At 51.6% G+C, this 57,671-nt stretch carries 47 protein-coding genes (1 of these 47 running past the window's edge); 10 read left to right on the top strand and 37 right to left on the bottom strand.

All coding sequences use genetic code 11. The annotated features are described in order from the left end of the window. From F4Y39_17705 to truA, 8 genes are all read right to left on the bottom strand, one after another. A protein-coding gene (locus tag F4Y39_17705; GenBank protein ID MYC15562.1) for a hypothetical protein crosses the window boundary here: on the bottom strand, window position 1 shows a 1-nt sliver of it. It extends 209 nt beyond the left edge of the window; a 1-nt sliver of its 210-nt coding sequence is all that appears in the window; only part of the start codon is in view: it crosses the left edge, with 1 base visible at window position 1; the stop codon falls past the left edge of the window. Window positions 2-63: 62 nt separating this feature from the next. Continuing rightward, the gene (gatB, locus tag F4Y39_17700) at window positions 64-1,515 is read right to left on the bottom strand and encodes an Asp-tRNA(Asn)/Glu-tRNA(Gln) amidotransferase subunit GatB (GenBank protein ID MYC15561.1); all 1,452 of its coding nucleotides are present in this window, start codon (window positions 1,513-1,515) and stop codon (window positions 64-66) included. After that, window positions 1,512-2,969 carry an Asp-tRNA(Asn)/Glu-tRNA(Gln) amidotransferase subunit GatA gene (gene gatA / locus F4Y39_17695; GenBank protein MYC15560.1) on the bottom strand — a complete coding sequence of 486 codons (1,458 nt, stop codon included), beginning with the start codon at window positions 2,967-2,969 and terminating at the stop codon, window positions 1,512-1,514. The genes gatB and gatA overlap by 4 nt, the downstream gene beginning before the upstream one ends. 12 nt (window positions 2,970-2,981) lie before the next feature. After that, window positions 2,982-3,236 carry a twin-arginine translocase TatA/TatE family subunit gene (locus F4Y39_17690; GenBank protein MYC15559.1) on the bottom strand — a complete coding sequence of 85 codons (255 nt, stop codon included), beginning with the start codon at window positions 3,234-3,236 and terminating at the stop codon, window positions 2,982-2,984. A gap of 21 nt (window positions 3,237-3,257) precedes the next feature. Beyond that, window positions 3,258-3,536 (bottom strand): DUF4321 domain-containing protein, encoded by a 279-nt coding sequence (locus tag F4Y39_17685; GenBank protein ID MYC15558.1) that lies wholly within the window; start codon window positions 3,534-3,536, stop codon window positions 3,258-3,260. Between the two features lie 28 nt (window positions 3,537-3,564). After that, complete coding sequence (pssA, locus tag F4Y39_17680; GenBank protein ID MYC15557.1) at window positions 3,565-4,296, bottom strand: CDP-diacylglycerol--serine O-phosphatidyltransferase; 732 nt, start codon at window positions 4,294-4,296, stop codon at window positions 3,565-3,567. A gap of 15 nt (window positions 4,297-4,311) precedes the next feature. After that, on the bottom strand, window positions 4,312-5,430 hold the full coding sequence (locus F4Y39_17675; protein MYC15556.1) for a trypsin-like serine protease: 1,119 nt from the start codon (window positions 5,428-5,430) through the stop codon (window positions 4,312-4,314). Window positions 5,431-5,432: 2 nt separating this feature from the next. Further along, the gene (gene truA / locus F4Y39_17670; GenBank protein ID MYC15555.1) at window positions 5,433-6,272 is read right to left on the bottom strand and encodes a tRNA pseudouridine(38-40) synthase TruA; all 840 of its coding nucleotides are present in this window, start codon (window positions 6,270-6,272) and stop codon (window positions 5,433-5,435) included. 97 nt (window positions 6,273-6,369) lie between these two features. On the opposite strand from truA, the gene F4Y39_17665 reads away from it, so the two are divergent. After that, on the top strand, window positions 6,370-8,787 hold the full coding sequence (locus F4Y39_17665) for a DNA internalization-related competence protein ComEC/Rec2 (GenBank protein MYC15554.1): 2,418 nt from the start codon (window positions 6,370-6,372) through the stop codon (window positions 8,785-8,787). Window positions 8,788-9,345: 558 nt separating this feature from the next. Here F4Y39_17665 and F4Y39_17660 read toward each other — a convergent pair. The 14 genes from F4Y39_17660 to ggt all read right to left on the bottom strand — a co-directional run bounded on the left by F4Y39_17660 (window position 9,346) and on the right by ggt (window position 25,651). Next, window positions 9,346-10,314, bottom strand: a complete 969-nt coding sequence (locus F4Y39_17660) for an acetyl-CoA carboxylase carboxyltransferase subunit alpha (protein MYC15553.1) — start codon at window positions 10,312-10,314, stop codon at window positions 9,346-9,348. Between the two features lie 12 nt (window positions 10,315-10,326). Continuing rightward, window positions 10,327-11,532 (bottom strand): pyridoxal phosphate-dependent aminotransferase, encoded by a 1,206-nt coding sequence (locus F4Y39_17655; GenBank protein ID MYC15552.1) that lies wholly within the window; start codon window positions 11,530-11,532, stop codon window positions 10,327-10,329. Window positions 11,533-11,540: 8 nt separating this feature from the next. Beyond that, a complete protein-coding gene (gene argJ, locus F4Y39_17650; GenBank protein MYC15551.1) occupies window positions 11,541-12,695 on the bottom strand; it encodes a bifunctional glutamate N-acetyltransferase/amino-acid acetyltransferase ArgJ in 1,155 nt (384 codons plus the stop codon). Window positions 12,696-12,754: 59 nt separating this feature from the next. Continuing rightward, on the bottom strand, window positions 12,755-13,927 hold the full coding sequence (locus F4Y39_17645) for an aminotransferase class I/II-fold pyridoxal phosphate-dependent enzyme (protein MYC15550.1): 1,173 nt from the start codon (window positions 13,925-13,927) through the stop codon (window positions 12,755-12,757). Between the two features lie 20 nt (window positions 13,928-13,947). Further along, the gene (locus F4Y39_17640) at window positions 13,948-15,528 is read right to left on the bottom strand and encodes a citramalate synthase (GenBank protein ID MYC15549.1); all 1,581 of its coding nucleotides are present in this window, start codon (window positions 15,526-15,528) and stop codon (window positions 13,948-13,950) included. Between the two features lie 173 nt (window positions 15,529-15,701). Beyond that, window positions 15,702-16,295 (bottom strand): 3-isopropylmalate dehydratase small subunit, encoded by a 594-nt coding sequence (locus F4Y39_17635; protein ID MYC15548.1) that lies wholly within the window; start codon window positions 16,293-16,295, stop codon window positions 15,702-15,704. 115 nt (window positions 16,296-16,410) lie between these two features. Then, window positions 16,411-17,808, bottom strand: a complete 1,398-nt coding sequence (gene leuC, locus F4Y39_17630) for a 3-isopropylmalate dehydratase large subunit (GenBank protein ID MYC15547.1) — start codon at window positions 17,806-17,808, stop codon at window positions 16,411-16,413. 14 nt (window positions 17,809-17,822) lie between these two features. Beyond that, entirely contained in the window at window positions 17,823-19,379 is a 1,557-nt protein-coding gene (locus F4Y39_17625; GenBank protein MYC15546.1) for a 2-isopropylmalate synthase, read from the bottom strand. Window positions 19,380-19,515: 136 nt separating this feature from the next. Next, window positions 19,516-20,007 carry an acetolactate synthase small subunit gene (gene ilvN, locus F4Y39_17620; GenBank protein MYC15545.1) on the bottom strand — a complete coding sequence of 164 codons (492 nt, stop codon included), beginning with the start codon at window positions 20,005-20,007 and terminating at the stop codon, window positions 19,516-19,518. A gap of 380 nt (window positions 20,008-20,387) precedes the next feature. Then, complete coding sequence (locus F4Y39_17615; GenBank protein MYC15544.1) at window positions 20,388-21,137, bottom strand: RidA family protein; 750 nt, start codon at window positions 21,135-21,137, stop codon at window positions 20,388-20,390. Window positions 21,138-21,154: 17 nt separating this feature from the next. Beyond that, window positions 21,155-22,015, bottom strand: a complete 861-nt coding sequence (locus F4Y39_17610) for a hypothetical protein (protein MYC15543.1) — start codon at window positions 22,013-22,015, stop codon at window positions 21,155-21,157. Between the two features lie 15 nt (window positions 22,016-22,030). Further along, window positions 22,031-22,576, bottom strand: a complete 546-nt coding sequence (locus tag F4Y39_17605) for a YkgJ family cysteine cluster protein (protein MYC15542.1) — start codon at window positions 22,574-22,576, stop codon at window positions 22,031-22,033. Between the two features lie 130 nt (window positions 22,577-22,706). Continuing rightward, the gene (locus F4Y39_17600) at window positions 22,707-23,906 is read right to left on the bottom strand and encodes a hypothetical protein (GenBank protein ID MYC15541.1); all 1,200 of its coding nucleotides are present in this window, start codon (window positions 23,904-23,906) and stop codon (window positions 22,707-22,709) included. 11 nt (window positions 23,907-23,917) lie between these two features. Then, complete coding sequence (ggt, locus tag F4Y39_17595) at window positions 23,918-25,651, bottom strand: gamma-glutamyltransferase (protein ID MYC15540.1); 1,734 nt, start codon at window positions 25,649-25,651, stop codon at window positions 23,918-23,920. Here ggt and F4Y39_17590 point away from each other — a divergent pair. Then, a complete protein-coding gene (locus tag F4Y39_17590; GenBank protein ID MYC15539.1) occupies window positions 25,650-26,426 on the top strand; it encodes a response regulator transcription factor in 777 nt (258 codons plus the stop codon). The genes ggt and F4Y39_17590 overlap by 2 nt on opposite strands. Before the next feature lie 52 nt (window positions 26,427-26,478). Here the strand turns inward: F4Y39_17590 and F4Y39_17585 are convergent, their stop codons facing one another. After that, window positions 26,479-27,405, bottom strand: coding sequence for a phytanoyl-CoA dioxygenase family protein (locus F4Y39_17585; GenBank protein ID MYC15538.1), 927 nt, complete (start codon window positions 27,403-27,405; stop codon window positions 26,479-26,481). Between the two features lie 276 nt (window positions 27,406-27,681). On the opposite strand from F4Y39_17585, the gene cysK reads away from it, so the two are divergent. Then, on the top strand, window positions 27,682-28,641 hold the full coding sequence (gene cysK / locus F4Y39_17580) for a cysteine synthase A (GenBank protein MYC15537.1): 960 nt from the start codon (window positions 27,682-27,684) through the stop codon (window positions 28,639-28,641). 12 nt (window positions 28,642-28,653) lie between these two features. Then, complete coding sequence (locus F4Y39_17575; GenBank protein MYC15536.1) at window positions 28,654-29,793, top strand: putative sulfate exporter family transporter; 1,140 nt, start codon at window positions 28,654-28,656, stop codon at window positions 29,791-29,793. A 55-nt stretch (window positions 29,794-29,848) separates the two neighbouring features. Here the strand turns inward: F4Y39_17575 and F4Y39_17570 are convergent, their stop codons facing one another. The 8 genes from F4Y39_17570 to F4Y39_17535 all read right to left on the bottom strand — a co-directional run bounded on the left by F4Y39_17570 (window position 29,849) and on the right by F4Y39_17535 (window position 38,748). After that, on the bottom strand, window positions 29,849-30,205 hold the full coding sequence (locus F4Y39_17570; protein ID MYC15535.1) for a heavy-metal-associated domain-containing protein: 357 nt from the start codon (window positions 30,203-30,205) through the stop codon (window positions 29,849-29,851). 117 nt (window positions 30,206-30,322) lie between these two features. Beyond that, window positions 30,323-33,523: an efflux RND transporter permease subunit gene (locus F4Y39_17565; protein ID MYC15534.1), complete on the bottom strand. Its 3,201-nt coding sequence runs from the start codon at window positions 33,521-33,523 to the stop codon at window positions 30,323-30,325. A gap of 29 nt (window positions 33,524-33,552) precedes the next feature. Beyond that, on the bottom strand, window positions 33,553-34,932 hold the full coding sequence (locus tag F4Y39_17560) for an efflux RND transporter periplasmic adaptor subunit (GenBank protein MYC15533.1): 1,380 nt from the start codon (window positions 34,930-34,932) through the stop codon (window positions 33,553-33,555). 51 nt (window positions 34,933-34,983) lie between these two features. Then, window positions 34,984-36,243, bottom strand: a complete 1,260-nt coding sequence (locus F4Y39_17555) for a TolC family protein (protein MYC15532.1) — start codon at window positions 36,241-36,243, stop codon at window positions 34,984-34,986. 133 nt (window positions 36,244-36,376) lie between these two features. Beyond that, the gene (locus F4Y39_17550; GenBank protein ID MYC15531.1) at window positions 36,377-36,730 is read right to left on the bottom strand and encodes a hypothetical protein; all 354 of its coding nucleotides are present in this window, start codon (window positions 36,728-36,730) and stop codon (window positions 36,377-36,379) included. 77 nt (window positions 36,731-36,807) lie between these two features. Continuing rightward, window positions 36,808-37,515, bottom strand: a complete 708-nt coding sequence (locus F4Y39_17545) for an intradiol ring-cleavage dioxygenase (GenBank protein MYC15530.1) — start codon at window positions 37,513-37,515, stop codon at window positions 36,808-36,810. A 61-nt stretch (window positions 37,516-37,576) separates the two neighbouring features. Next, the gene (locus F4Y39_17540) at window positions 37,577-38,272 is read right to left on the bottom strand and encodes a helix-hairpin-helix domain-containing protein (protein ID MYC15529.1); all 696 of its coding nucleotides are present in this window, start codon (window positions 38,270-38,272) and stop codon (window positions 37,577-37,579) included. After that, entirely contained in the window at window positions 38,269-38,748 is a 480-nt protein-coding gene (locus F4Y39_17535; protein ID MYC15528.1) for a hypothetical protein, read from the bottom strand. Before F4Y39_17535 ends, F4Y39_17540 begins: the two co-directional genes overlap by 4 nt. Window positions 38,749-38,903: 155 nt before the next feature. On the opposite strand from F4Y39_17535, the gene F4Y39_17530 reads away from it, so the two are divergent. Further along, window positions 38,904-39,281, top strand: coding sequence for a deaminase (locus F4Y39_17530; protein MYC15527.1), 378 nt, complete (start codon window positions 38,904-38,906; stop codon window positions 39,279-39,281). Here F4Y39_17530 and pdxA read toward each other — a convergent pair. Both pdxA and F4Y39_17520 read right to left on the bottom strand, forming a co-directional pair. Further along, the gene (gene pdxA, locus F4Y39_17525) at window positions 39,262-40,290 is read right to left on the bottom strand and encodes a 4-hydroxythreonine-4-phosphate dehydrogenase PdxA (GenBank protein MYC15526.1); all 1,029 of its coding nucleotides are present in this window, start codon (window positions 40,288-40,290) and stop codon (window positions 39,262-39,264) included. The two genes, F4Y39_17530 and pdxA, sit on opposite strands and share 20 nt — an antisense overlap. Window positions 40,291-40,430: 140 nt before the next feature. After that, window positions 40,431-43,598: an efflux RND transporter permease subunit gene (locus F4Y39_17520; GenBank protein ID MYC15525.1), complete on the bottom strand. Its 3,168-nt coding sequence runs from the start codon at window positions 43,596-43,598 to the stop codon at window positions 40,431-40,433. Between the two features lie 241 nt (window positions 43,599-43,839). On the opposite strand from F4Y39_17520, the gene F4Y39_17515 reads away from it, so the two are divergent. The 5 genes from F4Y39_17515 to F4Y39_17495 all read left to right on the top strand — a co-directional run bounded on the left by F4Y39_17515 (window position 43,840) and on the right by F4Y39_17495 (window position 51,005). Then, complete coding sequence (locus F4Y39_17515; protein ID MYC15524.1) at window positions 43,840-44,862, top strand: phytanoyl-CoA dioxygenase family protein; 1,023 nt, start codon at window positions 43,840-43,842, stop codon at window positions 44,860-44,862. 107 nt (window positions 44,863-44,969) lie between these two features. After that, window positions 44,970-46,574, top strand: coding sequence for an ABC transporter substrate-binding protein (locus tag F4Y39_17510; protein MYC15523.1), 1,605 nt, complete (start codon window positions 44,970-44,972; stop codon window positions 46,572-46,574). Window positions 46,575-46,838: 264 nt separating this feature from the next. Then, entirely contained in the window at window positions 46,839-48,434 is a 1,596-nt protein-coding gene (locus tag F4Y39_17505; GenBank protein ID MYC15522.1) for a T9SS type A sorting domain-containing protein, read from the top strand. 178 nt (window positions 48,435-48,612) lie between these two features. Continuing rightward, complete coding sequence (locus tag F4Y39_17500) at window positions 48,613-49,539, top strand: hypothetical protein (GenBank protein MYC15521.1); 927 nt, start codon at window positions 48,613-48,615, stop codon at window positions 49,537-49,539. Then, window positions 49,536-51,005 carry an aminotransferase class I/II-fold pyridoxal phosphate-dependent enzyme gene (locus tag F4Y39_17495; GenBank protein ID MYC15520.1) on the top strand — a complete coding sequence of 490 codons (1,470 nt, stop codon included), beginning with the start codon at window positions 49,536-49,538 and terminating at the stop codon, window positions 51,003-51,005. The genes F4Y39_17500 and F4Y39_17495 overlap by 4 nt, the downstream gene beginning before the upstream one ends. A gap of 47 nt (window positions 51,006-51,052) precedes the next feature. Here F4Y39_17495 and F4Y39_17490 read toward each other — a convergent pair whose 3' ends face one another. From F4Y39_17490 to F4Y39_17475, 4 genes are read right to left on the bottom strand one after another with little or no spacing between them, the layout of a single operon-like run. After that, a complete protein-coding gene (locus F4Y39_17490) occupies window positions 51,053-52,774 on the bottom strand; it encodes a molybdopterin-dependent oxidoreductase (GenBank protein ID MYC15519.1) in 1,722 nt (573 codons plus the stop codon). 12 nt (window positions 52,775-52,786) lie between these two features. Then, window positions 52,787-53,869 carry a molybdopterin-dependent oxidoreductase gene (locus F4Y39_17485; GenBank protein MYC15518.1) on the bottom strand — a complete coding sequence of 361 codons (1,083 nt, stop codon included), beginning with the start codon at window positions 53,867-53,869 and terminating at the stop codon, window positions 52,787-52,789. After that, window positions 53,862-55,496: a hypothetical protein gene (locus F4Y39_17480; protein ID MYC15517.1), complete on the bottom strand. Its 1,635-nt coding sequence runs from the start codon at window positions 55,494-55,496 to the stop codon at window positions 53,862-53,864. The genes F4Y39_17485 and F4Y39_17480 overlap by 8 nt, the downstream gene beginning before the upstream one ends. Next, entirely contained in the window at window positions 55,466-57,403 is a 1,938-nt protein-coding gene (locus F4Y39_17475) for a hypothetical protein (protein MYC15516.1), read from the bottom strand. The genes F4Y39_17480 and F4Y39_17475 overlap by 31 nt, the downstream gene beginning before the upstream one ends. Between the last annotated feature and the right edge of the window lie 268 nt (window positions 57,404-57,671).

The following is a 57,671-nucleotide window of genomic DNA, read 5'->3' as shown; positions in this document are numbered from 1 at the left end:
CTTTTGTTGCTTCTGTAGAGACATTTGAAGAAGTCGTTTTTCAGTACCTTTCTTCGATTTATATCAACTCAACTTCTCCCGCAACAACTGACTGGCTTTTTGGGGATTGGCCTGGCCCTTTGTGGCCCTCATAAGCTGGCCCATAAAGAACCCCATAAGCTTTTGATCGCCGCCTTTAAACCGCTCAACCTCCTCGGGATTATCCGCAATAATCTGATCGATCACGCCATCGAGTTCACCCGCATCGCTAATCTGCACAAGCCCCTTCTTCTCCACAATAGCCGCAGGACTATCCCCTGTCTCCACCATATCGTCGAAAACCGTTCGCGCGATACTGGTGCTAATATCGCCCTTATCGATCAAACCAATCAATTCCGCAAGGCGTTCGGCTGAAACGCACAAATCGCCAATCGCGATCTTCCGGTCATTCAGAACGCGCATCACATCGCCCTGTATCCAATTGGCCACGAGCCTGCTCTGCACACCCGTCGCAACCGCGGCTTCAAAATAATCCGCAACATCTCGATCTGCGGTAAGCACATCAATCTGATCGCCGGAAATATCGTAAACCTCTGCAAAACGCGCGCGTTTGTCCTCTGGCAACTCTGGAATCTGGCTCTGAACGCGCGCGACCCAGGCATCATCTACGACCAATGGGACCAGATCCGGATCGGGAAAATAGCGATAATCGTCCGACTCCTCTTTTGTACGCATAGCCCGCAAAATATTGTGATCGGGGTCATAGAGCATCGTCGCCTGCTCAATCTCACCGCCGGTCTCAACCAAATCAATCTGCCGCTGAATCTCGGACTCGATAGCGCGCTGGCAATTGCGAAAAGAATTGACATTTTTGATCTCAACCTTCGTGCCGAGTTGGGTTTCTCCAACGGGTCGAATCGACACATTGGCATCAATTCGCATATGTCCTTTTTCCATATCGCCTTCGGACACCCCCGTGTACACCAGCAATTGATGCAAACTCGTCAGATAGTAAAAAACTTCCTCCGACGTCGAAAGATCCGGCTCACTCACAATCTCGATAAGCGGCACGCCACAGCGATTGACATCCACGAGAGACTCCCCTGCAGCCACAAAGGCCTCCTGGTGGATGCTCTTGCCAGCATCTTCTTCCATATGGATACGCGTAAGGCGAATGGTCTTCCTACCACCGTCAGCCGTGGGCACGTCAACACCCCCACCAGTAGCCAGAGGCATTTCTTCATTCGATTGAAACTGCGAGATTTGATACCCCTTGGGCAGATCGGGATAAAAATAATTCTTCCGCAAAAAACGACTGCGCGGTTGAATCGCGCAACCCGCAGATAGTGCAACGCGCATCGCCAGTTCAACCACATTCTGATTCAACACGGGAAGCGCACCCGGCAAGCCCAAACACACCGGACAAACATGGGTATTGGGATCGGCGCCAAATTCAGCGCTACATCCGCAAAAAATTTTCGTAGTGGTCGCAAGTTGGGCGTGCACTTCCAGGCCGATGACAGATTCGTAATTCATGACGCCAACTCTCTTTCAACAACCGCAGACGCGCTCAAAATGGTCTCTTCGGCAAAAGCATTGCCCAGCAATTGCAAGCCCACGGGCAAGCCTTCAGTCGATGTGCCACAAGGCACCGAAATACCGGGAATACCAGCGAGATTCACGGAAACAGTATAAATATCGGAAAGATACATCTGAAGCGGATCGTCGAGTTTTTCACCCAACTTAAATGCCGGAGTAGGCGATACGGGCGAAGCGAGGAGATCGCAGGATTCAAACGCGCGCTCAAAATCCCGACGAATAAGCGTGCGCACCTGTTGCGCCTTGCGATAATACGCATCGTAATACCCCGCACTCAGCGCATAAGTCCCCAGCATAATGCGGCGCTTGACCTCTGCGCCAAAACCCTTGCTGCGCGTTTGAACATACATATCAATCAGGTTTTCTGCCTCATCGCGGAAGCCGTATTTCACCCCATCATAACGCGACAAATTTGACGATGCCTCAGCCGTAGCGATAATATAATATGCGGCAATAGCAAAAGCGGGATGTCCAGCAGTTGGCAGCGAAACTTCGTGAATAGACGCGCCATTTTTTTTCAGAATTTCAACCCCCTGCATGACAGCATCGCGAACGTCGGCTTGCAGGCCCTCGCCGAAAAACTCCATCGGCAAGCCAATGGTGAGACCATCAACGCCTCTTTGGCAAGCCAAAAGGTAATCGGGTACCGGTACATGGGCAGAGGTAGAATCTCGGGAATCGTGCCCGGCGATGACACCGAGCAGGGTGGCCGCATCTTCGACAGTACGCGCGAATGGACCAATCTGGTCGAGAGAAGAGGCATAAGCGATCAAGCCATAACGAGAAACGCGACCATAAGTGGGTTTAAGCCCCACCACACCGCAGAAAGATGCGGGCAAACGAACAGACCCCCCAGTGTCAGACCCCAGAGTCATAAGAGCCTGACCGGCAGCAACAGCAGCTGCAGAACCGCCGCTGGATCCGCCTGTTACGCGGGTCTGATCGCGTGGATTTTTGACCGCACCAAAATGGGAATTTTCGCTGGAAGAACCCATGGCAAACTCATCCATATTGAGTTTGCCCAGGATGATTGCATCGGCCTGACGCAGACGGGTAACAACGGTTGCATCATAAGGTGGGATAAAATTGTCGAGAATTTTTGAAGCACAGGTCGTGCGCAGCCCTTTGGTACACAACACATCTTTCAGGGCAATCGGGATGCCGGCAAGAGGGCCAGGGACCTGACCCTCTGCGGCCTTTTGATCGACAGCATCTGCAGCTTTGAGCGCGCCTTCTTCATCAATGGTGATGAAGGCATTGATATCGGGATTTGTATTTTGGATGTGCGCGAGGATTTCTTCCGTTATTTCGCGGGCAGTGTGCGTACCCCTGCGAATGCCCTGTACAAGCTCCCGCGCTGTTTGGACGGAAAAAACAGAGTCGTCAGACACCCTGCCTCCAGATTACGATTTTGTTTCTGTACCCGATGTGGTCTGTGTGGTCTGTGTGGTCTGCGTGGTCTGCGCGGGTTGCTGTTCGGGGGGCAGATCAGTATTGACGTTATTTTCTATTTCGGTCTGAACGTCTTTCACACCACGCTTAAATTCGGTAATGCCCTTGCCCAGTGACTGGGCAATTTCGGGAATGCGTTTTGCACCAAATACCAGCAAAACAACGACCAAAATCATCACGATTTCCCATGGTCCCATGCCGAACATATCGCACCTCCAAAAATTAACTCAATAGGAATACTTGACGTAATACCAGGCTATTCCTATACCGAGAAAGCTCAACACATTGAAGTTGAGCGAAAAACCAAGTGTAAGGGTCATAACGATCAAGTTGATCTCAATGGGATTGAGCTTATAGACATAAGATTCAATAAGCACTTTTTCTACCACATTATTTTCCAAACCGAGACCGTCAAAAATAACAGCGAGGATCTGACCAACCACGTTACCGGCAAGAATGCCGATAACAATCGCAACAATGAGAATTCCCAGACTTTTTCGCCCCATAACCGCGCTTTTTTAAAAAGGTGAATTTTTAGTCCCGTACATCTGCCACTTCGCGGTTTGTGATAGTGTAATACAACCATCTGAACAGGCCAGATAAGGAAATGGCGAGTGCCATGGGAAAGAATACTTCATAAGTATAAAAAAACATAAGCACAATAACACATAGTAGAAAAATCAAGCGAACGCGATCGCGTCTGGTTTCAATAGATAACCTCGAAAATACACTGTATTCGATTGTACTGATCATGAGAAATGAGAGCACAACGCACAGGGCAATGGCAATATGAGGCGCGTGGGTACTACTCTGCCACACCCGTTCTGTAAAAAGAATATATGCGGCCAGAGTACCCGCTGCCGTTGGAATCGGGAGGCCGAAGAAACTCTCTTTGTCAAATCCCTTTAATTGTGCGTTGAAACGCGCCAGCCTCAGCGCACCGCACAGAAGAAACAAAAAACAAACGACAAAAGGCAACCACCGAATGACCAGCAAGGTATCGAGATAGTACAACATGAGCAGAGCCGGGGCCACGCCAAAAGAGCAGACATCGACAATGGAGTCAAATTGGACGCCAAAGTTGCTGGACGTATGGAAGTATCGCGCAATTTTTCCGTCGCACGCATCGAGAAGTCCCGCAATAACGATGAGAAGTGCTGCTCCGATAAAACGCCCATTCACAGCGTAGTACATAGATAAAAAGCCACAAAACAAACTGCTAATGGTAAACAGGCTGGGCAGTGCTGCTTTGGCATTCATTGACATGACTCCAATCGGGAATTACTCGTTGCGCGGGTCGGCCTCTAAGACGAGTTGGGTATCAAATACGCGACCTCCTCGACCACGCAAAATTTTGAGACCAAATGTATCGCCAACAGCCGCGTACCGAAAAGCATCTACGACATCATCTGCACTACTGGTGTGTTTATCGTTGACCATCACAATCACATCGCCGGGCAGCAACCCGGCACTTTCGCCCGGGCTGAGGGGATCAACGACGGTGATCAAAGCACCTTTAATTGTCTGAACCCCAAGGGTGCGAGCAATGTGCGAGTTGATGTTGTGAATGTCCAGCCCGGTCCAGAACTCGCGGCTACCCTGGTCAATGAGCTGGCAGGCCACCTGGATTGCGCGATCAATGGGCACTGCAAAACCGATACCCAATGATCCGCCCTGTGAAAAAATAAATGAATTAACGCCAATAACTCGGCCGAGACTGTTCACCAGAGGGCCGCCGCTGTTGCCCGGATTAATTGAAGCATCCGTTTGAATCATGCCTTTGTACGCGCGTTCGTTTTGCTCTGGGCGAACAATGCGATCTACTGCACTAATAACACCAACCGTAACGGTGGGGTTGAGATCTTCAAAGTGCAGGCCGAAAGGATTTCCAAGCGCGATTGCCCATTCGCCTATAATGACGCTTTCAGATGTCCCAATCTCGGGAACATAGAGGCTATCGGCATCAATTTGCAAAACTGCAAGGTCCCACTGGCGATCTATAAAAACGTCGAGAACATCAAAACCACGCCCGTCGGGAAAAATTACAAAAATTTCCTTAGCACCATCGACAACATGGCTGCTGGTCAGGATATAACCATCGGTTTGGATCACGAATCCCGAGCCGATTCCGGGAATGCGCTGCCTGTTGGACAAAGGTTCAAAGGGTTCAAAAAAGCGATCGGGATATCGGGGATAATCCCGATCGTAAACCGTGTTGATACTAACGACGGCTGGTGCCACATTTTCAATCGCTCGAACAATGGCATTTCGGCGCGAAGTCTCAATACTTGTACTTACCGCGCTCGTGTTGGACGAAGACCGATTGAGCAGGGGAAATAGTGCCAGGCCAATGCACAGGCCCAATAGCAAAATCAGCAGGGGGTGCTTCACGGCACTCATCCTCACGGAAGTTCATCGTCGTAAATCACCCTTTCGAGAAACAAACCCTGGGCAGGAGCGGATTCTCCGGCACTTTGGCGGTTGCGAGCACCGAGAATATCGTGCATAGATTCGGCTGGTCGCGCCCCTCGGCCCATTTCTACGAGGGTGCCAACGATGCTGCGCACCATTGCGCGTAAAAAGCGATCACCGGAAATATGAAATGTAAGCCCGTCACTCTGCCGTTGCCAATCGCAGGTATAGACCTGGCAGACTCGATTTTCTTTTTCATTGGCCGCCACGCAAAAGGACGTGAAGTCGTGCCGACCAATGAGAACTTTGCTCGCCCGTTTTATCACATTCAGGTCGAGTTTGCGACGTATATACCACGCATAGTGCCGGCCGATGGGCTGTTTGTTATACCGGATGCAATAAAAATAATAACGGCGCTGGGCATCGAAACGCGCGTGAAAGTCAAGATCGACATAATCGGCACTTTTGACGGCAACATCGGGTGGTAACATGCCATTGAGCGCGTGCTGCAAGCGATCGAGCGGAATATCGCGCGAAGGCGTAAAATTGACGACCTGCCCGAGTGCGTGAACGCCCGCATCTGTGCGACCAGACGCCGTAACCGATATCGATGCACCATAGAGTTGCTCAAGGCGTGCCTGAAGTTCGCCCTGGACTGTGCGCTGGTCGGGCTGAATTTGCCAGCCCTTAAAGTCGGTTCCATCGTATTCGAGCGTCAGGCGAATCTGCATAATAACGGCCCGCACCAAACGCGAAGAGAGAACGATCCCAACTTCCACAAAAAGCATACAGTTGAAACTCAGTATCGAACAGTTTTGCAAATATACCATCTCACATGGTGAAAGTCAATGACGAAAAGGGAGAACATTTTTTTCAGACAAGTGAACAGTTTTTTCCCTAAATAGCTGAATGAGCACGCCATGAGAGATGGCACGAAAATTGCCACAATACGGGTTCGAGAAAGGAAAAAACATGAGAAGACCCGCATTGTGGACTGCGCTGTACTTTGCTTTGGGAATCAGCTTACACAGGTATATTGGGGTATTTCCAGTCCCCACCATGCTCTGCGCCTTTGCGATTATTTGCATTTGCGGCGCGGGACTGTGGTGGCAATGGAATAAAGGGAAAATGAGCATCCTTTTTGCGGGACTTCTCATTTTGCTGGGTGCATTGAGAAGCGCGCAGAGTCTGGAACGCGCAGCAGATCACTTTGCCCAGTTCTTACCTGCAGACCGCACACTTGTCGAAGTCGAGGGATTGGTTTCATCGGACCCCGAAAACATCGACGGCGATTATCGCGTCGTCTTTGACGTAATTCAATTCGTCGTCAAAGACACGGTGCGCGCTGTAAGTGGCAGGGCGCTAATCAGGTTTAAGGCGGGTACCGCATTGCCCGCCTACAGGGATCGAATACAATTGCAGATACAGCTTTATCAACCGGATCCCCCGCGAAATCCAGGCGCATTTGATTACCGGAACTACCTGAAGCGAAGGGGCATTGATGCTCTGGGCACGGTGCAAAAGCCTTCTCAGATTATTGCACAACGACGCGAAAAAGACGACTGGTGGGCGCAGATCGTATTACCCGTCAGAAGTCTCATTCGCCGGGCAATTGAGCAGAATCTCTCCGGGGGACCGGCTGGCCTCTTGAAAGGGGTACTTTTAGGCGCAAAGCATGCTGTGCCCAAAGAAGTCAAAACCGCATTTACGCAAACCGGCGTCAACCACGTCTTAGCGGTGTCTGGACTCCACGTGGGATTGATTGCTGGAGCTATATTTTTCTCGCTAAAGATACTGGGGATCGGGCGGGGTATCACTGCCGCATTGACGATCTGCGCGCTGATATTTTACGCGCTGATAACCGGGTTGCCCCCTTCAGTCGTGCGCGCTTCGACGATGGGCTGTGTGGCACTTTTGGGCATGGTGGGACAACGCGATATAGACGGTGGAAATATCCTGGGTATAGCGGGTTTGGGGCTGTTAATCGCTCGACCGCAGGATTTATTCGATGTGGGTTTTCAACTGTCATTTGTAGCCACGGGCGGCATTTTGATCTTTTATCGGCCACTGCGAGATCTGTTACCCCAAAAAAAGGGATGGTACGATACCTGTATCGCAGGGCCATTGGCGGTTTCTCTCGCCGCTCAGGCAACGACCCTTCCCTTTGTTGTGGCATATTTTGGACTGGTGTCGGTCATTGGCTTGATTGCAAATTTAATTGTCGTACCACTCATAGGCGTTGGCGTTGGACTGGGCCTCCTGACCGTATTGGCTTTCGCCTGTTGGGGACCTCTGGCGACGATATTAAACGCCGCGAATTGGCTCGTTTTGAGCACGGCAATCAAATGTACAGAATTTATGGCCGAGCCAGAGTGGTCCGCCTTTGAAGTTGCACATCTCTCCTGGGTTATCTTTGCGATTTATCTGGTCCTGATTCCTCTGATTCACCCGACTGCCAGACGGCTCTGGAGTACTTATTGTCTCATAATCGCCCTTGTTCTGGCAAATATCGGGATTTGGAGAAATATCTGGCAAACAGAATCAGCTCTTGAAGTCTATTTTCTCGATGTCGGTCAGGGCGATGCCATTTTTTGCAAATACCCAAATGGGCTAACACTTCTGGTCGATGGTGGTATTCGCACGCAATACACCGACATGGGAAAACGCGTGATTCTCCCATTTCTCAAAAGTCAGAGTATCGACCATATCGATGTCGTGGTTGGATCTCATCCACATGCCGATCATATTGGTGGCCTGATTTCCGTTTTGGAACACCTATCGGTAGGTCATTATCTCGACGCGGGACAGCACGTCGATTCTTTTACGGGCAAACGGCTTCAAGAGGTCGTAAAGACAAAAGGTATCAGATATCATACTGTGGCTGCGGGAGATAGTCTGGTAGGGATTGGCGGCCTGGTCCTCCATCCGACATCGGCTTATGTTTCCAACTCGGGACCGGCACCTGATGGCGTGAATAATGGTTCGGTCGTCATTCGAATCGTCTATCAGGGAACATCGATATTGTTGACCGGAGACATAGAGCACGAGACAGATGGCGACCTGATGCGCTGGGACCATCGCCTGCGCTCAAACATCCTCAAAGCAGCGCACCACGGCTCGCGCACTTCCTCAACGCCCGAATTTCTCGCGGGTGTCAATCCCAGCATTGTGGCCATATCGTGCGGAAAAAACAATAGGTTCCGGCATCCTTCGCCAGAAGTTGTGCAGCGCTTTCGCGAGATGGGGATACAAATTTGGCGAACCGATCATTCGGGTGCAATCGCAGTGAGAATAGACCGCGGACACATCGATATCGTGCCGTGGATAAAGAATAATGAACCTTAGGCATTGTTGGACAAAAACAAAGAAAAAAGCGATCCAGATAGGATCGCTTTTTTGTAAAGGTGGATGAAGGGGTCTTTCCCATCAGCCTTAGCTGATTGGGGTGCACCAAAATAGGGATGTGGTTTCTTCAGTATGTCGGCCAGTACCATAGTATTATCTCCCCCGGTAATACCATAGTTTGACCGTTAAAGGCCAACCCAAATTCCTCCTGGACCAATTCAGGGCTGGAAGGTTAGAGCAACCTCCATCCACCTAACATAAAAATACCTGTAACTATATTAAAAATATAGAGATATACTAAAAATTTCTTTCAAATCACACATAGAATATATATAGTGAAAGTCCGCGCGTCAACTACTAAATTGACCTTTAATGTCGATTTTTTTTGGGTGATTGAAATAAGGTCTTGAAACTTAAGAACATTGCTAAATAAAAAAATTTTTAGGGACTCTCAGAGCGGATATGCAGGCTGGATGTACGACATTGTAACGGAAGAATAACTCTTGAAAAACGCATACGTTTTCGGACGTGGATATTCGGCCTAAGTGTACGATCCCGTTATTTATGAGACTCTTCCCAAATCCCCATTCGATTGAATTTTTCAACCCGCAATTTTGGAAGATTTTCAACGGGTATTTTGACAATCTCTGCAAGAGCGTCTAAAACGGCTTTTTTGAGATTTTGCGCGGCCTGCTCAAAGTTGCGATGTGCCCCCCCATAAGGCTCTGGCACAATGCTGTCGATGACACCGAGGTCCAGGAGATCTTCAGCCGAGATTTTCATGGCTTCTGCGGCTTCTGTGCGTTTGTCGCGGTTGCGCCAGAGAATGAGCGAACAGGATTCGGGATTGATCACAGAGTACCAGGCATTTTCGAGCATGAGGATTTGGTCACCTACCCCAATACCCAGTGCCCCTCCACTCGCGCCCTCACCGATAATAGCAACGACAATGGGAACAGGTAGTCGGGCCATCTCAAAAAGGTTGCGAGCAATGGCTTCTGATATGCTTCGCTGTTCCGAGGCCAGACCTGGAAACGCGCCCGGTGTATCGACCATACAAAGCACGGGCCGACCAAATTTGGCAGCCAATTGCATCAACCTCAGGGCTTTGCGATATCCTTCCGGATGTGGCAGGCCAAAATTGCGCTTGAGATTCTCTCTTGTATTGCGCCCTTTTTGCTGCCCGATAACGACGATGGGTTGGTCTGCAAAATACGCCAGCCCCCCGACAATCGCCTGATCATTTCCACTACAGCGATCGCCGTGCAGTTCGATAAAATCAGAAGTTATACGGTCGATATAGTCCAGCGAATAAGGGCGCTGGGGGTGGCGCGATAACTGATACTTTTGCCACCGCGTGAGATTGCGAAAAATCTCGCGTTCGAGTTTCGCGTGGCGTTTCTCGAGAACTTCAATTGCGTCAGTCACATCCAGACCTTCCGCTTTAGCCCGTTTCCGAAGCGCGGCGATTTTCTCCTCCAACTCGGCCAGTGGCTGTTCAAAATCGAGATACGATCGGTCGCTCATGAATGTCTTCCTTTATAAAAGTGCGGTCAAAGCCGCTTCAATGCGATCCATGCCCCGGGCGATATGCTCAGGTGACGCAGCATAGGAAAACCGCAGATACCCCGGCGCTCCAAAACCCGTACCGGGAACGCAGGCGACACGCGCTTTTTCGAGCAGAAAATTGCAAAGTGCAACATCGCTGTCAATGCGCCCGCAAGATGACGACCTGCCAATGTATTCAGAGATATCGGGAAAAACATAAAACGCGCCCAGAGGCATATTGCAAGACACGCCCGGCATCCGATTGAGACGAGAAACAATTTGATTGCGTCGTTTAACATAAGCTCGCCGCATCGATTCGACACAATCTTGAGGGCCTGTAAGTGCTTCGAGCGCGGCGTATTGGGAAATCGAGCACGTATTTGTGGTCTCCTGGGTCTGGACTTTAATCATAAGATCAATCAAATTCTGGGGACCTGCGCCATACCCCACGCGCCATCCGGTCATCGCATAGGATTTTGATACCCCATTGACAGTCAGTGTTCTATCTGCCAGCCCGGGTAACAAAGCGGCAATAGACACATGCTCGGCATCTTCGTAGAGGAGCTTTTCGTAGATTTCATCGGCAATCACATAAATATTAGCACCCGCAATCACATCGGCCAGTGCATTCAGATTTTCACGGGCATAAACCGTTCCCGTTGGATTGCAGGGACTATTTAAGAGCACAAATTTTGTTCTTGGGGTAATGGCATCCTGAAGTTGCCGCGCCGTCATGCAAAAATCCGAGTCCTGAGTGGTCGGCACAATGATCGGATTGCCACCCATTAAGCGCACCTGATCGGCATAGCTCGTCCAATAAGGAGCGGGAATAATGGCTTCGTCCCCCTCCTCTATTAAAACAATAATAGCGTCAAAAATGGTTTGTTTTGCCCCACACGTCACAATAATTTGTGAAGGGTCATAATGCAAATTATTGTCGCGCTCAAACTTGTCGCATATCGCGTCTTTGAGTTCGGGAATGCCCGACGCGGGATTCGTATATCGCGTATGGCCCGCTTTAATAGCGCGAATCGCAGCATCTCTTATATGTTCAGGAGTCTCAAAATCGGGTTCCCCTGCAACGAGAGAAATGAGATCAACGCCCTGTCGTCTCAGTTCTCCTGCCCTGGCAAAAGCCGATACCGTCGCAGAAGCCTGGATATTGAGAACGCGCTGTGTAAAAGGAGATTTGGGCATATGAAGTGTTATGTCGTGTATTCGGCATTTATGCGGACGTAATCATAAGTCAGATCACACGTATAAATAGTGGCCGATGCCTCGCCGATGTTCAAATTGATGTCAATATCGATATCGGAAGCACCCAGAGCTTCGATAGCGTGGTCCTGGTCAAAAGGAAGACCACTACCATTATCATAAATGGGGATGCCAGCCATTGAAACGGCTGTGCGGTCGGGATCAATGTCAACGCCAGCATAACCCGCTGCACACAAAATTCGCCCCCAATTGGGATCGCGTCCAAAAACAGCGGTCTTGACGAGATTTGAATTGGCGACAGACAGCCCCACAGTGCGTGCATCAGCCTCGGTACCTGCGCCATCAACGCGAACAGTGATAAGTTTGGTCGCACCTTCGCCATCGCGAGCAATTTGTTTGGCCAGACTAATACAGACTGCATTGATCGCAGCCTGGAAGACCCGAAAGTCTTCGCCTGCGAGTTCGCTCTTCCTCGCCGCGCCATTTGCCAGAGCCAGAACCGTATCGTTGGTACTCATATCGCCGTCAACAGTAATGCAATTAAAAGATTGTGTAACAGCTTCACAAAGCGCGTCCTGGAGTACCCCTGGGGAAAGCGCTGCATCCGTGAGCACAAAAGCGAGCATAGTCGCCATATTTGGCGCAATCATACCCGCGCCCTTGGCTATCCCGGCAATGGTGATCTCGCACCCATCTATTTCACATCGCACAGATGCTTTCTTCGGCACGGTATCAGTCGTCATAATTGCCTCTGAAGCATCGTCCCATCCCCCAACATCGAGTTGCGGAATAATATTTCGGATACCCGTTTCAAGACACCCCATCGGCAAAGGCACACCGATGACCCCCGTCGAATTGACCAGCGCGTCTTCTGGTGCAACATCCAATCCACTGCCCACCCATTGCGCCATCTGGCGCGCATCGGCCATGCCCTGATCTCCGGTACACGCATTGGCATTTTTGCTATTAACCACAACGGCTCGCGCCCGTCCATTTTGCAGGTGTTCCCGATTGAGATGCACGGGTGCTGCACACACGCGATTTGTCGTAAACATCCCCGCTGCAGAAGCCGCTCGATCAGAAAAAATAAGCGCGAGATCTTTCTCATCCCCATCTTTGAGACCACAATGAAGTCCCGCGGCCATATAGCCTTTTGGAGGACAGATAGTTTTTTCATTAATCGCCACAATAAACCTTCTTTCGATTAAAAAAGCGCGCGTTTGACATTGCGAACAGCCTGGCGGATTCGGTGTTCATTTTCGACCAGAGAAATGCGTACATATCCCTCGCCCATATCGCCAAAACCAATACCGGGAGAAACCGCGAGTTCGGCCTCCTCCATGAGCTTGAGGGAAAAATTCATAGAACCGAGATACCGATACTTTTCTGGAATAGGCGCCCAAACAAACATCGACGCTTTGGGCTTGTTGACGGGCCAACCGATGCGATTGAGACCTTCTACCAGCGTATCCCTGCGACTCTGGTACATAGCGGCCGATTGCTGCACGCAGTCTTGCGGGCCATCAAGCGCGGAAATTGCAGCGACCTGTATGGGAGTAAAAACGCCGTAATCGTAGTAATTTTTAATCACGGAAAGCGCTTTAATCACCTCTGGATTTCCGAGGCAAAACCCGACGCGCCAACCAGCCATATTGTAGGACTTGGACATCGTGTAAAATTCAACCCCCACTTCTTTGGCACCCTTAACCTGTAAAAGACTCGGCACCACAGTGTCGTCAAACGCAATATCCGAATAGGCCATATCGTGAATAACAATAATATTTTGACGGCGGGCAAAATCCACAATCTCCTCAAAAAAAGAAATATCGACAGTAGCCGTGGTGGGATTGTGGGGAAAATTAAAAATCATCACTTTGGGTTTGGGCCACAATTCTCGCGGGATCATTTGCAGGTCTGGCACAAATTCTTTTTCCGGGCGCAAAGGCATGCTGAAGACATTGCCATTGGCAATCGCAACACCATAAAGATGCAGGGGATATGCCGGATTTGGCACAATGGCGAGATCGCCCGGATCGAGAAGCGCGAGACAAATATGCGCCAGTCCCTCTTTCGAGCCAATCGTGACAATAGCTTCTGTTTCCGGATCGAGATCAACGCCAAAACGGCGTTTGTAATGGCGACAAATCGCCCGCCTCAAAGCCGGAAGGCCCGCCGATGGCGAATATCCATGCGTCTTGGGGTCGCGGACAACCTCAGTGAGTTTATCGATAATATGTGGCGGCGTCGGCTGATCGGGATTGCCCATACCCAGATCAATAATATCAACGCCCTTGCGCCGCAGGTACATCTTGCGGGCATTGACCTCGTGAAAAACATAGGGCGGCAAGCGTTCAATGCGGCGAGAATTGATTTGCATACGATACTCTTTGAAAAGGGTCAGTCAACAACGATAATACCGTCAAGTAGCAATTTATAAGTCAAACTATCGACCAGTGCTGTCCAACTGGCTTCGATGACATTTTCAGATACACCCACAGTACTCCACACGCGCCGCCGATCAGAAGACTCGATCAGCACCCGCACTTTAGCTGCCGTACCATCGGCACTGGATAACACGCGCACCTTGTAGTCTTCAAGACGCACATCTTTCAGCATGGGATACTTGGGTTCAAGAGCCAGGCGCAATGCCGAGTCGAGGGCATTGACAGGACCATCGCCTTCGCCAACCGTGTGGTAGATCTGTCCTTCAATTTCTATTTTCACAATGGCTTCTACTTCAGAGCCTGCAGCACTTTTGCGATTGATCGTCCTGTAATTGATGAGCTTAAACGGTCTGCGAATACTGCCCAATATCTGGCGGGCGATAATTTCAAACGACGCTTCAGCGGCTTCAAAAACATAGCCCTCGTGTTCGAGTTGCTTAATTTTTTGCAGCAATTTCTGGACAGTTGGATGACGTTTGTCCAGGCCCGGAATCAGATGGTGCAATTTTGCAGCAACAGCCCCGCCGCCCGATTGTTCTGAAAGCAAAAAACGGCGCTGATTGCCTACAGATTCCGCATCGCAGTGTTCATACGCGACGGGTTGTTTGAGCATGGCATCGACGTGAACACCTGCTTTGTGTGCAAAAGCACTCTCGCCCACATAAGGTTGGCGGTGGTCGTGATAGACATTGGCGATTTCGCTGACAAACCGCGATAATTCCATGAGCTTTGTGAGATTTGTCGCGCCAATAGCCGTCTTCCCCAGCTTAAATTCAATATTTGGAATCACCGAACACAGGTTGGCATTGCCACAGCGCTCCCCATATCCATTGATCGTACCCTGCACATGCGTGGCACCCATTTCGAGTGCGACAATGCTATTGGCCACAGCCATTCCCGCATCATTGTGCGTGTGAATACCCAGAGGGACATCGAGCCTGGGTTGAATACCGCTGATAATCTGTTGTATCTGATATGGCATCGTACCGCCATTGGTGTCGCACAAAACGAGCACCTCTGCCCCGCCTTCTTGCGCAGCCAACAAAGTTTCCAGCGCGTATTCGGGATCGGCTTTATAACCGTCAAAAAAGTGCTCGGCATCGTAAATAACTTCTCGCCCGTTCTCCTTGAGCCAGGCACAAGAATCCCTGATAATTCGCAGGTTTTCGTCCAGTGTTGCCCGCAACACATCGGTCACGTGAAGCGTCCAGCTTTTCCCGAAGAGCGTGATGACCTCTGTTCCTGCCCTGAGCAAAGTGGTGAGGGTGGGATCGTCTTCGGGCGGATTGTCAACCCTGCATGTACTGCCAAAGGCGACAATTTTGGTGTTGTGAAATTCGAGATCGCGTACGCGGTCAAAAAATTCGAGATCCTTGGGATTCGTCGGATTGGGCCAACCGCCTTCAACATAGTGAATGCCCATCGCATCGAGATGCTGTGCAATCATGGTTTTGTCTTCAGCGGAAAATGAAATACCCTCTGCCTGCGCGCCGTCTCGAAGGGTCGAATCGTAGATTTGTACAAGTTCAGACATGTGATTTCCTCTGGTTTGGGTAAAGTTATCCAATATGGGTCATGCAAAACGATCCAATTCCCAAACCAATGGCTTCCGGGCAACGAGTGCCCGGATAATATCTCCTGCCTGTTCGCATGTGAGAATACATAATAACTCGCAAAAACGCCCGCGAGATGCGGGCGTAAAAAAGATTAAAAGCCCGTAACATAGGGAAGTTTATTGGCAACCTCCCGCACCGCATCGCGGCCTTCGAGGAGCATGCCTGTAGCATCCCACGCGCCTTCAATGAGTTGGAGCCGATTGCCTTCTGCAATCTGCAGATCGACTTCTATATCGCCAAATGTCAATTTTTTCTCTTTTAAATCAACAGTCATTTCCCGTTGTGGATCTGCTTCGGCAGCGTCCTGAATTTTGACAATATCCCCGGTCGAAGCCGTCAGACAAGGCACGCCCATAGCCGTGCAATTGCCCAAAAAAATTTCGGCAAAAGATTCGCCCACAATGGCACAAATCCCCCAGCGCATCAGCGCCTGAGGCGCGTGTTCTCTGGATGATCCACATCCAAAGTTGTCATTGGCGATGAGTACGGATGCGCCCTGATAGCGCGGATCATCAAATGGGTGATCGGGATTTGATTTGCGGTCGTCTTCAAATGCGTGCTCACCCAGGCCGTCAAACGTGATGGCGCGAAGATATCGCGCGGGAATAATGCGATCGGTATCGATGTCATTTCCCCGAACGGGAATCGCGCGCCCTTCTACCTGCTGAATCACTGATGAATTCATAAATAACCTTTCAATAGACGAATCAACGAATCAACGAATCTGCGAATCCCGCCCATCCTCCCAAAATCAGTGTGTATCGCCATTCGTCTATTCGTCTATTCGTCTATTCGCGCTTTTACATCGCGCGTACGTCAATAACCTCACCTGCGATAGCCGCGGCTGCGACCATTGCGGGACTCATCAAGAGCGTGCGTCCCGTGGGACTGCCCTGACGCCCTTTGAAATTGCGATTGCTCGACGACGCGCACACTTCGCGTCCCTGCAATTTGTCGGGATTCATAGCCAAACACATCGAACACCCCGCACCGCGCCATTCAAAGCCAGCATCTTCAAAAATGTGGTGCAAGCCTTCCGCTTCGGCTGTCTTGAGAACGGATTTGGACCCCGGCACAACAAGCGCTTTGACGCCATCGGCCACCTTGTGTCCCTCGGCGACTCTGGCAGCTTCTCTGAGGTCAGAGATACGGCTGTTGGTACACGACCCCACAAAAGCCACGTCAATCGGCATACCAGATATAGCCGTACCCGGTTTTAAGTCCATATAATCATACGCTTCGGCTGCAACATCGCGCTCATCGTCGGGCAGATCCGTCAGCGCCGGTACTTTTTCTGATACAAAAAGTGCCTGCCCCGGCGTGATACCCCATGTCACAGTAGGCTCAAGAGCGGAGCCATCGAGATGATAAACATCGTCGTAATCGGCATCGGCATCGGAAGCCATAGAACGCCACCAGGAAACCGCGCGATCAAAAGCTTCGCCCGAAGGTGCATAAGTGCGTCCCCGCAGATAGTCATAAGTCGTCTGATCGGGATTCACGTACCCCGCGCGCGCGCCGCCTTCAATAGACATATTGCACACCGACATGCGCGCTTCCATATCCATAGCTTCAATAGCGGATCCGGCATATTCGTAAGCATAGCCCGTACCGCCTTTTACGCCGAGATTGCGAATAATATTGAGAATGACATCTTTGGCGTAAACCCCCTTGCCCAGCGTGCCTGATACTTCAATGCGGCGCACTTTGAGAGGATCCATCGCCAGGCATTGTGTGGCAAGCACATCGCGCACCTGCGAGGTGCCAATGCCAAATGCAATGGCGCCATAAGCTCCGTGCGTTGAAGTGTGGCTATCGCCGCAGGCAATGGTCATGCCCGGCTGTGTCAGACCCAGTTCAGGACCAATAACGTGGACAATACCCTGACGCTCGTCGTCGAGCCCAAAAAAAGAAAGGCCAAACTGTTGGGCATTTTCTTCGATGGCGATCATCATGTCCTCGGCCATCTCATCGGCAAATGGGCGTGCCACATCGCTTGTGGGCACAATGTGATCAACCGTGGCAAATGTGCGATCTGGATACGCAATGGTGAGACCCAGCTCTCTGAGCATATCAAAAGCCTGCGGGCTGGTAACCTCGTGAACGAGATGCAGGCCGATAAACAACTGCGTCTGCCCCGAAGGCAGCGTTCGCACCGCATGCGCATCCCAAACTTTGTGAAATAAACTTTGACCCATCTATAACCTCTATTCTAAACGGTTGGTTCTCGCTCCTTGTGATTGTCTTGCTGAATGGCCAGGCGATTGAGCGCATCGAGAAAAGCTTTGGCACTGGCTTCGATAATATCGGTTGAAACGCCGCGTCCCCTGGTCAGGCGTCCATTGCACGACACATTGACCGTGACTTCTCCCATCGCTTCGGCACCCCCGGTAACGCCGCGGATAGTATATTCTTCCACTTTTGTATTTGTATTATCTGTGGCTTTCTTGATCGCCCGATACGTTGCATCTACCGGTCCATCGCCCCAGGCAGATTCCTGGACGTGGTTTTTACCGTCAATACCAATGCGAACCGTCGCAGAGGGAACCGTACCGGTGCCACTCACAGTATGCAAATAGTCCAGCACGAACCGCATGGGAAAGTCTCGAATTTCATCTTCCACAATAGCCATGAGATCTTCGTCATAAACTTCCTTCTTTTTATCTGCAACTTTGACAAAACGCTCATAAGCGATATTTAATTCATCCTGATTGAGATGATAGCCGAGCTCTTCCAGACGATGGCGCAATGCGTGGCGACCAGAACGCGCCGTAAGCACAATACTCGATTCTTCCCAGCCCACAGATTTGGGATCGATAATTTCGAAATTTTCGCGGTCCTTGAGTACCCCGTCCTGATGGATACCCGAACTATGTGCAAATGCATTGGCTCCTACAATGGGCTTGTTGGGCGGAACGACAATACCCATGAGGCGGCTGACCAGACGGCTCGTATTTACGATTTCGCGCGTCTTGATATCCGTATAGAGATCGAAATAATCCCCGCGCGTCTTGACGGCCATAACCACTTCTTCAAGCGAGGTATTGCCCGCGCGTTCACCCAACCCATTAACCGTGCATTCGACCTGACGCGCGCCATTTCTGAGTGCTTCGAGAGCATTGATAGTCGCCATGCCCAAATCGTCGTGGCAGTGGACACTGATAATGGCGCGATCGACATTGGGCACTTTCTCGCAAATATTGCGAATAATGCGGCCAAACTGGTCGGGAACGGCGTAGCCCACGGTATCGGGTATATTGATGGTTGTCGCACCCGCTTCAATGGTAGCCTCGATCACGTCGAGGAGATATTGCGGCTCTGTGCGCGCAGCATCCATCGGCGAAAACTCCACATCGTCGCAATGCGACTTAGCTCGCGCAACCGCATCAACAGCCATTTGCAGAACTTGAGCGGGCGTTTTGCCAACCATGGAAATATGGAGCGGCGATGTCCCAATAAACGTGTGTATGCGCGGATTTGGCGCATCTTTCAAAGCTTCACCTGCGCGGTCAATATCTTTGAAAATTGCGCGAGACAGACCGCAAATAACAGGACCTTCAACCTCGTGTGCGATACGCCGCACGGCATTGAAGTCCTGATCGGACGATATGGGAAATCCGGCCTCGATAACATCGACATTGAGCCGCGCGAGTTGATGGGCAATTTCAACTTTTTCGCGCAACGCGAGCGAAGCCCCCGGCGTCTGTTCCGCGTCTCTCAAAGTGGTATCAAAAATAATGACGCGGTCTTTATTTTTCGCGTTTGACATTGTTATTCCCTAAAACATGCCAGAATCGAAGAGGAAATGGGCAGATGGAACGCTCTGGCGGTCTATCCCCATCTGCCAAACGAGAGCGAGTTCTTCGGTAAGATCACCGAGATCGGGATCCATCTGCATCACCTCCTTATTGTGTCGCGGAATCTCGCAACAGGGCAACTGTGCCTGTACGCGCGATTTCCTCGATGCCAAAAGAACTGAGCATGCCAATGATAGCTTGAATTTTATCATTTTTGCCCGTAACCTCTATGGTCATCGATCTGGGACATACATCGACAATATTTGAGCGAAACACTTCGGCAATTTGGATAATTTCTGCACGCGTTGTTGTATCGGCTTTGACCTTGACCAACATGAGTTCGCGTTCAACAAATTGGCCCTGTGTAATATCGATCACGCGAATGACGTCAATGAGGCGATCCAATTGCTTGACCACTTGCTCGAGCACGCTATCGTCGCCACCGACGACAATGGTCATGCGAGAAATACTCGGGTCTTCTGTCTCGCCAACGGACAGACTATCGATATTGAATCCGCGACTGGAAAAAAGGCCTGCAACGCGGCACAGAACGCCAAAATGATTTTCGACCAGGGCACTTATCGTGTGTTTGTGAGTCATTAAACATTTCCCGAATACATGAAGTGACAACGACCTATGAGTAAATCACAGGCTCTGTCCTTATTATGGGTGTTGTCGCAAGAGTTGGGGAAAGAGCCTGAAACTAATGAATGATAATAGATAGAAAAAGGCTCACGAGCAGGAGAAGGTGCAGAATGAGCAGAACTCGCCCTGCAATAGAAAGGCGCAAAGAACGGATACGCAGTTGTACACCGTCTCGCATGGTGGAAATCGCCAATGTAGAAATTGAGCGCATAATAGAAGACTTGGGAAAAGAAGTAATAATGTATTTTAGATTGAATAACTTACGCAATCTCAGTGGAATATGTCAAGAAAAAATATCATTTCGCAATCAGCCCACCCCATCTCTGCCCGTGATCTTATATCACCAGATCACGACGCACCCCTCGCATATCCATCTCAAATTCAATATCGACCACTGGCGGCCGGGTAAAGTGCCAGCGGAAACCGTGCCGTCGGGCTGGCCCAATGCGATTGAACAAAATATCCTCTACCAGCCCGTCCAGAGAATGCACCGTGTACACATCCACCGCATTGATCATCTCCCAAGCCCCACCCAGACCAAACAAACGCTCGACCATTACATCCACCACATAACTAACCTTCTCCCGCATCGCTTCTGCACTGATATCCCCACTGCGGACAATACCCTGCTCCACAAGTACCCCCTCGCGCAATTCCCCTGCCCCGGCGATCACCAGAGTCCGGGGTATATCAGTCGCTGCTGGCACCGTATAGGAAAATGCGTGCAGCACCGGTTCCCCCGGCGGATCGAACAGCGGTGCCACATTGGTGCGCGCTACTGGATTCAACTCTCCCACGTACAGGTCCCATGCCTTGAGCACCTGACAATAATCCCGATTGAAAGCAATGAACCCCGCCATCGTAAAAGGCGCAGGCGAACGCAATTCCATACCGCACAATGCCTGTAGATCTCGCCCGACCTCCTGCAAATGCGCCTCAACCCGATCAAACCCATGCCGCCAGGGCAGCGCCTGTTCCAGTGTCACATGGACAATCTCCCAGCCGGGATCGGCAATAACGCCGCAGGAATAGGGGTCAATACCCTTGAGAAAGTGGTAGTGCCCTTCTATCTTAGCAATCAACATGATAACTCTCTGTACAATTACAATCGCCCATTCGCCCTGAGCGTCAGCAGTGTACCCAGCGTCACCCAGCCGCGCCATTCGAGTTCGCAACCCGGACTCACGGCTTGCCAGGTAATATTCCACCCCCCATCTGCTTGTTGTCCCGCAACAATTGCATCGAGATTTGCCGCAATATCCTCTTCTCGAAAGTAATCGCGAAGCGGATGATCGGGCGTACTCGCCCAGTCGAGCGGCTTGCGGACATAGCCTGTAGCATTTGCATCGGCAACGAGACCCGCAGAAAACATCCCACCGACCAGACGCTCAATTTCGCGCTCTGCGCGCGCCCGGTCCGGCACATAATAGAGAAAAGTCAGCACCACACCCATTTCATGCATTTCCGCAGGTTGCAGATCGGCTATCTTTGACCAGCAGTACGTGGTCGCGCAATCTACCCACGCATGTTGAACGCGATTCTTGTGTAACAAACCAGCAATCGCAGCCGTTGGATTCAGAGATGCCGGTGGATTTTCAACTGTATTCCACCATGATGCTCGCGGATAGCGATGTGCAGAAGGCAACAACCACGGAACACCACCTTCGGGCGTAGTAATCTCCATCAAATAATCGCAGGCGCGCTGCACCATATCGGCATCAAAACCCACGGCATTGAGAAACTCAAGCGCGTGCTGCACCGGCACGGGTTGGCTTTCTGGACAGCGAATATCCGGTTCAAGGGCATGCCCAAATCCGCCATCTTCATTCTGATAGGCGCGAAGCGCTGTCAGCACCTGCTCCCGTGAACCCCCTTTGAAATGATAGGCAAACAACTGTCGCTCGAGCAGCCGCGCATTATTATAGATAAATTCTTCAGCGCGCTCAAAAATGTTGTGACTCATAGACTATCTTCCATTTCATCCCAACCCAATAAATTTGAGAAATGTCTTTTTCCCGCCCGTCTCTTTGCGCGCATTCCACGCTTCAACTCTGGCATAATAGGGTTCTTCTTCCCACGTCTCCCATTTTGCAATAGCCTTAATCTCACCCAATGGCGTGTACCCGTCGAGCTCATACGGACAATCGGTAGATTGGCTAATGCTGAGCAACTCGATATCGCCCTCTTCATCAAACTCGAGATCAAATGGATACCTTCTACAAGTCACCGGGCGATAATCGTAGATAGTACACAAATCGTCTTCACCCAGATATTGGCATCCGCTCTCGGTTCGGCGCAATCCCATAATGCGCTGGCCAGACCTCAGACGTATCCAGCCGGGTTGATCTTCGCCCCATTCAATCTCACTCGGCTTATAAAAATCGACAACATCACAAGCAGCCTGATCTGTGCCCTCAATAATGCGGCGCACATCTTCGTCGGTAACCAGAACAATGGGGTCTCGGCAGCAATTTCCACAGCGAGTGCAGCGAAACTTGAGCAAGTGTTTCCACTCTTGCGCCATATCGTCTCCTACGAATCTGCGAATCTGCGAATCTGCGAATCTACGAATCAGCGAATCTACGAATCAGCGAATGGAGTTTGCGCTGACTCTGGGTGGTAGGGTGGGGTTCGTCTATTCGCGCTTTTCTCGTCTATTCGTCTATTCGTCTATTCGCCCTGACCTTTTGCTCCAACCAGTCCTTCGTGATTTCAAGACCAAAACCGGGGGCATTGCTCGGAATGAGATAACCGTCTTTGATCACAGGGGTTCCCGGCAGCGCGACGCGTTCTTCAAGCGGGACGCCTGGAGGCGATACCCCTTCGGAACGCTCGCCCCACTGTATCGCCGGCATAGCATAAGAAAGGTGCTGACCATAGGGATAATTCATGCCCGCGTGGCTGATAACCGTTAGCCCATGCGCCTCGGCAATATGGCATATTCGCATCAAAGCCGTGACACCACCTGCCCACTGAATATCGGGCTGCAAAATATCGACAAGCCCCTGGCTCGCGGCTGTAGCAAAGGGATGAATGGTGTACCAGTGTTCGCCCGTTGCGAGAATCTGCCCGGGGACGCGCTGGCGCACTTTCATATAGCTTTCCATATCTTCGGGCAGCACGTAATCTTCAAGCCACTTGAGGCGATACGGCCTCAGAGCTTCGACGAGGCGAACCGTGTACTCGACATTGAGCGACATCCACGCATCGAGCATGAGTTCCACATCATCGCCAATCTGCTCGCGCGTTTTTGCAACCAGCTCTTCAGTCTTATTTATCCCCTCAATACCGGACTCCGGTCCATATCGCGCAAAAAGCTTGACCGCCTTGAAACCCAATTCGAGAAACCATTCAATGCTATTTTCCGTACCATAAGATATATCTGTATTGCTGGCATAACAGAAAATTTTTTCTTTTTGAGGACCGCCCAAAAGCTCGTAAACAGGACGCTGCAAAATTTTTCCTTTCAAGTCCCACAGGGCATTATCCACAGCACTGATGGCATAGCTGGACAAACCCGCCGTATGATAAGGCGAAGAAGCGCGGCGCATCATATCCCATAACTTTTCAGTCGCCATGCAATTTTGCCCTTCGAGCAAAGGGGCAAAATGATCGTTGATAATACTGAGCACCGGACCGCTATTGATGGTGAAACCAATTCCCCAGGTGCCGTCATGCGCGGTCACGACACAGGCTGCGCGGGTCCAATTTGAACTCCACTTCGATTTTTTAAATTCGGGATATCGCGCCATAGGGCTAATAAACCCATCTGTGGGCAGCTTTGGGACGCGAGGTTCTGTTTTTTGATCGGGAGAAATATCGACGGCAACTGCGCGGATATCTTTGATTTTCATAATTGTTCCTCTTAAAAAGCAACGGCGTATCCATCTCGCCTGGGATCTGAACCGCCCATCAGGGTCCCGGTCTCGGGATTGATCTGAATGGCCTGTGCATTTCCCGGCCCACCCCAATTTGAGAGGTAGCGAAGGTCGTGACCTTTCCGAGCCAGAGCTTCGCACTCGATTGTAGGAAAACGGCTTTCGAGTTGAAGCACATCTTCGCAGGTATGGGGAACCGTGGATTCCATGGGATTTTGCAAAGAACGCCAGCGGGGGGCTTCAACAGCCTCTTGAGGCGTCATGCCAAATTCCAGAATATGTGTCACCAATTGCAAATTCGTCTGCACCTGTGTATCTGCGCCCGGGGTGCCGCATATCAGAACGGGTTTACCGTCTTTCGCGACAATAACGGGATTCATAGTGTGGCGAACTCGCTTGCCGGGCATCAGACAATTGGGATGATCTTTTTCCAGATGCCAGTAAGTCATGCGATTGTTGAGAAGAATACCCGTATCCCCCGCAATAAGACTTGCCCCCCAGCCAGATTGAATACTCTGCAATTGACAAACCGCGTTGCCCTCGCCGTCAGCTACGCAGAAACATGTAGTATCCTCAACCGATTCCGGGATACCGGGCGGAACGTGGATAGCAGCGCGTTCGAGGTCAATACACGCAGCGCGCTCTTTTGCATATTCTTTCGAAAGAAGTCCTTCAACCGGCACATCAATCCAATCTGGATCAGCCACGTATTTTTCTCGGTCTGCAAAAGCGAGTTTCTTGGCTTCGACCATAAGGTGGATACTCTCGGCAGTATTGCAACCCAGCGCCTGAAGATCAAAATTTTCGACAATATTGAGTTCTTGAAGTAAAATATGCCCACTCGAATTGGGCGGCGTTTCATACACCGTATAATCTTTGTAAGTCACGGCAATGGGATCGCCAATGCGGGCGCAATGGTTTTTCAAATCGGCTTCGGTAAACAAACCACCTCGCGACTGGCTGAATGCAACAAGTGCCCGGGCTATTTCACCCGTGCGATAGGCGTCGCGGCCCTCTGCGGCGATTTTTCGCAAGGTCTTACCCAAGTCCTTCTGATAAACTATATCTCCGGGACTGAGAGGCTGACCATCATTTGTAAAAACCGCCCGCGTATATGGATCGGATGCAAAGCGTCTTGTTTCTCCCCGCAAGCTATCCGCCAATTTGTGACTGAGCGGAAAACCGTCTTCGCAAAAGGCGATTGCCGGCGCAAAAATATCTTCGAGCGGGCGCGTGCCAAAGTGCTCGTGAGCAACGAGCCAGCCATCTACCAGGCCGGGGATGGAAACGCTCAGAATACCTTTCATTGGAATACCACCGCGTTGGAGATAAAATTCTCGGGTCGCGCCCGTTGGGGCTGCGCCAGTGGCATTGATGGCAGATACGGTACCCGTCTTAGCCGAGTAAATTAAAATAAAACCATCCCCCCCTGCGCCTGAAGATTGCGGTTCAACCACACCGAGCGCAGCGGCTGTAGCAATGGCGGCATCAATGGCATTGCCTCCGGCCTTCATAATCTGAATACCTGCTTGAGAAGCGAGATGGTGTCCCGACGTAACCACGCCATTCCTACCCATAATGGACGGCCTGAAGGCGGGATAGGCAATTGCATGAGGAGAAGACATAATGTACTCCTGAGGCGATTTTTTGATAAAAAGTGATAAAAGTGTTTTGTCAACGCCCGCGCCCGTATTCTCAGATACACCTTGACAAAATGCCATGAGGCCACTAATTTTCGGCTTTCTGTTTTCAGTACTGATATTACACACGGGCGCATTAAAATGCGTAATATCAGTTCCTCCCTTATTCCCTATTTCGTCTCCAATGGCAACTATTCTTCTTCTCGCAGACGAAGCCTACGGCGCGCGTCTCAAATCAGACCTCGAATACATCGGGCATCAAGTTGAACACGTGATTTTGAGGGGGCGGAGCAATTTGCCACCCATACCCACCAACGGCATTGACTTGACCATCATTGACCCCGAGTCCTCCCTCGATCGCCTCGCACAGGCCATTGCGCACCTTCAACAACAGCGCCCTGCCAACGACAGTTCCCTACTCGTCATCACCGATGAAATGACCGCACTCAACCTCGACTTTTCACTCGGCATTTCAGATTTTATCATCAAGCCCTATAGCCTGCGCGAGTTCGAAGCCCGCCTGCGCCTGGCTCTTTGGAACGACGACCATCCCCCCGACGACCACACCTTAAAAATAGACGACCTCGTCATCAATATGGCGCGCTATGAAGTGCGCGTCAAGGGCAGTGTTGTCGAACTCACACTAAAAGAATACGAACTACTCAAACATCTGGTCACCCACGAGACCCGCGTATTTACCCGATCAGACCTGCTCGACAGCATCTGGGGCTATGACTATTACGGCGGCATGCGCACCGTTGATGTACACATTCGCCGCTTGCGCTCCAAACTCGGCGAATCGGGCAGAGCCATTACCACAGTACGCGGTGTCGGCTACAAATTTGATCCTCCATAATATTAAAATAGCTCCCGACACACCACAAACCCCAGAAGCACGCTCCTGGGGTTTATTTTTTTAGAATATCCTGTGCTCGCGCCTGTGCCCAGGCTCGCAGCGGAACATCATCCCAATTCTTAGTCAGCCAGTATTGTGACGAAGGGTGAAAATCTGGTTCTGGACCAAGCGGGTCTTTTCCCGATGCCAGCGCGCCCAACAACTGACGCCGAATTGGCGAACTCCGTTCAATAAGCTCCGCATCCTGCGCGATATAATCAGTCGGACGAAGCCAACGATAATTATAGCCCACATGCATAATCTTTCGCGTTTTTCTCGACAAATTGGGACCCACACAGTGCCAAACAGCGGTTCGCCACAACACCGCAGAACCAGCCCGCAACTTGAGCTCAACCGCCTCTTCCGGATTGACTTCGCGCCCCATTTCCCGCAATTCTTCTGGCTTGCGCTTGTGACTGCCTGGCACCAACCACAGATTGCCACAATTGGATTCGGTCATATCGTAAAGCACGTAAAAAACCTTAATCTCCATAAACGGGAGACGTCCATCGAGCGAAGGTCCCAGAAATAGCGTATCGCTCGCCAAATCGGGATGCCATGCAACATTGCGGTACCCAACCTCCTGATCTTCGCCCTTGCCAACGCCAACATCACCTGCTTTCAAACCCTCGGGATACGGCGGTCGATAGTCCAGATGCGTAGTTCGAATCTGAATATTCCAGCCAATCGCATCCACCACCATAGGCAGCATGCGCGGATGATCGATCAAATCGAGAAACGCCTCGTGCTGCGACAGGGCATTGCGCACGGCAAAAGGATCATCAGGTCCCAGACCCTCGGCCTCTCGAATCCGCTCTGCCACCTCATCAATAGCCAGCAAAAGCCGATTCACCTCGTCCTGAGTAAAGAAATCCTCGAGAATAACAAATCCCTTTTCATCAAAATCTCTCTCTTGCTGCTCTGTCATCGCAAGAGCCATAAATACCTCCTTATAACCTGCATATCCAGGTATCTCGCCAGACTGAAGAATATTTCGAATCGAATATACTCATCACCTGCAAATAATTCAAGACACAACTGATTTAAAAAAACACCCAAGCTCTAAACCTCACATAAATCCCAATGCCCATAAACCTGTTTATTTTTTACCATCGAGAATTATATTGTCACACCGGCGCACACCTCGTATTTCTCACCCCTTCGCGCCGGATACACAGGACACGGGATTTGATCTCGTCCTCCAAGGGAGAATGCTATGCCAGAGACTATTGTGGGTCGCGTTTCCGATATCATTGGTGGAACGCCGATGGTGCGGTTAGAGAATTTGTCGCCAGCGGGGGGCGCTACCATTCTGGCCAAAATGGAATATCTCAATCCGGGTGGCAGCGTGAAAGACCGCATCGCGCTAAGTATGATTCGAGATGCTGAGAAAGCCAAAACACTCAAACCCGGCATGACCATTGTAGAGGCGACCAGTGGAAATACCGGAATCGGCCTGGCGATGTTATGTGCCAAACTCAAATATCGTCTGGTATTGACAATGCCTGAGACAATGAGTTTTGAACGACGGGCACTGGTAACCAGATACGGGGCCGAAGTGGTCATCACACCCGGCTCGGGCGATATGGATGGCGCAAAACAGCGGGCGCAGGAGATCGTAAAAAAGAATGCAAATTGCATTGAGTTAAAGCAGTTTGACAATCCTGCCAATCCAGAAGCCCATCGACAGACCACAGGGCCAGAAATAGTAAAAGCAACAGGGGGAAAGATAACGGCTTTTGTGTCAGGAGTAGGGACAGGTGGGACAATTACGGGTGTAGGCGAAGTACTCAAGGCAGAAGTGCCAGATGCAAAAGTAGTGGCTGTTGAGCCTGCGGGTTCGGCTGTATTAAGTGGTAAAAGCCGGGGTCCTCACGCGATCGAGGGAATTGGAGCGGGATTTATTCCATCGATTTTAAATTGCAATATACTGGATGAGGTAATCACAATAGAAGATCGCGAGGCATTTGACATGACGGAAACTCTGGCGCGAGAAGAGGCATTATTGGTCGGAATTTCTTCGGGGGCAAATGTACTGGCGGCCCGGCGCGTGGCCCAGAGGCTTTCGAGCAATGACGTAGTCGTGACAGTACTGTGTGATACGGGAACGCGATATTTCAGTATTGAAGAATATTTTCGGCGTGACGAAGTGCAAAATGTAAATGCACTTCTATAGGGAAATGAAGGTATGAATCTGAGCGGGAAAGAGCGATCATTTGAAGCGCAATTTCGCAAAAAACTCTCTATCTGGCCCAAAGAAAGTCCCTGGCCAGGCATTGGGGTATGTGTAATCTTGTCGTGGGCAGCAATATATTTAAACACATTGCCTTTTCCTCCGTTTACACTGTCCTCGGGCCAGCATCCCCTGAGCGCAGTATTACTGGCATTGTTATTGGGCCTGCTATTGTGCAATGCGATGCCGTCAACAGCAAAACTGAAGCCTGGCATAGATACAGTGGTGCAAAAGTGGCTACCCGTTGGAATTGTGCTCCTGGGTGCGCGGTTGGATTTTTACGATTTGATTCGCGTCGCAGTGCAGGTCCTGATTGGTGCGACCATATTGATTGCAATAATTGTTGTATTCACCCATCTAATATCGCGCTGGCTTAACATCGAAAAAAAAATGGGGCTATTGATTGGTGTGGGCACAGGGGTTTGCGGAAGTTCTGCCATTGTAGCCCTCGCGCCCCTGATCAAAGCCAACAACGAAGAAATAACGTATTCGGTCGGGGTGATCAATCTGCTGGGCGTAGTGGCGATGCTGCTATTTCCCGTGGTTGGATCTCTGGCAATGCTGGATGCAGAAGTATATGGCATCTGGTGTGGATTGGGCATTCACGCAACACCACAGGTAATTGCCGCGGGATTCGCGCATGCAGGAGATGGGCAGACAGCGGGTGAAATGGCGACAATTGTCAAACTGGTGCGCATTTCACTATTGGGACCTGTCGTATTTGTGCTGGGGGCGTGGTTTGCTTATACGCAGCGACAGACGATTTATATCGATGAACCAGTGCGTTATTCCAGGCTGGTCCCGGGTTTTGTCGTCTTGTTTCTGGCAATGGCGCTGCTGCGAACCCTGGGCTTTTTGCCGGAAGTTACATTACATTTATCCGAGCAATTTGTGTTTGGTGCAGGCGATCGGCATATAGACCTGGCTGGCTTATTGAGCCAGAGCGGCAAGTGGATTATTATATGCGCGATGGCTGGAGTTGGATTATCTACGGCATTTGCTGCAATGAAAGCAGGCGGTATAAAACCGGTAATATTGGGCGTCTTATCAGCTATCACTCTGGCATTGCTGGGGCTGGGTGTTGCACAGTTATAAAAATAAGCCCCGAATTTACCAAAACATCCGAGGCTTTGATCCAACAATCGGCAGATTAATTCTCAGGAACTTGGCAGCAACTGGGCAACTTTGCATACGCATCAGTATCGGCCTTTTTGTCATTCGCCGCATAACCCACCTTGACAACAGCCTGCTCCAGGGCGGGAACACTGGTCATCTTGTCATCAAAAGTCACCTTCGCTGTTTTCGCATCCAGATTGACTTCCACGCTCTGAACGCCATCGACCTTTTTCAGGGCTTCCTCTATGGTATGCGAACACATAGCGCACTGCATCGTGGACAACTTCACCTCGACAGTCGTCGCCTCCGACTTTGACGAACAGCCGACCCATCCCGCCATGCCTATCGCTGTTGCGCCAATGACCAATAATGCAAAAATACGAGACTTCATAACACACCTCCTGATAAATGAATAACTTTGGGGTTTACATCGGGTGGGTTAAAAACCCACTCCTACGTCTTGCCTTTCATCTGCGTCTATCTGCGTTCATGCTCGAATTACTCGCCTTCATTCTGCGGATACATTCCGCTCCTTCCACAACGCATAAATCGCCGGAATCACCAGCAGTGTCAAAATCGTCGATGACACCATCCCCCCCACCATAGGCGCTGCAATGCGCTTCATCGCCTCGGACCCCGTGCCTGTGGACCACATAATCGGCAACAGACCAACCATCGTTGAAAACACCGTCATCAACTTGGGCCGCACCCGCTCCACAGCACCGGACATCACCGCCTGATTTAAGTCCGCCAGCGTCAAAACATCGCCTTTTTCGCGTCTAATACTCTCATAAGCCTGATCCAGATAAATCAGCATCACCACCCCTGTCTCGGCAGCCAATCCCGCCAGCGCGATAAATCCAACACCCACGGCAATACTCATATCGTAATCCAAAATATACATCAACCATATCCCACCGACCAGAGCAAAGGGCAGAGAAAGCATCACAATCGCGGTCTCAGTCACATTTCTAAAATTCAGATACAACAGCACAAAAATGATCGCCAGCGTCACGGGCACCACAACCTTCAGCTTTTTCTCTGCCCGCAACATATATTCATACTGACCGCTCCAGATCGCGGTGTATCCGGGTGGCATCTGCACCTGCTCCAACACCGCCTGTTGTGCCCGTGCGACATAAGTTCCCACATCCACACCTTCAATATCGACATAGACCCACGCATTTAACCGCGCATTCTCGCTCTTAATGCTCGGCGGTCCTTTCCGAATGCGCAGATCGGCCAACTGTCCAATGGGAATCTGCGCCCCCATCGGCGTGGGCACCAGCACGCGCCGAAGCGCGGGCAAATTGTCGCGCAACTCTCGCCCATAACGCAAATTCACCGGATAGCGCTCCAAACCCTCCACAGTATGCGTAATATTCATCCCGCCCAATGCCGACATAATAATATCCTGCACATCCCCAACCGTCAGCCCATAACGCGCAGCAGCCTGTCTATCGATCTCAAAATCCAGATAATTGCCACCTGCTGCGCGCTCGGCAAACACACTCAGCGTACCCGGCAAATCGCGCACCACTGTCTCGATTTCCTCGCCCAACATCTGCAAGGTCTCCAGATCATCTCCCACGACCTTGATACCCACAGGCGTCTTAATACCCGTTGAAAGCATATCGATGCGCGTCTTAATCGGCATAGTCCACGCATTGGTCAACCCCGGAAATTTCACCGCCTGGTTCAATTCCCGAATTAATTTTTGAGGCGTCATGCCTTCTCGCCACTCGGACTCGGGCTTGAGCATAATCGTCGTCTCAATCATCGACAACGGCGCCGGATCTGTCGCAGTCTCCGCCCGACCAATTTTGCCAAATACGTGTTCAACTTCCGGGAAAGTGCGGATAATTTTATCCGTCTGTTGCAACAGTGCCCGCGCCCTCGTAATCGATATCCCTGGCAATGTCGTGGGCATATACAACAGATCGCCCTCGTACAGAGGCGGCATAAATTCCGATCCAATTTTTTCCATAGGAAATAGCGCGTCCAACTTCACCAGTGCCCGATAAGTCAAACTCTGCGGCCGGTCTGAAAAACGCGACACCACGATATCCCGGAATGGAAACACCGTCACAAACAACACCAGCCCGCCCAACACCACAGTCAGCACCCGATGTCGCAGCACCCAATCAATCACGGGCCGGTACAGATAAATCAACGCGCGACTGATGGGATTCTCCGCCTCAGGCCGAATTTTGCCGCGCACAAAAAAAGTCATCAGCACCGGCACAACCGTAATCGCCAAAAATGCCGCCGCCGCCATAGCATAAGTTTTGGTATATGCGAGCGGCTTAAACAATCGTCCCTCCTGTGCCTCCAGCGCAAAAACCGGCAAAAACGACAGCGTAATAATCAGCAGCGAAAAAAACAGCGCAGGCCCCACCTCTTTCGAAGCAGCAATGATCATCTCGCTGTGCGACTTTGTCCCGCCATCGCGTTCGATATGCTTGTGGGCATTTTCGATCATCACAATAGCGGCATCCACCATCGCCCCAATGGCAATCGCAATACCCCCAAGAGACATGATATTCGAATTGACACCCTGGTGATACATCGCGGCAAACGCAATTAAAATCCCCATCGGCAATGTGAAAACAGCCACAAAAGCACTGCGAAAATGGAGCAAAAAAACGATACACACCACCGCCACGATCGCGATCTCTTCAATCAGCTTTTTTTGCAAATGATCAACCGCGCGCAGAATAAGCGCCGAGCGATCGTAATTGGCGACCACCACCACACCCTCGGGAAGACCGGGTTTGAGCGACGTCATCTTTTCTTTCACCCGATCAATAACTTTGAGCGCATTTTCCCCATACCGCATCACCACAATACCTCCCACCACCTCCCCCTCGCCATTCCATTCGGCCAATCCCCTTCTAAGCTCTGGCCCCACCTGCACAGTCGCAACATCTTTTACGCGAATCGGCGTACCGTGTTCATCCACGCCCAGGGCAATCTGCTCGATATCCGCCACAGATTGGATATACCCCAACCCACGCACCATAAATTCCGTCTCTGCCAGTTCGACCAATCGCCCTCCCACATCGCTATTGCTGCGCTGAATCGCCATCCGGACCTTCTGCAAAGGAATATTGTATGCCAGCAAGCGATTGGGATCCACAACCACCTGATACTGCTTCACAAATCCACCCACAGATGCCACTTCCGACACACCCTGCACACTGCTCAACTCATAACGCAAATACCAATCCTGAATCGAGCGCAATTCTGAAAGATCGTATCTCCCCGTTGTATCCAGCACCGTATATTGATAAACCCAGCCCACACCCGTCGCATCTGGCCCTAGTTTTGGCGTCACCCCTTGCGGCAATCTATCAGACGCGGAATTGAGATACTCTAACACCCGACTGCGCGCCCAGTACATATCCGTACCATCCTCAAAAATCACATACACATAAGACATGCCAAAAAACGAATATCCCCGCACCGTCTTTGCATAAGGAACGGACAACATCGCCGTCGTCAGCGGATACGTCACCTGATCTTCCACCACCTGCGGCGCCTGCCCCGAATATTCGCTAAACACGATCACCTGCACATCCGACAAATCGGGAATCGCATCCAGTGGCGTATTCAGCATCGCATACAACCCCCATCCAATCACCATCAAAGTAGCGATCACCACCAGGAACCGATTCTTCACACTCGCTTCAATAATTCGATTTAGCATCGCGTTCCAACCCCCTCAAAATACGCACCTCAATGTCCACCATGTCCACCATGACCACCAATATCCCTTTGCATCCCCGCCAGTGCAGCCTTCAAATTGCTCTCTGAATCGATCAAAAATTGCGCCGAAGTCACAATCTGCTCTCCCGGATTTAGCCCCTTCAGCACCTCATATCCATCCTCAGTCTCGACCCCGATATGAACCTCACGCGGCTCAAATCTGCCGTCTCCATGGGCCATCACAACAACCCTGCGCGTCCCCGAATGAATCACCGCCTGAGCGGGTATCACAATACCCTCACGCGCCACCTCGGGGCGAATCACCACATCGGCATACATATCCGGTTTAAGCGCACCATCTGCATTGTCAAAAACCATCCGCACCTGCACCGTGCGCGTCTTTTCATTCATAAACGGAAAAATATAATCCACTTTGCCTTCAAACTGCTCACCCGGCAAATAAGACAGCGACACCTCTGCGCGCTGCCCTTTGGAAACCCAGGGCATCTCGTATTCGTACACATCTGCATAAATCCACACCACCGACAGATCCGCAATGCGATACAGATGTTGACCCGACCCGATATACGCACCCTCCAGCACATCTTTGTGCGTCACAATCCCCGAACGAGGAGCCAGAATGGGCATTGTCCGCCCAACCCGTCGCGTCTTTTCCAACGCTGCAATCTGCCCCGCCGAAATATCCCAGTACAACAACCTTTGCCGCGCAGCAACGAGCAGATCGTCGGCACTTTGCGCCACATCTCGATCCACACCACCGCGCATTCTCTCCGCATAATCCAGAGCCGTCAAATACTCCTCCTGCGCTGCAACCAGTTCAGGGCTATAAAGCGCCAGCAAAGGCTGCCCCTTTTCCACCCACTGACCGGTATAATCCACATATAACTCTTCAACCCACCCGGCGATCTTACTATTCACATCCATAATCCGCGTCTCGTCGTAATCCACCCTGCCCACCGCACGCACCGTCCGCTTCAAAGGCTGCTTTTCCACCACCATCGTCTTCACACCAATATTCTGAATCGTCACAGGATCAATCTGCACGCTTCCATCCTGAACTGACGATGCATCAGTCTCCTTCTGCACCAGATCCATACCACAAATGGGACAACTACCCGGCTTATCCGACACCACCGTCGGGTGCATCGGACAGATATATGTTTCGCGATCCGCCTGCATCTCATGACTGTGCCCACCATCCACCTCTTTCTCCACCAGATCCATACCGCAGATTGGACAAGATCCGGGCTTATCCGACACCACCGTCGGATGCATCGGACAAATATATGTTTCCAACGCCTGCACCTGCTCTGTATGCGTATCTCCCGAAATCCAGACCCCGCCAACAAATCCCACAATCAATGATAGAATTGGAAGGAGATATTTCATCTCTCAACTCCTTTTTAAACGGACAGACACAGGCCTGCCCCTACCTCGCACCTAATGCCCCACCGCCGCCGCCAGATCCGCCACCCGTTTTTCATGCTCAATCACATGTCGATAATGTGCGATCTCAAAATTCAATAGCGTCACCTGATTATTCAACAACGTCAAAAAATCCACCTTATCCACCCGATACCCCGACAATGCCGACGCCAGCGACTGCTCTGCCTGAGGCAACATCGCAGAGCGAAACAACTCGGCACTTTCCCGGTGTTGTCTGACCTCAATAATTAGACGCTGAATCTCGTAGTGAATCTCCTGGCGTTCAGCAGCCTTTTGAGCCTCAACCTCTCGCAGATTGGCTCTCGCTTCTGCAATCTGCTGGCGTTGCTTGCGTCCGCCAAACACGGGAAGTGGAATACCTATACCAACAGATATAAAATCGCTTCCTTTCACCGGATCATTGGCCGCAAACACGCGCTGGCGATAACCCAAACTCACCGTCATATCCGGCCAAACATTTCTTCTCGCAACCTCAACCTCTGCTCGCCACATCAAAATCGATTGATCCATAGCTTTCAGGGATGGGTGCCTCTCATCGGCTTGAGCCAGCAAGACATCAATCGTCAGCGGCACGCCTGAAAGACCAATAGTATCTGGCGGCGCGCCCAAAGAACCTTGTGGAGACCGATTCAACACCAGATTCAAACGCGTCTCTGCCAATTGCTTTTTAGCCCGAAGAGCAATCAACTCCGTATCCAGTGCAGAAAGCGAAACCTGAGCTTTTAACACATCCTGTTGCAACCCTTTTCCAACGGCGTATTTCGTGCGAGCAATGCGAACCAGATCTTGCAACAAAACCCGATTCTTTTCCATAATCGCAATAGCACGGATCACATAAGCCAGATCAAAAAAAGGCTGCTTAATCGCATTGGCAATTACCAGTTCTCGGTCACGCAACAGCCATGCAACAGAGTCTGAGGCAAACTGGGCTGATCGCTCGCGCGCCCGCTGTTTTCCCGGAAAAGAAAACTTCTGACTGACCACAAATTGATTCCCACTCATCGGCGTACTACTCAAATTGAAATCGCTCAACGGCACATTGCTCACCTCAAAGCGAAAAGACGGATCTTCCAGCGCGCCCGCCTGCGGAATTTTCGCTTCAAAAGCAGCCAACCGCGCCCGCAGAACCGACAAATTGGGATTATTTTCCACAGCCTCCTGAATCAGCCCATCCAGATCCAGTTCATCTGCCCGCACAGGCAAAAAAGATATACCCATGAGGCATAGTCCGATCATGGCTCGGATAGCATACACAAGCCACCTCCAGAGAATTTATTAATAGAGAAAAACGACCGCAAAAAAGACATCATGCAGCAGGAAAAACGACAATCGGGAACGATTTGTACACACCTATCCCCAAATGCCATTCACGCACAGGAAGGAAAAATCAGATGAGAAATGCAGCGTGGAGAAGATACAGATCGGGCGGTGATCGCAAAGCTCTCTGGCGATCATCCACCACAAAAGGAAGGAAATTACTCTGGGAAAGAACAACAGAGGGATACAATGTAACACATGTCAAATCCAACTTTGGATTTTGCCATCCACCGGGCAAAACAGCCACGTCGCCCGCTGGCATCTCCTGATCAACTGCTGCCTCTTTGGTACAACAGCAATCTTTCATCTCTGCCGCAGCATGACACTCTGGCATCGACACCTGATGCGCCCAGCACAGACAGGGTGCAACCATTCCTATGAGCGTCAGCGCGACAATAAGAATGTACGGAAAACGACGAAACACGGCTCAAATCTCCAGAAGTTGGAAAGTTTACAAAAAAATAGCCAAAAGCGCTTATTTCGTCAAGACACATATTTTTTTTACCACCACCCGCGCCGCCGGCCTCGCCGACCCCGATCATTTTCCCGGTCTTCGGGCGACTCGCCAATCACAATATCAAAATTTGCCGTCAATTCGCCAATCTCAGACCCGGGCAATGGCTTAAACGGCACGGACAGCAAATCGTGAGACGCGCGACCAGTATTCCTGAAAATAGAATCCCACTCATTGTCCGGATTGTCTTTCACGTACATCTGCGACGTCAAAAGCCGGTGCCCATTTTTATTAATCGCAAAATGAATATGAGCGGTTCGCGACCCCCCGTACCGCACGGGCTTAATCGTCCGAAAGCGATATTCACCCGTAGATCCCGTCTCAAAACGCCCAAAACCCTGAAAATTGGTATCTCGCCTATTGCGCCGCGGAGCCTCAGAATGGATATAAACCCCATTGCGATCGACCTGCCAGATCTCCACTATGGCATTCTTTACGGGATTGGCATTCACATCCAGAACGCGCCCGGTCAAATGCGTAATCTCTCCCACGGCTGGCGTAATCGCATCGTTGATTATCACGAGATCATTATCGACATCCAGCGGCATCTCATCCGGATAAAACGGACCCTCGGTTTGCCGGGGTGTAAGCGTCAGTTGCTCGGCAAAAACCCCTGGCGTCACAAAAACCGCCGCACCCAATGCAGCGGATTGACACAGAAAACGTCGGCGATTAACAGACATCACAACCTCCATTGCATAAAATCTTCTACATTAGATAACCAAGCTCAATATAGGCAATCTGAAGAAAAAAACACTAAGGTCGAATCTCCACGTACCGCTCCAGACGCGCCACCTCGCCATCATCGACATACTTGCCAATCTCGCGCCGGAACTGTTCCATACTCGAATACGGACGGTACTCCTCAAACTCGTGTGCCATCCGCTTTCCCACACCGGGAATGGCGAGGATCTCCTCCTCAGTAGCCGTATTCAAGTCGATAGGCACAAAAACATACTGCTCCAGACGCGCCACCTCGGTATCATCTACGTATTTACCCATCTCACGGCGCCATTGGGCAATAGCCGTATAAGGACGGTACTCCTCAAACTCGTGCGCCATCCGCTTTCCCACGCCAGGCACCAGAAGAATCTCCTCCTCGCTGGCAGTATTCAGATTAAGCGGAATGAACATCTGAACGTAGAGCATCTCGACCGCCTCCTGGCCCAGATGCTGTGACACGACCGGGTGCAATGCTTCCATTCCCAAGAAAGGGCGCTGCGCCACAATCGCGTCAGCGAGTTCTTTACTCATCCCGTGAAGGGCACCGAGTTCATCGGATCCTGCGAGATTTGGATTGACGACCACCGCGCTACTCACGGCTTCTTCCGTGGGAGCGTCGGAGACAGATGTCTCATCCACGTTCGACCCACCACAACCCCAGAGCATCGCAAAACACACCAGCAACACCACCATATTGGTAAACTTCTCTCTTCTACCGCAAATATTCATGTTCCCTCCTGAGAATTTCTCACTTCACCAGCCCGCAAGCCTGGGTGGCGAAAACAAACCACCAAACCGAGCAATCCGAGAAGTGTCATCGTACCTGGTGCCAGCGACGGGGTGGCACCGCCCAGAGCTTCCCAAACGAGCTCAAGCCCGCTACGAGATGGATACATCTCCAATTCGAACTCGACATTCCCCTTGTAGTGAAGCCACTGCCCAACAAAACCCGAAACAACAAACAGCACCATCAAAATCTGAAAAACGCGGACACTCGCCACGCCAGGCGCAATAAAGAGCCAACCGGCGCATGGAAGTGCCGCCACAAAGAGCACGAGAGGAACCCACTGCCAGAAATCCTCCATATGCTCAAGGAGAACAAGCTCGGCTCCCGTGCCGACAATTCCCATCATCAAAATAGCGAGAACAAAACGCCGAAGCAGGTCGGCGTCTCCTCGCCGAGATTGTTGGGTTGAGATATCCAAAACACATTCCTATTTTTAATCACTAAACCTTAGACCAACCAATACGCCAGAACGTTCCCGCCTATCATCTCCCATCCCACATCTAAACCTTTTTATTTTTTTTATTGAGAATTATATTACACATCCTCACCATTCATTCCCAAAAGGAGAACCCAATGAAAAAACAACCCTTCACCAGCACACGCGGGAACATCCCCAAATTCCCCTACTCACAAGCCATAATCTACGGCGACCTCATCTTCATCTCTGCCCAACCCCCGGTCGATCCGGAAACCGATGAAATTGTCGGAGACGATGTCAAAACGCAAACCCGATGCATACTCACCAATATCGCGGGCATACTCGAAGACGCGGGAACATCGCTCGACAACGTTCTAAAAGTAACCGCCATCCTCCAGGACCGCTCTCTTTTTTCGGACTTCAACGACGCCTACGCCGAATTTTTTCCGGAGAATGCACCCACGCGCACGCCCATCTTCGGCGATACCGGCGCACACCTCATACTCCTCGACGTCATCGCGGGGATGGAATAATCTGAATCGCCAACTTACTCCCCACGCGAATCGCCTGCAACATGTTCACGGCCTTAGCGATGCCCTTGCCCGCGATATCATAAGCCGTACCGTGATCCACAGACGCCCGCACAATCGGCAAGCCCAGAGTCACATTGACAGCCTCATCAAACGCCACCAGCTTTGCGGGCACATGGCCTTGATCGTGATACATCGCCACCACCCCGTCGTATATTCCATTGTAGGCCTTCAAAAAAGTCGTATCCGCAGGCAGAGGCCCATCAACGCGCCAGCCCTCGCTCAGAGCCTTTTCAACTGCGGGACGGACGACCTCTGCATCCTCGCTACCGAACAAGCCATTTTCGCCCGCGTGTGGATTTAACCCGCATACTGCTATCCTGGGGTCTAACTTACCCAGACCGACGAGCACATCGCGGGTAAGCCGAACCGTATCGTAAATCAGATCAACCGTAAGCCTATCGGGAACCTCGTGCAACGCAATATGCCCCGTCACATGCGACACAGTCAGGCGCTCAGATACCAGCATGATATGTGCGCGTCCTGCGCCCGATTTCCCAGCCAACAATTCCGTATGACCCGCATACGGATAACCCGCCAGATTCATCGCCTCCTTATTTAAAGGCGCCGTCACAATCCCGTCAATTCGATCCGCCATCGCCAGATCAACCGCGCGAATCACCCACTCAGCTGCTGCTCTACCCGACTCGCGACACACCTCGCCCATTTCAATCTGATCCATATCCACATCAATCGGACACCAGACATCAACACACCCAAACTCAAACGCACCATCTTCGGGTTGCTTCACAACCCGCACATCCAATCGCACACCGGCCATAGCCATATCGCGCTTCAATATTTCCGGATGCCCAATAACCAGCGGCTTACACACGCGATAGCTTTCCCCACGTGCCAGAGCCTTCAAAATTACTTCCGGTCCTATACCACACGGATCGCCCATCGTAATGCCCATCAGCGGGCGTTTGTCTAAAACGTCTTTCTCTAACATAAAAATCCCAAAAAAAGTGGCGGTCTCAAAACCGCCACAATCCTTACTTCTCTTTTCCCTGCCACCTCACCACCAGGACCGCAATGATATACACAACAATCATCCCAATCACTATTTCCATTACACATCCTCTTTAATCATCAATCATCGTCGGCCGTATCATAAGCCTCATCCCTCGCGCGAGAGGCAAATGCGCCAGCGCTCAAACGCCGAATCGCCAGACGCAAATCGTCGAGCAAGGTATAAAACAGGGGCACAACCAGCAACGTCAGGAATGTCGAGGCCAACAGCCCACCCATCATCGTGCGTCCCAAAGGCGCATAAGACGAACCCATTGCATTGCTATCGCCCACAGCCATGGGCAGCAAGCCAAAGACCGTTGTAAACGTCGTCATCAAAATGGGGCGAAAGCGATTGTGCCCCGCTTCCATAATGGCATCAAAGCGATTCATGCCATCGGCACGCAAGCGATTGACCATATCCACCAGCACAATCGCGTTATTCACCACCACACCGATCAACACAATCACCCCCACAGACGCCATCCTATCCATGGGCGTGCCTGTCAAATACAGCGTCCAGTAAACACCCAAAAAAGAAAATGGAATTGAAAAAAGCACTGAAAACGGCAAAATAAACGACTCGAACAAAACGCCCATCAACAAAAACACACATATCACCGCCATCACAATTCCCAGCCGCTCAGAGGCTTCGTCCTCTCTAAGTTGCTTGAAACTCTCTCCCTTGTCCCACGAATACCCGCGGGGCAACTCGAGACCATCCATCACTTTGTCAATCTCCGCGGCCAGGCCCCTAATATCTGTCCGCGTCGTATAAGCTCTGATACGCAACTTGACCTTGCCATCGTACCGCGCAATGCGCCCCATCCCCCGCGAGACCTGGAAGAAGGCGACTTCGCTCAATGCCACTTCTGTACCATCGTCGGTCTCAAACGGAAAATTGCGCAACTGATTCAAATTTTGTCGGTCTGTCCTATCCAGAAAAAGCCGCACCCGCACCTCGCCGTCGTCGGACTTAAAACGGGGCAACGACACCCCTTGCAGACCATAAGAGATATAGCGCGCAACATCCCGTACAGAAATCCCAAGTCGTTTCGCCCGCTCCCGATCAATCACGACCCGCACCTCGTCATCGGCCAGTTCCAAATCCGTGTCAACGCCTACAAGAGACGGGATTTGTCTCAAGCGTCGCTCGACCTCATCGACGAGACTGACCAGGACCTCGGTATCATCGCCTTCCAGATAAATCGTCACGCCCGGATCACTACCTCCGCCCTCATTGCGAGCCCCTTCCACGGAATGCCGCACACCCACATATCTGGGCATATTTTTGCTAATATCTTCCGCGACTTCAGCCCGTTCCATGGGTCCAGCAACGGGTATCCCCAGAGCACTGCGCGTATTTTTGTACGCCACGTACCACCACGGATCATCGCTCTTAGCCGGCATATACAAGCTCAGATTACCGTAGCCAGGTCGGTAGTAAACGCGCAGGGTTTCATAGCCGTATTTTTCACGCCGCGCCTCCAGAAATTCCTCAACCTCCCCCACAATATCCTCGGTTTCTTCTGGCGAAAAGTGACGCGGCAACCTCAACCGCACATCCAAATCGTTAAACGCGCCACCGCGGTGGCGGTCTGCGCGCTTCAGATTATCCAGGGGATACATCGTCGTTGCCGCAAGTGCCAGCGCGATCAACACCGCGTCCCGGCGGTGTCGCAATGTCCAACTCAACATGCGCTCATAAATTCCTCGCGCCTTCACAATGATTTTGGGATTGGGACGCACCCGACCTTTGCCCAATCGCACCGACGCCAGGGGAATAAATAACAGCGCCACAAATAGCGATCCCACCAGAGCCACCCCAACCGGAACGCCCAGGCGCGTCATGTAAAAAGTCATAAACATATTGCCGCTAAACAACATCATAGGCAAAAACACCACCACCGTCGTAAACGTCGCCATAGTAATGGCCTGCCCCACCTCACTCGCACCGAAGATAGCGGCATCTTCGGGTGCCTCGCCATTGCCCCGCCGGCGATAAATATTCTCCAAAATCACAATGGCATTATCCACAACCAGCCCAATCCCAACCATAAGTCCCATCATAGTCACCACATTGAGCGACCAGCCGACAAAATACAACGCGGTCATCGCAATCATCACACACAGCGGAATAGCCAAAGTAATAATGGCCGTCATCCGCACGGTACGCAAAAAGAACAACAACACCAGCGCGGCAAATAGCCCGCCCCAAAGCCCGGTTTCCCGAAGATTGCGAATCGATTCCTTAATAAAAAACCCCTGATTGAACATCACCTGAAACGACACCTGCCCGGCCATGCGCGGATCTTCTTCGATAGCTTTCAATTTTGCCACAACCCGATCGGTCACATCCGCGACATTTGCACCCGATTCCTGTTTGATGCCAAAACTCATACCTCTTTTGCCATCAATGCGCTGCGTCCACGATTTTTCGGGCACCTCGAAAACCACCGAAGCCACATCGCCAAGGCGCACCTTGCCTGCCCGCGATCGAATCTGGATATTTTCAATTTCCTGCAACGTGACATACTGCGCCAGCGACCGCACGTAAAATTTCTTTGGTCCCTCCCGCACATACCCCCCGGCAAGTGCGAAATTGTCGCCCCTCAAGGTCGAAACAATCTCGCCAATGCGCACACCGCGCGCCCTCATGCGATCTTGATCCACCTCCACCATCACTTCCTTGCGATCTGCGCCAAAAATATCCACGCGCCCAACCCCATCCACGCGCTCCAGAGGATACTGCACAAAGGTCTCGATAAACTGAAAGGGTTCTGTAATGGCCGAGTCAATCGACACAGCCACATACATAACAGACTTCGAATCCTGATCGTATTTGTGAATACGCACCTCGTCTCGAGCCTCTTCTGGCAACAGGGGCTTGAGGCGCTCGAGCCGATCTGAAACCTGATTGTACGCAGCCGCCATATCTGTATATTGACGAAATTCCATATGCACGCGTGCGCCCCGAGAGCTGTAGCTACGCAGGGTCTTAATACCCTTTACGGTACGCAGCGTCTCTTCCAGCGGCAGGGTGATCTGTTGCTCGGTCTCCTGCGGAGAGGCATTGCGAAACCCAACAGACACAGCCAAAAAGGGCGGTGTCAAACCATCGGGCATCATCTCGACGGGCATACGCACATACGCCACCGCCCCCAGTACCAACAGCGCGACAAGGCACATGGTAACGGACACGGGTCGCAACACCGAAATACGCGGTAAAAGAGAAGATTTGGGATTCATGGCAAATTCAGCAGTTAGTTAGCACCATCGGAGTATCGCTATTAATTATCGAAGATTTGCACAGATTTGGCAAACAGAGTTTGCGATGCCCTGTCAGTCAGTTAAAAATAATTATAGAAATTAAAACTCTCGTTGCTAATTTAAGTTGCATTCTAATATATAAAGCCTATAATTATAAATTGAAGACCAACTCCCCCGAAGAGAAATCGCCCAAATCTCCTTATTAACCCAGGAGCAGGCCATGACGGACCAGATTGTAGAATTGCGCGTATCCAACGACGCGATCAACGATTCGGAAGAGTTGCGGCGGCGCATCCGAGAAGAAGGGTACCTCTTCTTTCGCAAATTACAGAACCCGGACAAACTCTGGGAATTGCGGCGACAAATGCTCCACAAAATGACACCGTGGCTCGTCGAGGGAACCGACCCCATAGATGGCATTGCCGATATTTCCAAACAGTGTACCGAAGGCGACCCCGAATACACCGACGTATATCACGAAGTGTACAAACTCGAAGCCTTTCACCGCATCGCCCATGAACCAGAAGTTCTCGACCTGCTCGAAAAAGTAATGGATGGCCCTGTCTTCCCGCATCCGCACAAAGTCGCTCGCCTGTGGTTTCCCAAATACACGGCGCACACCACACCGATTCACCAGGACTTTGTACACTTTCAGGGCAACTTCGACACCTACACCTGCTGGGCACCTGTTGGCGACTGTCCCATTGAACTGGGTGGCCTCGCCGTATTGCCCGGCTCTCACAAAATCAATGCCGTGATGAACCACCACTTCTCCCTCGGCGCGGGCAGCCTGTGCATCCACACCGACGAATTGGAAGGCCAATGGCACAGTACCAACTACGAAATCGGCGATACCCTGATCTTTCCCGCACTCACAGTACACCAGGCTCTACCAAACCTCACCGAAGACCGCCTTCGCGTCTCCCTCGACAACCGCTATCAAAAACTCGGCGACACCCTATCCGAGCACATGCTCGAACCCCATCTGAACATCTTCAACAATCTCACCTGGGAAGACGTGTACAAAGACTGGGCAAGCGACGACCTCAAATACTACTGGCAAAACCAGAACAATCACATCATACCCCGCGACCTCAGCTATTCAGAGAAAGGTTTTGCAGAAGCCCTCGAACTGGCTAAAGCGGGAGATGAGCGCGCGTATATTGCCATGAATCGCGCCATACGACGCGATCCCAATTCACCTCAGGCTCAAGCTGCCAGAAAAGCTCTGGCATTTGCGTGATCGACATCATTTTCATACAACGCTTTTTCTCCAGGGAGGTTTCTATTTTTAGGCATGGCTTTTATCGAGACAGTATTTTCACACAACGTTTTTCAGGAGGACCGGTGATGAAACACATCCGCATTATAGTTGTTATAGCCCTCGCCGCAGGACTGATGTGGAACTGTGGCGGAGAGCGCGTCACGCAGTCAGAGACCGGGACAGACGAACAAATTGGACGTCCCCTGAGCAAATTGGTAGCGCACGGAGATGCCGTACAGGCTATAGTAAGAGCCACTGTGCACCGTGATGGCGCACCAGTAAGCGGTGCAACTTTAGAATTTTCGCGTTCCATTGCGGGACAGGCACCAGACTACCATTGGTCGGGCACGACCGACGACCACGGTCATGCATGGGTGGAAATCAAATCTGGCAATGGTTATTACCAGGCGCGTGCCTCTCAGGACGGGGTCGTGATCGGTTCCTGGTCGAGCATTCCGATCAACGCGGGCTACGAAGTCATGCTCGATTTGCCCATTGGAGGAAGGGCACATGTAACCGGTTCATCCATGCGTTCCCTTGTCGTGATTGGTGAGGGCGAAGCCGTACAAATCCGTTCATTGCTCACACTTACCATCGCGGCGTCGCTCGGTGTGCCGTCGCGAAACGCCGTTGAGTTGGCTGTGCAAGACTTTGGCCTGATCCACGGTCACGCGGTCGAACTGGGCGAGTCAATAGACACCGGGTGTGGACCGGAAGGCGGACACATGGGCGCGGAGCAGATCATCGCCGACCCACAGGTACTGGGCGTCATCGGCACATCCTGCTCGGGTGCGGCAGTGGCGGCCTCGCCAGTAATCAGCGCGGCGGGACTGGTGATGATCTCGCCGTCCAACACCTCGCCGGCACTCACATCCGACCTCGCAGGCAACGCGAGTTCCGACTATCACCCCGGCTACTTCCGCGTATCGGTCAACGATCTCTACCAGGCGCGGGCAGTCGCCGACTTCGCCTATAATGAATTGGGCCTGCGGCGCATGGCGGCCATCGACGATGGCGACCCGTACACCATGGGCCTCACCATCGCATTTGGCAATGCGTTTAGCGCTATCGGAGGCGAAGTTGCAGCCACCGCCAGGATCGCGAAAGGACAGACGGACATGACATCTGTCCTCGCGGAATTCGCAGCAGCCACACCAGACGGCATCTTTTTCCCACTCTTCGACGAAGAAGGCATACCTTTCGCCAAGCAAGTGCGGGAACACGACAGCCTGAAAGACGCAACACTCATCGCGGGTGCGGCTCTCCTTGATTCGGAGTTCCTCGCCAAACCGCAGTCAGAGGGCATTTACGCTGCGGGACCTGAGACGGACCTCGGCACAAATGTCAATTCTACAACGGGTAAAAGCGTAGATGACGTGCTCGCCGCGTATGAAGCCGCGTATGGCGGATTTCCAGGCACGCCTTACTGGGCGCACTCTTACGACGCCACAACGCTACTGCTCAATGCCATCGAGATTGTCGCGGGCGAAGATGACGGGAAATTGTATGTCGATCGCGCCGCACTGCGCAGGGAACTCCATCATACATCCGGCTTCCAGGGCCTCCTCGGCACGCTCACCTGCGACGAATTTGGAGACTGCGGCACCGGGCGCATAAACATCTATCACCACACAGATTTGAACATCACAGACCCCGCGCAATTGCCCATCGTCTATCGGTTCACGCCGTGAGGTCCTGAAATCAATCAACAATTCATTTCTTACTATATTCAACCGCTCTCTTGCACTTCCCAACAAGAGAGCGGTTGTTTTTTCACTCCTCCTTTCAAAGCAGAGGACCCTGGATTTGCGCTTCTGCTTGTATCATAAATTAAATTAATGAATTGAAAACGTTTGTATAAATAAATCTACTTTTTTTCAGAAAGGAATCGTATCATTATTCTCCATAAGCAAGGCAAGTTCACAGTATCACAACTCAAAAAGGGAGGAATTGTTATGAGACGTCTAACAGCAGTAATCATTCTGGGGTTGTTCACCTTCTGCGCAGTAGTGCAGCCCGCAGTAGCCCAAACTCAGAAGATAACCGCCAGTGAAGTGGTAGATGCGGAGACATTGGAGGCATTCGTATTATATGCGAAATCACATGCGGAAGCTTTTACCGATCCCAACGAACTCGCGCCGTATCTCCACAGCATCAGTATCGAGGGGGATTGGAAACACGGGAACACGTACCTCATCATCATGTTACCAGATGGCACGGTGTTTCATCATGCCGGTGACATCAGCGCGAACGGCAAGCATCTGTACGACATCGAAGACGCCCGCGGCAATAAAGTCGTACAAAACCTTATTGCAGCAGCTAACATGGGCGGAGGCCACGTCGAGTATTACTGGGATGACCCGGCAATGGAAGGAGACGAGAACACCCCCAAGGTCGCCTACGCCGTCAATTATACCTCCGGAATAGCCGGAACCACGGTGGTCCTGATCGGCGGCTATTACCAGGATGTTTCGCATGCCAGTGCAACGCCGTTCGACCCGTCCCTCATCCCTCCTCCCGACGTCACAGCCGCCGACGTGGTTGATCGGAAAACCCTCAAGGCATTCGTACAGGGGACGGGAAACCGCTATCTAAAAGCCATAGAGCAAGTCGGGCTTGATGTGCTTCAGCAAAATCAGGATCTCTTCAGAGAAGAAGGCGGTCCCTATAGACAAGGCTCCGTCTATTTCTTTGTCTTCACCACGGACGGTTACGTGCACTTTCACGGTGCCGACCGGTCGGTAGAGCACAGGTTTGTGAGCAGTCTCGATCGGGTGGATATAAACGGGGTTAAGTTCATCCGGGAACTCATTAACGTGGCAAAGGCGGGCGGCGGATATGTCGAATATTACTTCGACGACCCGGCGGTAGAAGGAGATGAAGACATCGGTTCGCCTAAAGTGAGCTACGCCGAACTCGTTGTGTTCCGTGGCGGGGAGTATATCGTCGGCGCCGGGTTCTATAAAGACCTCAAGCGCATTATCCTGAATATCACCCTCACCCAGAACGACCAGCCTGTAGCAGACGCCACAGTCGAATTCTCCCGATCCATTGCTGGTCGCGCACCCGAATACCAGTGGCAGGGCACCACTGATGCCGAAGGACGCACCACCATCGAAATCCAATCTGATAGCGACGTCTCGGGCTACTACCTCGCCCGAGCAAAGGACGCCGATGGAAACACGCTCGCCACATGGAATAGCATTCCCATCAACGGCGGAGAACCAACAACGCTCACCCTTCCCATAGGTGATCGCGCTCAGACGGCTATGCAGGACCTCGTCCTACATCCCAATGTACCCAACCCCTTCAACCCATCTACGCAAATCGCCTACCAGATACCCGAAGCAGGGCATGTGAGTCTGGCGATATACAACACGTTGGGACAACAGGTTCGCGTTTTGGTACAGGACAGTCAAGCACCTGGTCAGTATCGGGTCAGATGGGATGGCAAGGACGAGTTTGGCCGAGAAGTTTCCAGCGGCGTTTACATTTATCGGTTGGCACATTCAAGTAGCGTCATCATTCGACGGCTGCTTCTGGTAAAATAAATATGAGATTCAACAAACGGAGGCTAAAAAGCCGTGAGCATAATTCGCGGCTTTTTTATTTTACTCAAGGACCTCACAAACATATTTGACAAATAGAGTTTCTAAGCATAAACTGCATTTACACCATATAGCAGACTTTTGCAAAATCCGAAAAAACGCAACAAAGGGAGGACCGGTGATGAACCATATTCGCAGTATTTTTGTCATAGCTCTTGCCTCAGGACTGATGTGGAGCTGCGGCGGCGAGCGCGTAACGCAGTCAGAAATCGGAACAGAAGAGCAGGTTGGTCGTCCTCTGAGCAAATTGGCAGTAGCCCATCACAAAGCACAGGCTGTGGTCATGGTCAATCTGTCTCGTGACGGCACACCAGTAAGTGGTGCAACCGTAGAATTTTCGCGCTCCATTGCCGGACAGGCACCCGACTATCAGTGGTCAGGCACAACCGATGAAAAAGGTCAGACACTGGTGGAAATCGCATCGGGCAATGGTTATTACCAGGCGCGTGCTTCGCAGGACGGAGTCGAGATCGGCTCCTGGTCCAGCATACCAATTAACGCAGGCTATAAGGTCATACTCTATTTACCCATTGGCGGAAAAGCACAGGTGAAAGGTTCATACTCCCTGGAAGAGCCAACAAAGCAGATCACAGCCAGAGATGTAGTAGATAAGAAAACCCTGAAATCATTTGTCGGAGCCGCAAAAGAATACGCGAAAAGCTTCCCCTTTTCCGAAGACATCGCAGAAGAATTCAGACAAGAGGGCGGCAGGTGGAAACACGAAGCCATCTACCTCGCAGTTTTAAACAGCGAGGGCGTCATAGTGTATCACGCAGCCAATGCAGATCTCGAGGGACAAAACCTGATTAACTTTGAAGATCCCAATGGCGTCAAATACGTCCAGGAACTCATCGCTGCAGCCGCAGCAGGTGGCGGTTTTGTCGCGTATTATTTCGATAATCCGGCGGTAGATGAGAATGGTGATGGCGAATTAACCGGAGATCCCATTGGCTCGCCCAAGATCAGTTATGCCATCCCAATCACTGACTCACAAACCGGCATGGAATTAACCTTCCTCTCGGGCTTTTATCCGAAGGTGAAAGAATGAGAAGGGGTATGGAAAGAAGATCAGACACAAAACAAGAACTTTCAGACGAGACGGGCAACAGCCTCCAGATGGCCCCCGAACTCATGCTTGAACTCGCGCACAAAGCCGCGGAGCTTTTGGTGGCGCGAACTGAGACCTTGCCCGGGGAAAATGCCTGGGATGGAGAATTCAGGCAGGGACTGGAGAAACAACTCCTGAAGGATCCGCCCGAAGCTGGGCGGCCCCCAGTAGAAGTCATTGAGCAGGCCGCACGCGAAATCCTCCCATTTGCGATGCGACTGGACCACCCCCGTTGCTTCGCGTTTATCCCATCGGCGCCCACATGGCCCAGCGTGCTGGCCGATTTCATGGCCGCCGGATACAACGTCAACGCATGCACCTGGCTGGTCGGAAGCGGTCCGAGCCAACTCGAACTGGTCGTCATTGATTGGTTGCGGCAATGGCTCGGATATCCAGAAAGCGCGGGTGGGCTTTTGACGAGCGGCGGCTCCGCAGCCAGCCTCAACGCCCTCGTCGCAGCGCGAGAAGCAGCGGGCCACCCTGAACGCGCCACTGTTTATATGAGCGACCAGAGCCATAGCGCGCACATACGAGCAGCCAGGATCATCGGCGTCAGACCAGAATGCATACGCCTGACACCGAGCGACGACCTCTTCCGCCTGGACGTGGAAGCACTCGCACAGGCTGTAGCCGATGACCGCGCAGCGGGATTCAACCCCATTGCGGTATGCGCCAATGCCGGAACGAGCAGCACCGGAACTATTGATCCGATCGAAACCATGGCAGACTACTGCGAGGCAGAAGGTATATGGCTACACGTTGACGCTGCGTACGGCGGCTTCGCTGTCGTGACCGAACAGGGCAAGGAACTCTTGCGCGGGATCGAGCGGGCTGATTCCATCGGCCTGGACGCGCACAAATGGTTCTTCCAGCCTTATGAGGCTGGCTGTCTGCTGGTCAAAGACCTGAGTACACTTGAAAACGCCTTCGGCGTTCACCACGACATTCTCCAGGACACAATATGGGGCGCGAACCACCCGAACTTCTCGGATCGCGGCCTGCAACTGAGCCGCTCGGTACGCGCTCTTAAGATCTGGATGTCGATCCAAACCTTCGGAATGGACGCATTCCGGCGAGCCGTAGCAAAGGGAATGGAACTGGCTGCCCGCGCCGAGGCATACGTCCGTGAAAGTCAAACCCTGGAAATGTTAAACCCCGCATCGCTGGGGATCGTATGCTTCCGCGTCAACCCCGCCGATACCGCTGTTGACGAGGAAGAACTCGCAGAAATCAACAAGACAATACTCGCCCGCATCTTTTGGGAAGACAAAGCCTTCATATCCTCAACGCTTCTGCATGGAAAATTTTCACTCAGACTCTGCATCGCCAACCACACCACGACATGGGACGATGTGCGCGAGACCCTGCAGACCGCCGAGCGATTCGGGCAGGAAGCTTTATCCTAAAGAAAGGTATAGTTCACAGTATCACAGTGGCTTTTTTATCTCCTGACTCAATCACCCACGCGCTGCAACCCCGGTCCCTCTTCGTAGTAATAGCTCCCCGGAAAGAACGTTTCATTATCGGGCATTGACTCAACCAATCGCACCTCCGCCGCACACACCTTGTACTCGGCTGTCCCCGTCACCGCATCGCCAACATCATTCGTCAACACATTGGCGCGCGCCTCGGCGAAATGCAAGGGCATCCAGATACACCCCGGGCGCACTTGCCGCGACAAAATAGCCCGCAACTGCACACTTCCGCGCCGCGTCGTCACCTCCACCACATCCCCGTGATGAACACCCCGTTTCCGCGCATCGCTCGGATGCAACTCTACAAAAGCCTCGGACTGTTTCGCATCAAGCCCGGACTCTCGGCGCGTCTGTGTTGCGGCATTGTAGTGATACAGCGTGCGTCCCGTAGAAAGAAAAAGACCGTAATCTTCATCTGGCAATTCCGCCGGTGGGATATAATGCACGGGCATAAACAATCCCTTACCGCGCAAAATGCCATCTTCGTGTAAAAATTTTGTACCCGGATGATCCGCATCGGGGCACGGCCACTGTAAGCCCGCTATGCTCTCTTCACCTGCTACGCGATCTATCTTTTCCAATTTCTCGTGACTGATACCGGCAAATTGGGGAACGTCTTTAACCATCTCGGCATAAACTTCCGCTGGATCTTTATACGACCAATTCGCGCCCATCTTATTCGCCAGCATAACCAGAATCTCCCAATCTGGAAGCGCTTCACCAGGAGGATCAACTGCTTTGCGAACCCTCTGAATGCGGCGCTCTGAATTGGTAAACGTACCCTCCTTCTCGGCAAACACGGCTGCGGGCAAAATCACATCGGCAAAACGCGCCGTCTCATTCATAAACGCATCCTGCATCACGATAAAATCAACATTATTCAATCCCTTTTCCAACTCGAGAACATTGGGTTCGGACAACACAATATCTTCACCCATCACAAAAAAGCCGCGCATCTGTTCCCCCACCGTCTTCATCATCTCATTGAGATTCAGACCCGGCACCGGGGACAGCGGAACACCCCAGGACTTTTCGTATTTTGCCCGCACTTCTGGATCATCCACACGCTGATAACCCGGATAAAACATCGGCGTAGCACCCGCGTCATTCGCACCCTGCACATTATTCTGTCCGCGCAGTGGATTCATCCCGGTCGATGGCTTGCCCAGATGCCCCGTCATCAAAACCAGATTTGCAAGCGCATACACATTATCCGTACCGTGTGCGTGTTCCGTAATGCCCAGCGTATAATATATACCCGCTTTTTCCGTCGTAGCGTACTGCCGCGCAGTCCAGCGAATATCATCTGCTGAAATACCCGTTATCTCTTCAGCCTTTTCGGGTGTATAAGACGCGACAGCCTCTTTGACCTGCTCAAAATTTTCAGTCTGATTTTCGATAAATTCGCGATCGATCAAATCCTCTGCCACAATCACATGCGCCATGGCATTGAGCAACCACACATCTGTACCGGGATTGAGTTGCAAATGCTTTTCCGCAATAGACGTCATCCAGATCGCCCTGGGATCGGCGACAACCAAGGTCGCGCCTTTGCGAATCGCGCGTTTCATTTCCATAGCGATAATCGGATGTGCCTCGCTCGTATTGCTGCCAATCACAAACAGAAAATCAACATCGCGTATCTCGCCAATTGAATTCGTCATAGCACCCGCACCAAATGTTTCGACCAGACCGGCCACAGTTGGCGCGTGTCACGTGGCCGCACACTGATGGACGTGATTTGCCCGAAACAGCGCGCGCGCCATTTTCTGAACGAGAAAATTTTCCTCCATCGTACACCGCGACGAACTCACAAAACCCAGGGCATCTGCGCCGTGTCGCTCTGCAACGCCCAACAATCCTTCCGCTGCTCTTTCGAGCGCATCGTCCCAGGTAGTTGGATACAATACACCATCCTCACCGCGCACAAGCGGCTCAGTCAACCGATCTTTGTGGTGCACAAAGTCATAGGCAAAGCGTCCCTTGACACACAAATTGCCGTCATTGGTCGTCGTGCCCGGCGGAGGACTCGTCACCTTTACAATCTGCCCCTTGCCATCGCGACCTTCTGAATCCACATTGAGATCGAGCTGACAGCCCACCCCACAAAAGTTGCAAGTTGACCGCACCTTTACCAGTTCGCGCTCGGGTTTTTGCCCGCGCATCAGTGGCAATTTTTCATTCATAGCACCAGTTGGACACACATCGATACATCCACCGCACAACTCGCACGTCGTATCCAGCAGAGATTTTTCTTCCACCGTAGAAATCGTCGTATGTGACCCTCTACCCGCAAGAGTAATAGCCGAAACACCTTCTATTTCCTCGCAATAGCGCACGCATCGCGCACACGCAATACAGGTATCGGGATTAAAATCCACATAGGGATTGCGATCCTCCCTATCTCCTCGCATCGGCTCCATCCATCCCCAATCCATTGGCGCATCGAACTCGGCAGCCATATCCAGCAATAAATCCGGCGAACCGACTTCCGATACTTCGCGCTCGTGCGGATGATCAGTCATGTACAAAGCCATCAGGGTTTGGCGGTGCCGATCAATACGCTCATTCTCGGTCGTCACCACCATCCCGTCTTGTGCGATGCGCGCACAGGCCGGCGTCATCAACCGCTCGCCATCAACTTCCACAAGACAAGAGCGACACGCACCCGCGGGTTCTAAACGCGGATCGTGACACAGGGTCGGAATTTCCAATCCCTGACGAGATGTAATGTCCAGCAGGGTCTCGCCTTCGGCAAAGCATATCGTCTGTCCGTTCAATATCAATTTATTCATCAAACTCCTCGGGGAAGAATTTTTGGGCACTCGTCAGGGGGAGAGAAGCGATTTGCCCAAGACCACATATCGAACCCTCATTCATTTGCCACGCCACGTCTGCTGCGTGTTGCAAGTGAGGGTTGTGGCCCTGTTCCCGATTGCAAATGCGATTTTCCAGTGCCTCGTGTAAATACCGCGTGCCAATGCGACAGGGGGCGCATTGGCCGCAGCTTTCATCGTGAAAAAATCTCAACTGTTGACTGACTGACCATTTTATATCCACCGTGTCGTTCAACACAACAACACCGGCCGAGCCGAGCAGCGAACCCAACCCATCCATTGTCTTAAAATCCAATGGTTGGTCCCTGTATTTAGCCGGCAAAAAGCCCGAACTCGCACCCCCGGGACTAAACGCTTTCGGAGTACCAATATATCCGCCGGCCTCTTCGACCAACTCATCTAAAGTCACACCGAGCGGCAACTCATAGACACCGGGGCGTTTGACATGCCCGCTAATACAATACACTTTTGACCCCGCCTCTGTGCGCCCCAAATTGCGAAACCAATCGCCGCCTCTTGAAATAATCGAAGGCACGCACGCAATAGTTTCCACATTGTGAATAAGTGTGGGTTTTCCCCACAGACCGTATTCTGTGGGATAGGGTGGGCGCAAACGCGGCATTCCGCGCTTGCCTTCCAATGCCTCTAAAAGTGCCGTCTCTTCGCCGCAAATATACGCACCCTGCCCCGAGTGCATGTGAAAACGGATATCGGGAAATATATTATGTGATTCAAACTCTGCAATTGCTTTTGTCATCACAGCCTTTGGAAATGCGAACTCGCCCCGCAAGTACAAATAAACATCTCTCGCCCCGATTTTATAAGCCGCAATCGCCAATCCTTCAACAACCAGATCGGGACGACGCATCAAAATCTCGCGGTCTTTAAATGTACCTGGCTCGCTCTCATCGCCATTTAAAACCACATAACGCGTGGTCTCTTTTTCTGAACACACAGCATTCCACTTAAAAGACGCGGAAAAACCCGCGCCACCGCGCCCCTGCAACCCCGACATCTCTATTTTTTCGATAATTTCTTCGGGACGCATCTTCGCGGCCTTAGCAAACGCTTTGCCCGACCAATCGGCCTGCCCCAACAAATTGATCGCCATAGTATCTGGATCATCCACCTCTGGTCCCACATGTCCCAAGTTGCCACTGGACACTATCTCTGGCAGGAGCCGCGTCCAATCGCCATCTGCCCGCACCACATCCTCGACCGATACAGCGGGCAACACATCGCGGTCTCGCAACACCGCAGGCGGACGATCACAAGCTGCCAGACACGAACACCCCATCGCGGGCAGACCCGCATCTACCATCGCCTGCAACACCTGATCTGCACCCGCCATGCGACACGACAAACCCGTACATACCCGCACTTTTTTGTCCGTATCCGTCAACAAATCAAAAAAACTACCCACGCCATAGACCTGCGCTTCGGGAACGCCGGTTTGTTGCGACACCTTCCGCGACACGCCTGAATTTAACCCGCCTTCAATCTGGAGTAAATCGGGCACATCGGCCTGTTTTTTATTCACACCAAACCTCGCTTTTATTGCCGTGCAAACACCTGAACGCCCCATACCATACCCCTATCTTTTGCCACAGCTACCCCCACATGTGTCCAGTGTCTCGCCAATATATTTGAACGATGGCTCGCACTTAACATCCAACTTGCCTGCATCGTTTCGACAAAATATCCGTTTGCCACATTTTCGCTCACCTGAGAAAAAGGCAAGCGTCGGGTGGTTACATGCCACATCACATCCAATCCCGATAAAGAAAAGTGGGATACCTCACCCAAAGCCAGCATTTCCTCGAGGCGGATGCGCGCCACATGCATCAAATTGGGATGTGGAAGTACAGCCTGACGACCGATCCGCCTTCGCGCCGCATTAATTTCATCAATCAAAAATTGTTCAGCCGCCTCATCGCCCGGATAAGGGACTATTGTCAAAACCTCGTCTTCTAACTTCTCGGGATTGCCAACAACCACCGCCTGATGAGAAACCGTAAAGGTGCGTGCCTTGGGCAGGACAACCTGAACCTGTACGCGACAATGTCCCACCTCCCCAAACCGAAACCGCGCCTGAAACCGCCGCCCCTGCCTTCGCACAGCCCCTTTGATCACACTGCCATCGGGCGCGAGAAAGGCCGCGATAGATATATCTTCCACCTCGCTGTGTAGCTGTCCTGAAACCGTCAGTTCTTCACCTGCGGCAACCGAGTCTGGAAGCGAATTGACCACCGCGAGATCTGTTCGCAACGGACTGGGATAACTGTATGCTACTGGCATCCGCACTTCTTTTCGACCATCGGGCCACGAGGTGATCTTTTGTCCAAAGCGATTACGCTCGATCTCTCGCCCATCGGGAAATGTCTCCCGACTTGAACCATCCTCCCCTTTCACAATCCTATACCCATCGGGCTGAATGGCAGGCTCATTTTCCTCTTTTTTGCGGGTTACTATAGTGCCATCGGGTATTACCTCTGCCGAAATCTTCGTCACCCTTTCCGAAGTGCGTTGCTCCATCGCGCGGCCAGCTACACCATTGCGAACCGCAGACTCATCTGTCAAACGAGACACCTGCTGTTCATAGCCAGATACAACCCGTCCATCGGGAAATCGGGTTTCTTTCTTCACGCCCCCGGGCAATATCACCTCCACCCGCCCATCGGGATACTGCCAGCGCTGTCGCCCATTGGGAAAAGTCGTCCACACACGCCCATCCTCAAAGCGACGCCGGCGCAATCCACTACCCGGAAAGGATGCACTCCTGGGCGTTAGCAAAATCCCCAGCAACACACGCCAATAACCCGTGTCCGGAAGTTGTAACCCTTCAGGACGCACATAATCCAACTGCGTTCTGGTGCGTGTATGGATGGCGTGTGCATCTTCCAGAGCCTCCAAACTATCAATCACATTTCCCGAAAAACCCTTCAGGCGACTGTATTCATCGGGGTGCAAATGAACGTATAAGTAATGAAAAGCCCACACAGCCTTTGCGGTATCAACCATCTCGTAAACTTTTCCGCGACCAAGTAACAACGCGACCAGCACGCCGCGCTCTGTCCACCCAGACACCAGGGCACCCGTGGGAATTTTGAGAATCCGATTCTCGTGCACCAATCGTACATCGCGCAAAACGCGAACCGTATCCAATCGCACGTCATAAACACGAGTTGGCACTTTAATCTCATCACCGGGCAAAACTTCTGGATGCTCCGACAGGGGAATCGTCACACTTTTGATTATCTCTTTGCCAGAAGAGTCAACCAAACCTCGAACCAGATATGCACTATCGAGAAGCGCTTCTTCCGTCAGGCCACCGGCACCTTCGAGATAACTATTCGCCGATTTGTCGGGCTGATATACATAAGTACCCGGCTTTGCAACCGCACCCGAAACCGTCACCTGTTCGCTCTGCTGACATCCCGCAAAAATCGGGACCAGAATTAGCGTGCGAATAATGAAATGGCTTTTAGACAAAATCGTCCCTATATTTGATTACAAAAAAACGGAGAAACACGCCATGAAAATCACAGTAAAAAATATACACGACAAAAAAAAAGAAGAAAATCAGGCCTCTACGTCCGAAGAACGCCTTGACCTTGTAGAAAAATTGCGAATCCAATCCGGGAAATTTCTATATGACTACCCAGCCCGACTTCGAAGAACTATTAGGGTTTTTAGAAAAAAATAATGTACGCTATATGATTGTAGGAGGATATGCGGTTGCGTTCCACGGCCATCCGCG

The sequence above is a fragment of the Gemmatimonadota bacterium genome (assembly GCA_009838845.1).
Lineage (GTDB): Bacteria > Latescibacterota > UBA2968 > UBA2968 > UBA2968 > VXRD01.
This window is presented reverse-complemented; position numbering and strand designations above follow the sequence as displayed.

What these genes read in the sequence shown, in the direction of transcription:
- F4Y39_17605 (MYC15542.1), bottom strand. Translation starts at nt 22,576, where the DNA reads ATGGCGCAAGAGTGGAAACACTTGCTCAAGTTTCGCTGCACTCGCTGT.
- ilvN (MYC15545.1), bottom strand. Translation starts at nt 20,007, where the DNA reads ATGACTCACAAACACACGATAAGTGCCCTGGTCGAAAATCATTTTGGC.
- F4Y39_17600 (MYC15541.1), bottom strand. Translation starts at nt 23,906, where the DNA reads ATGAAAATCAAAGATATCCGCGCAGTTGCCGTCGATATTTCTCCCGAT.
- F4Y39_17570 (MYC15535.1), bottom strand. Translation starts at nt 30,205, where the DNA reads ATGAAGTCTCGTATTTTTGCATTATTGGTCATTGGCGCAACAGCGATA.
- ggt (MYC15540.1), bottom strand. Translation starts at nt 25,651, where the DNA reads ATGGCATTTTGTCAAGGTGTATCTGAGAATACGGGCGCGGGCGTTGAC.
- F4Y39_17545 (MYC15530.1), bottom strand. Translation starts at nt 37,515, where the DNA reads ATGGAGGTTGTGATGTCTGTTAATCGCCGACGTTTTCTGTGTCAATCC.
- F4Y39_17685 (MYC15558.1), bottom strand. Translation starts at nt 3,536, where the DNA reads ATGGGGCGAAAAAGTCTGGGAATTCTCATTGTTGCGATTGTTATCGGC.
- F4Y39_17565 (MYC15534.1), bottom strand. Translation starts at nt 33,523, where the DNA reads ATGCTAAATCGAATTATTGAAGCGAGTGTGAAGAATCGGTTCCTGGTG.
- F4Y39_17485 (MYC15518.1), bottom strand. Translation starts at nt 53,869, where the DNA reads ATGAATAAATTGATATTGAACGGACAGACGATATGCTTTGCCGAAGGC.
- argJ (MYC15551.1), bottom strand. Translation starts at nt 12,695, where the DNA reads ATGGCCGCGGGACTTCATTGTGGTCTCAAAGATGGGGATGAGAAAGAT.
- F4Y39_17635 (MYC15548.1), bottom strand. Translation starts at nt 16,295, where the DNA reads ATGAATTCATCAGTGATTCAGCAGGTAGAAGGGCGCGCGATTCCCGTT.
- F4Y39_17500 (MYC15521.1), top strand. Translation starts at nt 48,613, where the DNA reads ATGAACCATATTCGCAGTATTTTTGTCATAGCTCTTGCCTCAGGACTG.
- pdxA (MYC15526.1), bottom strand. Translation starts at nt 40,290, where the DNA reads ATGTTAGAGAAAGACGTTTTAGACAAACGCCCGCTGATGGGCATTACG.
- F4Y39_17675 (MYC15556.1), bottom strand. Translation starts at nt 5,430, where the DNA reads ATGAGTGCCGTGAAGCACCCCCTGCTGATTTTGCTATTGGGCCTGTGC.
- F4Y39_17530 (MYC15527.1), top strand. Translation starts at nt 38,904, where the DNA reads ATGAAAAAACAACCCTTCACCAGCACACGCGGGAACATCCCCAAATTC.
- pssA (MYC15557.1), bottom strand. Translation starts at nt 4,296, where the DNA reads ATGTCAATGAATGCCAAAGCAGCACTGCCCAGCCTGTTTACCATTAGC.
- F4Y39_17615 (MYC15544.1), bottom strand. Translation starts at nt 21,137, where the DNA reads ATGTTGATTGCTAAGATAGAAGGGCACTACCACTTTCTCAAGGGTATT.
- F4Y39_17515 (MYC15524.1), top strand. Translation starts at nt 43,840, where the DNA reads ATGACGGACCAGATTGTAGAATTGCGCGTATCCAACGACGCGATCAAC.
- F4Y39_17480 (MYC15517.1), bottom strand. Translation starts at nt 55,496, where the DNA reads ATGGGGCGTTCAGGTGTTTGCACGGCAATAAAAGCGAGGTTTGGTGTG.
- F4Y39_17665 (MYC15554.1), top strand. Translation starts at nt 6,370, where the DNA reads ATGGCACGAAAATTGCCACAATACGGGTTCGAGAAAGGAAAAAACATG.
- F4Y39_17560 (MYC15533.1), bottom strand. Translation starts at nt 34,932, where the DNA reads ATGAAATATCTCCTTCCAATTCTATCATTGATTGTGGGATTTGTTGGC.
- F4Y39_17585 (MYC15538.1), bottom strand. Translation starts at nt 27,405, where the DNA reads ATGGCTCTTGCGATGACAGAGCAGCAAGAGAGAGATTTTGATGAAAAG.
- F4Y39_17590 (MYC15539.1), top strand. Translation starts at nt 25,650, where the DNA reads ATGAGGCCACTAATTTTCGGCTTTCTGTTTTCAGTACTGATATTACAC.
- F4Y39_17505 (MYC15522.1), top strand. Translation starts at nt 46,839, where the DNA reads ATGAGACGTCTAACAGCAGTAATCATTCTGGGGTTGTTCACCTTCTGC.
- leuC (MYC15547.1), bottom strand. Translation starts at nt 17,808, where the DNA reads ATGGGTCAAAGTTTATTTCACAAAGTTTGGGATGCGCATGCGGTGCGA.
- F4Y39_17510 (MYC15523.1), top strand. Translation starts at nt 44,970, where the DNA reads ATGAAACACATCCGCATTATAGTTGTTATAGCCCTCGCCGCAGGACTG.
- F4Y39_17655 (MYC15552.1), bottom strand. Translation starts at nt 11,532, where the DNA reads ATGCCCAAATCTCCTTTTACACAGCGCGTTCTCAATATCCAGGCTTCT.
- F4Y39_17625 (MYC15546.1), bottom strand. Translation starts at nt 19,379, where the DNA reads ATGTCAAACGCGAAAAATAAAGACCGCGTCATTATTTTTGATACCACT.
- F4Y39_17660 (MYC15553.1), bottom strand. Translation starts at nt 10,314, where the DNA reads ATGAGCGACCGATCGTATCTCGATTTTGAACAGCCACTGGCCGAGTTG.
- F4Y39_17575 (MYC15536.1), top strand. Translation starts at nt 28,654, where the DNA reads ATGAATCTGAGCGGGAAAGAGCGATCATTTGAAGCGCAATTTCGCAAA.
- gatB (MYC15561.1), bottom strand. Translation starts at nt 1,515, where the DNA reads ATGAATTACGAATCTGTCATCGGCCTGGAAGTGCACGCCCAACTTGCG.
- F4Y39_17540 (MYC15529.1), bottom strand. Translation starts at nt 38,272, where the DNA reads ATGAATATTTGCGGTAGAAGAGAGAAGTTTACCAATATGGTGGTGTTG.
- truA (MYC15555.1), bottom strand. Translation starts at nt 6,272, where the DNA reads ATGGTATATTTGCAAAACTGTTCGATACTGAGTTTCAACTGTATGCTT.
- F4Y39_17495 (MYC15520.1), top strand. Translation starts at nt 49,536, where the DNA reads ATGAGAAGGGGTATGGAAAGAAGATCAGACACAAAACAAGAACTTTCA.
- cysK (MYC15537.1), top strand. Translation starts at nt 27,682, where the DNA reads ATGCCAGAGACTATTGTGGGTCGCGTTTCCGATATCATTGGTGGAACG.
- F4Y39_17520 (MYC15525.1), bottom strand. Translation starts at nt 43,598, where the DNA reads ATGAATCCCAAATCTTCTCTTTTACCGCGTATTTCGGTGTTGCGACCC.
- F4Y39_17690 (MYC15559.1), bottom strand. Translation starts at nt 3,236, where the DNA reads ATGTTCGGCATGGGACCATGGGAAATCGTGATGATTTTGGTCGTTGTT.
- F4Y39_17640 (MYC15549.1), bottom strand. Translation starts at nt 15,528, where the DNA reads ATGTCTGAACTTGTACAAATCTACGATTCGACCCTTCGAGACGGCGCG.
- F4Y39_17645 (MYC15550.1), bottom strand. Translation starts at nt 13,927, where the DNA reads ATGCAAATCAATTCTCGCCGCATTGAACGCTTGCCGCCCTATGTTTTT.
- F4Y39_17610 (MYC15543.1), bottom strand. Translation starts at nt 22,015, where the DNA reads ATGAGTCACAACATTTTTGAGCGCGCTGAAGAATTTATCTATAATAAT.